The organism is Blastococcus saxobsidens DD2, assembly GCF_000284015.1.
GTDB classification, from domain to species: Bacteria; Actinomycetota; Actinomycetes; order Mycobacteriales; family Geodermatophilaceae; genus Blastococcus; species Blastococcus saxobsidens_A.
Genome location: NC_016943.1, coordinates 1,883,560 through 1,939,546, shown reverse-complemented (window position 1 = coordinate 1,939,546; position 55,987 = coordinate 1,883,560). Strand labels below are relative to the sequence as shown.

General features: G+C 73.5%; 58 protein-coding genes, 1 tRNA gene, 1 other RNA gene and 1 riboswitch (2 of these 61 running past the window's edge). Of the genes, 21 read left to right on the top strand and 39 right to left on the bottom strand.

All coding sequences use genetic code 11. The annotated features are described in order from the left end of the window. The 5 genes from BLASA_RS09135 to BLASA_RS09115 all read right to left on the bottom strand — a co-directional run. A protein-coding gene (locus BLASA_RS09135; protein ID WP_014375828.1) for a ChaB family protein crosses the window boundary here: on the bottom strand, positions 1 to 88 show its 5' portion. The gene continues 341 nt to the left of window position 1, outside the view; only the first 88 of its 429 coding nucleotides appear in the window; its start codon is at positions 86 to 88; the stop codon falls past the left edge of the window. A gap of 88 nt (positions 89 to 176) precedes the next feature. Continuing rightward, positions 177 to 560 carry an acyl-CoA thioesterase gene (locus BLASA_RS09130; protein ID WP_014375827.1) on the bottom strand — a complete coding sequence of 128 codons (384 nt, stop codon included), beginning with the start codon at positions 558 to 560 and terminating at the stop codon, positions 177 to 179. 1 nt (position 561) lies between these two features. Further along, complete coding sequence (locus tag BLASA_RS09125; protein WP_014375826.1) at positions 562 to 792, bottom strand: hypothetical protein; 231 nt, start codon at positions 790 to 792, stop codon at positions 562 to 564. Between the two features lies 1 nt (position 793). Continuing rightward, positions 794 to 1,051, bottom strand: coding sequence for a DUF2795 domain-containing protein (locus tag BLASA_RS09120; RefSeq protein ID WP_014375825.1), 258 nt, complete (start codon positions 1,049 to 1,051; stop codon positions 794 to 796). 34 nt (positions 1,052 to 1,085) lie between these two features. Further along, entirely contained in the window at positions 1,086 to 2,216 is a 1,131-nt protein-coding gene (locus tag BLASA_RS09115; protein ID WP_014375824.1) for a Vms1/Ankzf1 family peptidyl-tRNA hydrolase, read from the bottom strand. Positions 2,217 to 2,387: 171 nt separating this feature from the next. Between BLASA_RS09115 and BLASA_RS09110 the strand changes: the two genes are divergently transcribed. Next, a complete protein-coding gene (locus tag BLASA_RS09110) occupies positions 2,388 to 2,732 on the top strand; it encodes a hypothetical protein (RefSeq protein WP_014375823.1) in 345 nt (114 codons plus the stop codon). Positions 2,733 to 2,859: 127 nt separating this feature from the next. On the opposite strand, the gene BLASA_RS09105 is transcribed toward BLASA_RS09110, so the two are convergent. The 9 genes from BLASA_RS09105 to BLASA_RS09065 form a co-directional block, all read right to left on the bottom strand. Next, positions 2,860 to 4,014: an OmpA family protein gene (locus BLASA_RS09105; protein WP_041775691.1), complete on the bottom strand. Its 1,155-nt coding sequence runs from the start codon at positions 4,012 to 4,014 to the stop codon at positions 2,860 to 2,862. A 35-nt stretch (positions 4,015 to 4,049) separates the two neighbouring features. After that, entirely contained in the window at positions 4,050 to 4,934 is an 885-nt protein-coding gene (locus tag BLASA_RS09100) for a type II secretion system F family protein (protein WP_014375821.1), read from the bottom strand. A gap of 9 nt (positions 4,935 to 4,943) precedes the next feature. After that, positions 4,944 to 5,885, bottom strand: coding sequence for a type II secretion system F family protein (locus tag BLASA_RS09095; protein ID WP_014375820.1), 942 nt, complete (start codon positions 5,883 to 5,885; stop codon positions 4,944 to 4,946). After that, positions 5,882 to 7,312, bottom strand: coding sequence for a CpaF family protein (locus BLASA_RS09090; protein WP_014375819.1), 1,431 nt, complete (start codon positions 7,310 to 7,312; stop codon positions 5,882 to 5,884). Before BLASA_RS09090 ends, BLASA_RS09095 begins: the two co-directional genes overlap by 4 nt. Further along, entirely contained in the window at positions 7,312 to 8,499 is a 1,188-nt protein-coding gene (locus BLASA_RS09085; RefSeq protein WP_014375818.1) for an AAA family ATPase, read from the bottom strand. Before BLASA_RS09085 ends, BLASA_RS09090 begins: the two co-directional genes overlap by 1 nt. Then, on the bottom strand, positions 8,496 to 9,299 hold the full coding sequence (gene cpaB, locus BLASA_RS09080) for a Flp pilus assembly protein CpaB (protein ID WP_014375817.1): 804 nt from the start codon (positions 9,297 to 9,299) through the stop codon (positions 8,496 to 8,498). Before cpaB (BLASA_RS09080) ends, BLASA_RS09085 begins: the two co-directional genes overlap by 4 nt. A gap of 28 nt (positions 9,300 to 9,327) precedes the next feature. Continuing rightward, a complete protein-coding gene (locus tag BLASA_RS09075; protein ID WP_041775690.1) occupies positions 9,328 to 10,308 on the bottom strand; it encodes a TadE/TadG family type IV pilus assembly protein in 981 nt (326 codons plus the stop codon). Next, the gene (locus BLASA_RS09070; RefSeq protein ID WP_231839591.1) at positions 10,296 to 10,610 is read right to left on the bottom strand and encodes a TadE/TadG family type IV pilus assembly protein; all 315 of its coding nucleotides are present in this window, start codon (positions 10,608 to 10,610) and stop codon (positions 10,296 to 10,298) included. The genes BLASA_RS09075 and BLASA_RS09070 overlap by 13 nt, the downstream gene beginning before the upstream one ends. Before the next feature lie 157 nt (positions 10,611 to 10,767). Beyond that, positions 10,768 to 10,977, bottom strand: coding sequence for a Flp family type IVb pilin (locus tag BLASA_RS09065; RefSeq protein WP_014375814.1), 210 nt, complete (start codon positions 10,975 to 10,977; stop codon positions 10,768 to 10,770). A 372-nt stretch (positions 10,978 to 11,349) separates the two neighbouring features. Here BLASA_RS09065 and BLASA_RS09060 point away from each other — a divergent pair, with 372 nt between their 5' ends. Both BLASA_RS09060 and BLASA_RS09055 read left to right on the top strand, forming a co-directional pair. Continuing rightward, positions 11,350 to 11,643, top strand: coding sequence for a hypothetical protein (locus BLASA_RS09060; protein ID WP_014375812.1), 294 nt, complete (start codon positions 11,350 to 11,352; stop codon positions 11,641 to 11,643). After that, the gene (locus BLASA_RS09055; RefSeq protein ID WP_014375811.1) at positions 11,634 to 12,452 is read left to right on the top strand and encodes an HTTM domain-containing protein; all 819 of its coding nucleotides are present in this window, start codon (positions 11,634 to 11,636) and stop codon (positions 12,450 to 12,452) included. Before BLASA_RS09060 ends, BLASA_RS09055 begins: the two co-directional genes overlap by 10 nt. A 99-nt stretch (positions 12,453 to 12,551) precedes the next feature. On the opposite strand, the gene BLASA_RS09050 is transcribed toward BLASA_RS09055, so the two are convergent. The 9 genes from BLASA_RS09050 to BLASA_RS09010 all read right to left on the bottom strand — a co-directional run bounded on the left by BLASA_RS09050 (position 12,552) and on the right by BLASA_RS09010 (position 20,402). Beyond that, complete coding sequence (locus tag BLASA_RS09050; RefSeq protein WP_014375810.1) at positions 12,552 to 13,460, bottom strand: type II secretion system F family protein; 909 nt, start codon at positions 13,458 to 13,460, stop codon at positions 12,552 to 12,554. A 28-nt stretch (positions 13,461 to 13,488) separates the two neighbouring features. After that, positions 13,489 to 14,430, bottom strand: coding sequence for a type II secretion system F family protein (locus BLASA_RS09045; RefSeq protein WP_014375809.1), 942 nt, complete (start codon positions 14,428 to 14,430; stop codon positions 13,489 to 13,491). Further along, positions 14,430 to 15,896: a CpaF family protein gene (locus BLASA_RS09040; RefSeq protein WP_231839590.1), complete on the bottom strand. Its 1,467-nt coding sequence runs from the start codon at positions 15,894 to 15,896 to the stop codon at positions 14,430 to 14,432. Before BLASA_RS09040 ends, BLASA_RS09045 begins: the two co-directional genes overlap by 1 nt. Before the next feature lie 5 nt (positions 15,897 to 15,901). Continuing rightward, the gene (locus tag BLASA_RS09035) at positions 15,902 to 17,092 is read right to left on the bottom strand and encodes an AAA family ATPase (RefSeq protein WP_014375807.1); all 1,191 of its coding nucleotides are present in this window, start codon (positions 17,090 to 17,092) and stop codon (positions 15,902 to 15,904) included. Continuing rightward, positions 17,089 to 17,841 (bottom strand): Flp pilus assembly protein CpaB, encoded by a 753-nt coding sequence (gene cpaB / locus BLASA_RS09030; protein ID WP_014375806.1) that lies wholly within the window; start codon positions 17,839 to 17,841, stop codon positions 17,089 to 17,091. Before cpaB (BLASA_RS09030) ends, BLASA_RS09035 begins: the two co-directional genes overlap by 4 nt. Before the next feature lie 10 nt (positions 17,842 to 17,851). Next, entirely contained in the window at positions 17,852 to 18,805 is a 954-nt protein-coding gene (locus tag BLASA_RS09025) for a pilus assembly protein TadG-related protein (protein ID WP_014375805.1), read from the bottom strand. Further along, entirely contained in the window at positions 18,793 to 19,188 is a 396-nt protein-coding gene (locus tag BLASA_RS09020; RefSeq protein WP_014375804.1) for a TadE/TadG family type IV pilus assembly protein, read from the bottom strand. The genes BLASA_RS09025 and BLASA_RS09020 overlap by 13 nt, the downstream gene beginning before the upstream one ends. Before the next feature lie 98 nt (positions 19,189 to 19,286). Continuing rightward, positions 19,287 to 19,496: a Flp family type IVb pilin gene (locus BLASA_RS25555; protein WP_014375803.1), complete on the bottom strand. Its 210-nt coding sequence runs from the start codon at positions 19,494 to 19,496 to the stop codon at positions 19,287 to 19,289. Positions 19,497 to 19,727: 231 nt separating this feature from the next. Continuing rightward, the gene (locus BLASA_RS09010; protein ID WP_014375802.1) at positions 19,728 to 20,402 is read right to left on the bottom strand and encodes a prepilin peptidase; all 675 of its coding nucleotides are present in this window, start codon (positions 20,400 to 20,402) and stop codon (positions 19,728 to 19,730) included. Between the two features lie 130 nt (positions 20,403 to 20,532). Here BLASA_RS09010 and BLASA_RS09005 point away from each other — a divergent pair, with 130 nt between their 5' ends. The 3 genes from BLASA_RS09005 to BLASA_RS08995 all read left to right on the top strand — a co-directional run bounded on the left by BLASA_RS09005 (position 20,533) and on the right by BLASA_RS08995 (position 23,676). Continuing rightward, entirely contained in the window at positions 20,533 to 21,807 is a 1,275-nt protein-coding gene (locus tag BLASA_RS09005) for an APC family permease (protein WP_014375801.1), read from the top strand. Positions 21,808 to 22,020: 213 nt separating this feature from the next. Further along, complete coding sequence (locus BLASA_RS09000) at positions 22,021 to 22,755, top strand: hypothetical protein (RefSeq protein ID WP_014375800.1); 735 nt, start codon at positions 22,021 to 22,023, stop codon at positions 22,753 to 22,755. 198 nt (positions 22,756 to 22,953) lie between these two features. After that, positions 22,954 to 23,676, top strand: coding sequence for a class I SAM-dependent methyltransferase (locus BLASA_RS08995; protein ID WP_014375799.1), 723 nt, complete (start codon positions 22,954 to 22,956; stop codon positions 23,674 to 23,676). A gap of 130 nt (positions 23,677 to 23,806) precedes the next feature. Here BLASA_RS08995 and BLASA_RS23415 read toward each other — a convergent pair whose 3' ends face one another. The 4 genes from BLASA_RS23415 to BLASA_RS08975 all read right to left on the bottom strand — a co-directional run bounded on the left by BLASA_RS23415 (position 23,807) and on the right by BLASA_RS08975 (position 27,397). Further along, positions 23,807 to 24,667 (bottom strand): LysM peptidoglycan-binding domain-containing protein, encoded by an 861-nt coding sequence (locus BLASA_RS23415; RefSeq protein ID WP_051004930.1) that lies wholly within the window; start codon positions 24,665 to 24,667, stop codon positions 23,807 to 23,809. Between the two features lie 63 nt (positions 24,668 to 24,730). Then, a riboswitch (cyclic di-AMP (ydaO/yuaA leader) is annotated at positions 24,731 to 24,873 on the bottom strand. Positions 24,874 to 25,159: 286 nt separating this feature from the next. Next, the gene (locus BLASA_RS08980) at positions 25,160 to 25,933 is read right to left on the bottom strand and encodes a hypothetical protein (protein WP_014375796.1); all 774 of its coding nucleotides are present in this window, start codon (positions 25,931 to 25,933) and stop codon (positions 25,160 to 25,162) included. A 311-nt stretch (positions 25,934 to 26,244) separates the two neighbouring features. Beyond that, positions 26,245 to 26,648, bottom strand: an RNA gene (gene rnpB, locus BLASA_RS23855) — RNase P RNA component class A. Positions 26,649 to 26,677: 29 nt separating this feature from the next. Then, positions 26,678 to 27,397, bottom strand: coding sequence for a PIG-L deacetylase family protein (locus tag BLASA_RS08975; RefSeq protein ID WP_014375794.1), 720 nt, complete (start codon positions 27,395 to 27,397; stop codon positions 26,678 to 26,680). A gap of 198 nt (positions 27,398 to 27,595) precedes the next feature. On the opposite strand from BLASA_RS08975, the gene BLASA_RS24185 reads away from it, so the two are divergent. Beyond that, a complete protein-coding gene (locus BLASA_RS24185) occupies positions 27,596 to 27,766 on the top strand; it encodes a DUF1059 domain-containing protein (protein ID WP_014375793.1) in 171 nt (56 codons plus the stop codon). 161 nt (positions 27,767 to 27,927) lie between these two features. On the opposite strand, the gene BLASA_RS08970 is transcribed toward BLASA_RS24185, so the two are convergent. After that, positions 27,928 to 28,287: a MauE/DoxX family redox-associated membrane protein gene (locus tag BLASA_RS08970; RefSeq protein WP_041775689.1), complete on the bottom strand. Its 360-nt coding sequence runs from the start codon at positions 28,285 to 28,287 to the stop codon at positions 27,928 to 27,930. Positions 28,288 to 28,311: 24 nt separating this feature from the next. Between BLASA_RS08970 and BLASA_RS08965 the strand changes: the two genes are divergently transcribed. After that, positions 28,312 to 29,067, top strand: a complete 756-nt coding sequence (locus BLASA_RS08965; protein WP_014375791.1) for a sulfite exporter TauE/SafE family protein — start codon at positions 28,312 to 28,314, stop codon at positions 29,065 to 29,067. Positions 29,068 to 29,130: 63 nt separating this feature from the next. Here BLASA_RS08965 and BLASA_RS08960 read toward each other — a convergent pair whose 3' ends face one another. From BLASA_RS08960 to BLASA_RS08945, 4 genes are read right to left on the bottom strand one after another with little or no spacing between them, the layout of a single operon-like run. Next, positions 29,131 to 30,225, bottom strand: a complete 1,095-nt coding sequence (locus BLASA_RS08960) for a bifunctional RNase H/acid phosphatase (protein WP_014375790.1) — start codon at positions 30,223 to 30,225, stop codon at positions 29,131 to 29,133. After that, on the bottom strand, positions 30,222 to 30,962 hold the full coding sequence (locus BLASA_RS08955; RefSeq protein WP_014375789.1) for a zinc ribbon domain-containing protein: 741 nt from the start codon (positions 30,960 to 30,962) through the stop codon (positions 30,222 to 30,224). The genes BLASA_RS08960 and BLASA_RS08955 overlap by 4 nt, the downstream gene beginning before the upstream one ends. Before the next feature lie 9 nt (positions 30,963 to 30,971). After that, positions 30,972 to 31,427, bottom strand: coding sequence for a hypothetical protein (locus BLASA_RS23410; protein ID WP_014375788.1), 456 nt, complete (start codon positions 31,425 to 31,427; stop codon positions 30,972 to 30,974). Next, positions 31,424 to 33,223, bottom strand: coding sequence for a carbon starvation protein A (locus BLASA_RS08945; protein ID WP_014375787.1), 1,800 nt, complete (start codon positions 33,221 to 33,223; stop codon positions 31,424 to 31,426). The genes BLASA_RS23410 and BLASA_RS08945 overlap by 4 nt, the downstream gene beginning before the upstream one ends. 63 nt (positions 33,224 to 33,286) lie before the next feature. Here BLASA_RS08945 and BLASA_RS08940 point away from each other — a divergent pair, with 63 nt between their 5' ends. Beyond that, positions 33,287 to 34,066 carry a hypothetical protein gene (locus BLASA_RS08940; protein ID WP_014375786.1) on the top strand — a complete coding sequence of 260 codons (780 nt, stop codon included), beginning with the start codon at positions 33,287 to 33,289 and terminating at the stop codon, positions 34,064 to 34,066. A 9-nt stretch (positions 34,067 to 34,075) separates the two neighbouring features. On the opposite strand, the gene BLASA_RS08935 is transcribed toward BLASA_RS08940, so the two are convergent. Next, entirely contained in the window at positions 34,076 to 34,897 is an 822-nt protein-coding gene (locus tag BLASA_RS08935; RefSeq protein WP_014375785.1) for a Nif3-like dinuclear metal center hexameric protein, read from the bottom strand. 61 nt (positions 34,898 to 34,958) lie between these two features. On the opposite strand from BLASA_RS08935, the gene BLASA_RS08930 reads away from it, so the two are divergent. The 3 genes from BLASA_RS08930 to BLASA_RS25550 all read left to right on the top strand — a co-directional run bounded on the left by BLASA_RS08930 (position 34,959) and on the right by BLASA_RS25550 (position 40,181). Then, the gene (locus BLASA_RS08930) at positions 34,959 to 37,961 is read left to right on the top strand and encodes an alpha/beta fold hydrolase (RefSeq protein WP_014375784.1); all 3,003 of its coding nucleotides are present in this window, start codon (positions 34,959 to 34,961) and stop codon (positions 37,959 to 37,961) included. 152 nt (positions 37,962 to 38,113) lie between these two features. Next, positions 38,114 to 39,559 (top strand): WS/DGAT/MGAT family O-acyltransferase, encoded by a 1,446-nt coding sequence (locus tag BLASA_RS08920; RefSeq protein WP_231839629.1) that lies wholly within the window; start codon positions 38,114 to 38,116, stop codon positions 39,557 to 39,559. Between the two features lie 265 nt (positions 39,560 to 39,824). Further along, positions 39,825 to 40,181: a hypothetical protein gene (locus BLASA_RS25550; RefSeq protein ID WP_197536280.1), complete on the top strand. Its 357-nt coding sequence runs from the start codon at positions 39,825 to 39,827 to the stop codon at positions 40,179 to 40,181. A gap of 19 nt (positions 40,182 to 40,200) precedes the next feature. Here BLASA_RS25550 and BLASA_RS08910 read toward each other — a convergent pair whose 3' ends face one another. After that, positions 40,201 to 41,112 carry an alpha/beta fold hydrolase gene (locus BLASA_RS08910; RefSeq protein WP_014375781.1) on the bottom strand — a complete coding sequence of 304 codons (912 nt, stop codon included), beginning with the start codon at positions 41,110 to 41,112 and terminating at the stop codon, positions 40,201 to 40,203. 219 nt (positions 41,113 to 41,331) lie between these two features. Here BLASA_RS08910 and BLASA_RS08905 point away from each other — a divergent pair, with 219 nt between their 5' ends. Next, the gene (locus BLASA_RS08905; protein ID WP_014375780.1) at positions 41,332 to 42,144 is read left to right on the top strand and encodes an esterase/lipase family protein; all 813 of its coding nucleotides are present in this window, start codon (positions 41,332 to 41,334) and stop codon (positions 42,142 to 42,144) included. Between the two features lie 26 nt (positions 42,145 to 42,170). After that, a complete protein-coding gene (locus BLASA_RS08900) occupies positions 42,171 to 42,932 on the top strand; it encodes a potassium channel family protein (RefSeq protein ID WP_014375779.1) in 762 nt (253 codons plus the stop codon). A gap of 143 nt (positions 42,933 to 43,075) precedes the next feature. Here the strand turns inward: BLASA_RS08900 and BLASA_RS08895 are convergent. From BLASA_RS08895 to BLASA_RS08885, 3 genes are all read right to left on the bottom strand, one after another. Further along, positions 43,076 to 43,147: transfer RNA gene (locus tag BLASA_RS08895), tRNA-Val, on the bottom strand. Positions 43,148 to 43,191: 44 nt separating this feature from the next. Beyond that, complete coding sequence (locus BLASA_RS08890; RefSeq protein WP_014375778.1) at positions 43,192 to 43,653, bottom strand: peroxiredoxin; 462 nt, start codon at positions 43,651 to 43,653, stop codon at positions 43,192 to 43,194. Positions 43,654 to 43,696: 43 nt separating this feature from the next. Then, entirely contained in the window at positions 43,697 to 44,116 is a 420-nt protein-coding gene (locus BLASA_RS08885) for a DUF3052 domain-containing protein (RefSeq protein WP_014375777.1), read from the bottom strand. Between the two features lie 421 nt (positions 44,117 to 44,537). On the opposite strand from BLASA_RS08885, the gene aceE reads away from it, so the two are divergent. Further along, positions 44,538 to 47,354 (top strand): pyruvate dehydrogenase (acetyl-transferring), homodimeric type, encoded by a 2,817-nt coding sequence (gene aceE / locus BLASA_RS08880; protein ID WP_014375775.1) that lies wholly within the window; start codon positions 44,538 to 44,540, stop codon positions 47,352 to 47,354. 90 nt (positions 47,355 to 47,444) lie between these two features. On the opposite strand, the gene BLASA_RS08875 is transcribed toward aceE, so the two are convergent. Continuing rightward, entirely contained in the window at positions 47,445 to 48,650 is a 1,206-nt protein-coding gene (locus BLASA_RS08875) for a M20 metallopeptidase family protein (RefSeq protein WP_014375774.1), read from the bottom strand. An 84-nt stretch (positions 48,651 to 48,734) separates the two neighbouring features. After that, positions 48,735 to 49,286: a pirin family protein gene (locus BLASA_RS08870; RefSeq protein WP_014375773.1), complete on the bottom strand. Its 552-nt coding sequence runs from the start codon at positions 49,284 to 49,286 to the stop codon at positions 48,735 to 48,737. 82 nt (positions 49,287 to 49,368) lie between these two features. Between BLASA_RS08870 and BLASA_RS08865 the strand changes: the two genes are divergently transcribed. The 6 genes from BLASA_RS08865 to BLASA_RS08840 all read left to right on the top strand — a co-directional run. Then, positions 49,369 to 50,547, top strand: a complete 1,179-nt coding sequence (locus tag BLASA_RS08865) for a PucR family transcriptional regulator (RefSeq protein ID WP_014375772.1) — start codon at positions 49,369 to 49,371, stop codon at positions 50,545 to 50,547. A gap of 164 nt (positions 50,548 to 50,711) precedes the next feature. Continuing rightward, on the top strand, positions 50,712 to 51,914 hold the full coding sequence (locus BLASA_RS08860) for an acyltransferase domain-containing protein (RefSeq protein ID WP_041775687.1): 1,203 nt from the start codon (positions 50,712 to 50,714) through the stop codon (positions 51,912 to 51,914). Beyond that, positions 51,911 to 52,879, top strand: a complete 969-nt coding sequence (locus tag BLASA_RS08855; protein WP_014375770.1) for a beta-ketoacyl-ACP synthase III — start codon at positions 51,911 to 51,913, stop codon at positions 52,877 to 52,879. The genes BLASA_RS08860 and BLASA_RS08855 overlap by 4 nt, the downstream gene beginning before the upstream one ends. Positions 52,880 to 53,074: 195 nt before the next feature. Further along, positions 53,075 to 53,320 carry an acyl carrier protein gene (locus BLASA_RS08850; protein ID WP_014375769.1) on the top strand — a complete coding sequence of 82 codons (246 nt, stop codon included), beginning with the start codon at positions 53,075 to 53,077 and terminating at the stop codon, positions 53,318 to 53,320. A gap of 102 nt (positions 53,321 to 53,422) precedes the next feature. After that, positions 53,423 to 54,664: a beta-ketoacyl-[acyl-carrier-protein] synthase family protein gene (locus BLASA_RS08845; RefSeq protein ID WP_014375768.1), complete on the top strand. Its 1,242-nt coding sequence runs from the start codon at positions 53,423 to 53,425 to the stop codon at positions 54,662 to 54,664. 45 nt (positions 54,665 to 54,709) lie between these two features. Further along, positions 54,710 to 55,987 carry the 5' portion of an acyl-CoA carboxylase subunit beta gene (locus tag BLASA_RS08840; protein WP_014375767.1) on the top strand. The gene runs 135 nt beyond the window's last position, so only the first 1,278 of its 1,413 coding nucleotides appear in the window; the start codon lies at positions 54,710 to 54,712; its stop codon lies beyond the right edge, outside the window.

The following is a 55,987-nucleotide window of genomic DNA, read 5'->3' as shown; positions in this document are numbered from 1 at the left end:
ACGTCCGCTGGGCCTTCTTCTCCGACCGGCGCAGGGTGCTGGGCAGCTCCGACTGCTTCGCCGTGCCCTTCTTCGTGGTCTTCGGCATCGCTTCTCCTCTCGGGTCCTGCGGGCCCTACCCGGAACGGCGAAGATGATCACATCGCGGAGAAACGCCGACGGGCGCCCCGGCCGGATCATCCCGCCAGGTACCGGCCCCAGTGCGCCCGCTCGTCGTCGGTCAGCGGCCGGCTGGCGTTCGCCGCGAAGTCGAACACCACCAGGACGACGTCGGCGCGGATCGCCACCTCGCCGTCCTGGGCCAGCTCCTGCCACATCGTGAACGACTTGCTGCCCAGCCGGGTCACCCAGCTGTGCACGCAGAGCTCCTCCCCGACCCGGTAGTAGAGCTGGCGCAGGTAGTCGACCTCGAGGCGGGCCAGGATCAGCCCGCCGCCGGCGTGGTCGTCGCCCAGCGCCAACCGCGCGTCTTCGAGAAGACTCAGCGCCCGCGCGTGGTTGACGTGACCCAGCATGTCCGGGTCCGACCAGCGCAGCCGGACCGGGTGCTCGTGCCGCACGTCAGGGCTGGTCCGCGGTCTCGGCGGACTGCCGGTGCGCCCCCTGGGCGTCATTCGGGTCGGGGTGCACCGTCCGTTCCTCCGACTCGGCGAGGATGACCTCCGCGGCGACCTCCTCCATGCCGCTGCCGCGCAGCCCCTCCTCCTCCGGCAGCAGCTGCGACCGCGTCTCCACGTTGCCCTCGGTGACGTTGTCCAGCGCCTCGGGGCTGGGCTTCTTCTGCGTGGTCACCTCAGAACCGCTGCTGCCCGGTGCCCAAGCCGAGCGCCTCGGCGACCTCCTGGACGTTCTCGAACTGCCGGCCTGCGGGCAGCCGCTGCAGGTCGGAGAGGACGCGGTCGTCAGCGGGCCCCTCCTGCGCCTTGGCGATGAGCTGATCGCGGTCGGCCGGCCACACCTCCTTGCCCAGGGCCTCGGCGATCGCTGCGCGGCGCTCGATGTCGCCCTGGCCGGTTCCGGGGCTGGTGGCGGGCTGGTGCGGGTCGGTCACGAGATCTCCTCGGGTCGTTCGGTGCAGGTCCGGGTCACTGGGCCGACGGGGTGGAGGCGTCGGTGTAGCGGAGGATCGCGGCCACCGGCTCGTCACCGGGCAGCGCAGCCTTCGGGACGACGAGCACGCCGGCCGCACTGGCGACCGCTGCGGCGACGAGCGCGGCGCCGGCCGGGACCACCTCGCCGTGGACGCCGAGGGCGTCCATGTCCTGCTGCTTCACACCGAGCTCCAGCGGGCCGTTGCCGACCAGGAGCGTCGCGTCGTCCTGCTCGTCGCTCAGGACCAGCGTCTCGACCTGTCCCTTGCGCAGCGCCTCCACGACGGCCGGGGGGCCGGTGACCGCGAGCCCGTGGGCGCCGGCGCCCTGCACCTGTTCGACGGCCGTGGCGATGTCGCGGGCCTCGTGCTCGGCGAGCAACTCCGCCGTCCGCCGCTCGACCGGCTCCCGGTCGGCGCCGGCGGCGCGGCCACCCTCGTCCATGGTGACGACGAGGTCGGACCACACGCCGCTGGCGCGGTCGCTGAGGATCTGCCGGGCGCGGACGTCGCCGGCCAGGAGCACGAAGCGCGGCTGGAGCCGGCGGACGAGGGAGTCGATCTCCTCGGCCACCTTGTCGGCGTTGTCGATCCACTGGTTCTCGGCCGTCTCCATGTACCGCCGCTGGGACCAACCGCCGACCCCGAGCTTGCGCATGTGGAAGGTGTCGCCCTCCACCTGCCGCTCCTCGTCGGGCTGGTCGGCGAGCCCGGCGACGGTGATGTCGGCGCCCACGCGGTCGGCGACGACCACGACGTGCGGCACCCGGCCGGCGAGCTGGCGGAGCACGGGCAGGAGCTCGGGCTGGGGCGCCCACCGGGCCGTCTCGCGGGCCGGGGTGTCGGCCAGCACCTGGTCCAGCACGACCGATCCGTCGGCGGCCACGACGAGCGCCCGGCCTTTCAGCGTGCCCGCCTCGCCGCCCTCGTTGCCCTCGGTGAGCCGGGCGCGCACGGCCTCGACCACCGCCTCGGGGGCGCCCTGCTCGGTCAATTGCTCGGTCAGCGCACGTACCCGCAGGTCCAGCTCCGCGTCGGCGTTCTCGGTGGTGTGGGTGACGTCGGCACACACGGTGGCGTAGGGCCCAGCGGCGGCGAACACCGGCTCCAGGAAGGACACGTCCATGTCGGGGGGACAACTCCTCGGTCGATCGGGGTGCTCGGGGGCGGGGCGGCAGACGGCCGCAACTCCCGCAGACCGCCGCCTACCCACCGACCGGGGCCTCACACCCGGTGTCGGATCCGAGGAGGCCGGGTAGGCGGCTCCCGACCGGAGAACCTCTCGAGAGGATGAGCGATGACCGTGCGCGACGATCTGCCGTTGCCCGACTACGACCACCTGCCCGTGGGTTCGCTGACGTCCCGGATCCGCACGCTGGGAACCGAGGACCTCAAGACGCTGCTGGACTACGAGCGTGCCCACGCCAACCGCATGCAGGTGGTGTCCGCGATGGACCACCGGCTGAAGGGACTCGCCGAGGGCGCCCAGCCCTCCGATGGCGACCCCGCCGCGCCCACCCCCGAGGCCCCGCCGGCGGCGTCGGGTGGCTCCAAGGTGTCCGAGTCGACGACCGGGCCGAAGATGAACCCGCCGTCGCAGGGCGACCCGACCAACCCGGCCCAGCCCCGCTCGACCGGCTGACCGGCCCGCCCCCACCGGGCCCACCGCGCCACCGGGCCCCGCGCCCACCGGGCATAGGAGGCTATGCCTACGGATTCGGACGCCATCCCATAGGCAGAGCCTCCTATGCCCTCGCGCGGGGCGGGGGCTACGCGCAGACTGCCGGGCCGGCCCCGACGAGCTCGATGGTGACCTTCCGGTTCTGCGCAGCCGCCGCTGGGTCCAGCGTGCCGCTCCCGTCCCGGTCCTGGACGTAGCCGGGGAAGTCGCTGCCAAGCCCCACGACGGTCATGCGCTCGGCCGGCACCCCCAGTCCGCCCAGGAGATCGGCGACGGCCTGGGCACGCTGCTCGCTGAGCTGCCGCTGCCCTTCCTCGTCCCCGACGTCGGCGGTCGTCCCGGTCAGCGTTGCAGTGACGCCGGCGGCTTGCATCCGGTCGGCGATCGGCTGCAGCTTCGCCGCCGCGGCGGCGGCGTCCTGGAACGCCGCGGTGTCGGCCTGGAACGAGACGTCGCCGCCGCCCAGGACCACGGTGTTCGCCGTGCAGGTGAGCCCGCCGCCCGGGCTGACCACGCTCACCGGGGGAAAGCCCGGTGCGGGCTCTCCCTCCAGGGGTGACCGCTCGACGTTCACGTCGAGCGCACCGGCGGCGAGGCCGATCGCGGTCCACAGCTCGACGAGCTGGTCGCGGGTGACCCCGGACAGGGCGGGCTGCGGAGCGGCGGTGTCCCCGAGGCCCTGGAAGACCAGGTGCACCCCGCGGAGGTCCGGGAGAGAGCCGGCGGCCTGCAGGCTGGCGACGACGTCACCCGGGTCGGCGTCGAGCAGACCCGGCCGCCGGAAGTCCAGCGGCCCGGCCGTGGACAGGCCCGAGTCGGCCACCAGGACGACCCGCTTGCCCGGTGCGGACGCGATTTCCCCGGCGGCCATCCCCAGCGCGGCGAGCAGGTCGGCCTCGGGGCTCCTGGCCGCCGCCGAGGCGATGGAGTTCCTGAGCTGCTGCAGGTTCTCTGCCTCGCTCGCCTGCCAGGCCGCGCTGTCCTCCCCCACGGTCTCCAGCTGCGTGGTGGCGAGCACGAACGGAGCGCCGTCGGCCACCACGAAGGACACCCGGGCCTGCGTGTCCACGGCATTTCCCAGGACCTGGCCGGCGACGCCGTCGAGGTCCACGGGAGGCATGTTGCTGCGCGCGCCGACGACCACCGCCAGCGCGCCGGTGGGCTCGCCCGGTGGGACGTCCGCGCAGCCGGCCACCGCCGTGCTGACGACGAGGGCACCGGCCGCGGCCAGCAGCCGCCGCACGAGGGCCGGCCCCGTCCTGGATCCGCCGGCGCGCCTCATCGGGAGAACGCCCCCATGATGTCGATGACCGCGGGTCCCATGACGACGATGAACAGCGCCGGCAGGATGAACAGGATCAGGGGGAAGATCACCTTGACCGGGATCTTCATCGCCTTCTCCTCGGCCCGCTGGCGGCGCTTGAGCCGCATCTCGCCCGCCTGGGTGCGCAGCACGTCGGCGATGGAGACCCCGTAGGCGTCGGCCTGCAGGACCGCGCGGACGAACCGGCCGAGATCCTCGACCTGCGTGCGCTCGGCCAGCGCCAGGTAGGCGTCGCGGCGGGGCTGACCGACCCCGATGTCCTGCAGCGTCCGCACGAGCTCCTCGGCGAGCGGGCCCTTGCCGTTCCGGGCCGCCTGGGACATCGCCGACTCGAAGCCGAGCCCGGCCTCCACCGCGATCGTCATCTGGTCGAGGGTGTCGGCCAGCTCGACGGCGATCTTCTGCTGCCGCTCCTGGCCCCGGCTGTGCAGGAGCAACTCGGGCACGAAGTAGGCGAGGACGGCGAAGAACGCGACGAGCAGCCATCCGATGACGCCGGGTGAGCCGGTGAGGAACAGGAAGCCGAGGGCCACCGTGATCGCCAGCAGGACGAGCTTGGCGGCCAGCAGCTTCTGCACCGGCCACTCGGCCGGGTACCCGGCCCGGGCCACCAGTCGCTGCAGGCGGGCAGTCGTGCCTCCCGGCGTGAGCAGCCCGACGAGGGAGGTCGCCGAACTCCGGCGGGGGGCGGCGACGACCGGCCCGGCGGCCTGCGGCAGGCCGCGCAGGAGGTTGGCCTGGGTTGCGGCCACGGCCGCATCAGGCCGGGCGAGCACGGCCCAGCCCAGCAGCAGGACAGCGGCGACCACGAGGAAGGCCGCACCGTAGAGAGTGAACACGGATCCTCCTCAGAAGGTGATGCGCACGGTCTGGCGCAACCAGAAGCCGCCGCCGGTGAGCAGCAGGACAGCGCCGCCGAGCATCGCCCAGCCGATCGGCGTCTGGGTCAGCCGGCCCATGTACTCGGGCCGGATGGCCATCAGGAAGAGGAAGAGGCCGATCGGCAGGGCCATGAGCACGTACGCGGAGAGCCGGCCCTCGGCCGACAGCGCCTTCACCTGGCGGCGGATCGCGTTCCGCTCCCGGATGGTGTGGCCCACCGTGTCGAGTACCTCGGCGAGGTTGCCGCCGACGGTCCGCTGGATGGCAATGGCCTGGGCCACCCAGGCGAAGTCCTCGCTGCCCATCCGGTCGGCGACCTCGCGCAGCGCGGTGTCGAGATCGCGGCCCACGCGGGTCTCGTTGACGATCCGGGCGAACTCCTCCGAGGTCGGTGCCGGGGCCTCGGTGGCGACCGAGTCGATCGCCCGCAGCAGGCTGTGCCCGGCACGCAGGCTGCTGGCCATCAGCTGCAGCGAGTCGCTGAACTGATCGGCGAACGCGGCCCGGCGCCGGCCGGCCAGCACGCCCAGCAGGACCCGGGCGAGCACCGGGACGACGACGGCGAACAGCAGCGCCACCACCAGGTTCGCCAGCAGCAGGCCCACCGCCCCGGCGACGATGCTGCCGGCGGCGACCAGGAGGCCGAACTCCGCCGCGCCGAACCGCACGCCGGCCGCAGCGAGTGCGCCGGCCACGCCGGACACCCATCCCCGCCGGACGAGGACCTGCTCGACACCGCCCTGGGCCTGGTCGGTCATCCTGGTGAGCAGGGTCGGCGCCGGTGGAACGCTGGGGTCAAGCCGCGCCAGCGGCACCCGCGCGGCCGGCGGCACGAGGGCCACCACGGCGAGCAGGAGCGCGCCCGTCGCCGCGCCCGCGCCGAGCAGCAGGGCGAGGGTGCCGCTCATCGCCAGCTCCCGACGACCGCGCCGGCCGGCATGCCGAACAACGCGGGTGAGACCCGGATGCCGAGTTCGTCGAAGCGGTCGGTGAAGCGCGGCCGCACCCCGGTGGGCACCGGCCGGCCGAGGAAGCGGCCCGTGGCGGGATCCACGCCGGCGGAGTAGTCGAAGAGGAAGGCGTCCTGGAGGGTGACGGTCTCGCCCTCCATGCCCTGCACCTCGGTGACGTGGGTGACCCGGCGGGTGCCGTCGCGCAGCCGGGTCAGGTGCACCACGACGTCGACGGCGGAGGCGATCTGCTCCCGGATCGCCCGCAGCGGCAGGTCCATGCCGGCCATCAGCACCAGGGTCTCCAGGCGCGAGATCGCGTCCCGCGGCGTGTTGGCGTGCACCGTCGACAGCGAGCCCTCGTGACCGGTGTTCATCGCCTGCAGCATGTCCAGCGACTCGCCACCGCGGACCTCTCCGACGACGATCCGGTCCGGCCGCATGCGGAGGGAGTTGCGCACCAGGTCGCGGATGGTGATCGCGCCCTTGCCCTCGATGTTCGGCGGCCGGGACTCCAGGCGCACCTGGTGCTCCTGCCGCAGCTGGAGCTCGACGGCGTCCTCGATCGTGACGATCCGCTCGCCCTCGGGGATGAACGACGAGAGCACGTTGAGCAGCGTCGTCTTCCCGGTGCCGGTGCCGCCCGAGACGATGATGTTCAGCCGCGCCTCGACGCAGGCGTGCAGCAGCTCCACCATCTCCGGCGACAAGGTGCCGAAACCGATCAGGTCCTCGACGGTGAACGGGTCCTTGGCGAACTTCCGGATGGTGAGCGTCGACCCGCTGAAGGCCAGCGGCGGGATGATCGCGTTCACGCGGGAGCCGTCGGCCAGCCGGGCGTCGACCAGCGGGCTCGACTCGTCGATCCGGCGGCCCACCTTCGACACGATCCGGTCGATCACCCGGCGCAGGTGGTCCTCGGAGGCGAATCGCGCGGGCGCCCGCTCCAGCCGGCCGGAGCGCTCGACGTAGATCATCTCCGGGCCGTTGCACATGATCTCGGTGACGGTGGGGTCGTCCAGGAGCCGCTGGAGCGGCCCGAACCCGAGCACGTCGTCGGCCAGCTCGGCGGTCAGCCGCGCCCGTTCCTCGGTGCTGAGCGGAACCCGCTCCTCCTCGACGACGTCGTCAAGTTCCGCGAGGACGACGACCCGCAGCTGCTCCTCCGAGAGGGAGGGGTCGTTGAGCCGGGCACCCATGCGCTCGAACAGCGCGCCGGCGACCCGGTCCTTCAGCCGGGTCAGCGCGTCGGTGGCCGGCGCGGCCGCTGCGCTCGGGCGCGGCACCACGCGCGGTGCCGGCACCGGAGCGGGCTTCTCCGCGGGGGCGGCCGGGGACGCGGTGTCGGCGACCCGGGCGGCCTGGAGCCGCTCGGCGAGGCCCATCAGGAGGCCTTCCGCTGGCGCGTCCAGCCCCGCCCGCGGGGAACCACGGGCGCGGGCACGAAGCGTTCGAGCAGCCGGCGCATCTCCCGGGTCGCCGGGTCCCGCCGGGCGTCGCCGAGCAGCAGCGGCACGCCGGCGTTGGTCGACGCTGGCACCGTGGCCGAGCGCGGCAGCACCACGTCGACCGGGGTGCCCAGGGCCCGCTCGACGTCGGCCCGGGCCAGCCCGCTCTTCGGCTCGGCCAGGTTCAGAACCACGTGCCGCCCGGCCGGCATCAGCCCGAACTCGGTGAGGACGTCGATCTCCTTGCGCAGCCCGCGGACGCCCGGGACGTCCATGCTGCTCAGCAGGACGACGTCGGTGGCGCGGTCGATGGCGGCCAGCGTCTGGTCGGACAGGCCCGGCGCGGTGTCGACCACCACGTAGCGGAACTGCCGGGCCATGGAGGCCAGCAACCGGCTGACGTCCTCGCCCGTGACGGCGTCGCCGGCGGCCGGGGAGTCCGATCCGCAGACGGCGAACAGCCCGCTCGCGTGCTGGGTGAGGAAGGTCTTGAGGACCATGGAGTCCTCGCTGGCCCGCGCGGACACCGCATCGGGCAGCGTGTACTCCGGCGCGAGGCCGAGTGCGGTGGCCACGTCGCCGAACTGCACGTCCAGGTCGACCACCACGGTGGACTGCGGCGCGGCGGCGGCCAGGCCGACCGCGAGGTTGGTCGCGACCGTCGTCTTGCCGACCCCGCCCTTGGGTGAGACCACGGCGACGACCCGGCCGGGCGCCGTCGGGCCGGCGGTGACCGGGCGCAGGGCCTGCCGGCGGGCCAGGGCGGCTTCCCCGGCCCGACCGACGGCTGCGGCCAGCTCCGCTGCCTCGGCGTCCGGCGCCACCAGCTCACGAACCCCGGCACGCATGAGGTCCGGCAGCGCGGCCGCGGGCGGCGCCGCGGCCAGCACCACCGCCACGCCGTGCCATGCGGCGTCCAGCCGGCCGGCGAGCTCGAGGATGTCGGCCAGCGGCGCGGCCGGGCCGAGGACGACGACCTCGGGCAGGTCGCCGTGCAGCAGCTCGAAGAGCCGCAGCGGCTCGGTGGGCAGCCGGCCCGGAGGCAGAACCTCCACCTGGGGGTGGACGGCCTGCAGGCGGGCGGCGAGGTCCGGTGTCCCGCCGGCGAGGACGACGCCGCTCACTCGTCGACACCCCCCGCGGAGACCCGGCCGAGAACCGCGTCGCCGTACACGTCGTTCTGCGTGACAATCCGGGTGCCGGAGGTGTCCGCACCCTCGGGCTCCAGGGTGAGCCAAACGCTGCCGTGTTCCATGGCGAACACCACCTGCTCTGCTTCTCGTGCGGGCAGCGCAAGGGTGACCATCACGCTCCCCGACGGAGCGGCGGTCCCGGTCGAGGCGGTCTCGGCATTGCCGGGCGCCGTCCGTGCGGGGGCACCCTGCACCTGGGTGACGAGGACGCCGTGCAGGGTGGCGTGCGTGGTGCCGATCTGCTCGTCCTCGGGGTCCTCGTCGATGTTGGCCTCGAGGTCCATGGAGATGTAGACGCCGATCTCGTCGCCGGCGGCCAGGCGGCCGCCCACCGCGCGCTGCGGCTCTAGCAGCACGCTGACCTCGGAGTCACCGGGCTCCGGCTCGACGATGCCGGCGGGCAGCAGGCTTGACTCGTCGGCGAAGCGGCTGGCCAGCACCTGCTCCCCCGGCTGCAGGTCCACGGTGGCCACGCGCTCACCGAGGTCGGTCAGGTCGTTGACCGTGCCGGCGGCGAGCACCTTGTTGGGCACCTGCTCGAGCCGGACGGAGTCCGCCAGCTCGCCGGCCGGCGTCCCCTCGGTGATCGGACGGGTGACGACGAGGACGGCGGTCGTCTCGACGCCCTTCAGCGCCCGGGCGTCGGCGCCGCGCACGTAGGACACCAGCACGACGGTGCCCACGATTGCCAGCGCCAACGCCGCGAGAGCGGCGATGATTCGGCGGTTCACTGTTCCCCCCAGTGGATGACTTGGAAAATCAGGCGATGAGCCGGACGGTCGTCGCACCGAGGTCCGGCGCGGCCGGATCGGGCGTGAACTCGCCGGACGAGTCGACGTACTCGGTGAAGAAGCCGGCGATGCACCGGCCGCTGCTCCCGGGGCCGCCGCAGTCGGGCGCCGGGCTGCTCGTGTACTTGCTGGCGAAGTCGTAGCCGGTGATCGTGAAGGCGGCGTAGCCGCTGATGGTGTACTCGGCCCCGGCGCCGGTTCCCGAGACGTCCTCGTAGATGGGCAGGAGGACGGTCTTCCCCAGCAGGTTCTGGAAGTACTCGTTGGTGCACTCGTCGGGGACGCTGTTGCCCGGGTCCGAAGCGACCGTCTCGTCGATGTCGGTGGTGGCCCGGCAGACGTCCGGGTCGGTGAGCAACCAAGCGAAGGCGCCCGGCATGGGATTGCCGGAGGAGCCGGTGCACCCGTCGTCGGCCTTCTTCGGCAGGGTCACGGTCACGGGCATGTCTCCCGTGGGCGCCCCTCCGCCGGTCACAGCGTCAAAGGCGCACTTGGAGAAGGCCAGGGGAAGGACGGCGGTGCCGCTGCCGGGGTTGCCCCACTGCACGGTGGCGCTGGCGCTCACGGTCGTCGAGTCCTCGCCGAGAACCGGGGCGAACCAGTGGCCCTGCGTGCCCGGGTTGGTGACCGTGACCTCCTGAGCGGCCAGGTCGAGGTCCACCGTGGCGGCGCCCTGGACGGAGCCGGCCTCGTCGTAGTTGGCGGTGGTCAAATCATCGGCGGTGACTTGGTACGCACTGCAGTTAGGCAGACCTTTGGCGCAGTCATGGGCAATGGCCAGCGCGGCGGCGTCGGCGCCGTTCTGCAACTGCTGGCGCTCGGAGTAGACGGCGGCGATGTCGACCGCGAGGGCCGCGAAGCCGATCAGCGGGACCATGAGCAGGGCCACCAGGACCGCGGTGGCACCGCGCTCGTCGTGGGACCTGCTGCGGAAGCTCAACCGTCGCATCGCATAACTCCCGTGGCCGATAGGTCGATCGTGGTGCCGAAGAAGCCGGTGATGAGGAACGACATGGGGTAGTCGACGCGGACGATGCAGTTGTCCGCGTCCTTCTCGGTGGAAGTGGCGATGAGCGCCTCATCGAGGGACGCGCTTGCGTCGACGACCACGCCGTTCACCGTGGCGTCGTCGTTTCCGAGGGCGAAGGACCGCGCACCTTCGCGGGCTGCGGCTGCAAGCGTGGCCTGCGTCTGGAACGCCCGGCCGAACTCGGCTGCGCCGAGCACCAGCACGGCCAGCAGCGGCACCACCAGCGCGAACTCCACAGCTGCCGCGCCGCGCTCCGAACGCAGTCCTCCCATGACTTCCCCCCGTTGGTGTTGCCGGTGACCGATGAGCCGCGTGCGGCGGTGCGGCGGCCTGATGGCCACCACGCCGCCGCCCGCGGCACCGACTATCAGTTCCAGATCAGGTGGTAGCGGCGGGCAGCTCGTCGACCACGGTCTGGAAGGCCTCCTGGATCTGGTCACCGAGGGTGACCACCGTGGCGATGATCACGGCGGCGATCAGGGCCACGAGCAGGCCGTACTCGACGGCGGTGGCGCCCTTCTCGTCGCGGTTCAGGCGGCCCTCGACGAAGGAGGTCAGGGTGGCGATGGCGGCGTAGACGTTGAGCATGGTGGGTTCTCCCCCCGTGTCGCCGAACCGGGTCGGGCCTCGTGGCCCGCCGTCGCGGCTGAGGAAGACGTTGCGTCACGGAGAGTGGCCAAGCCAGGGGGTTCCACCGTGTGGGTGACACGTTTCCGCCCCGTTCGGGGCAGAGGTGAATCACTGTGGGTGACAATTCCGGTCAAGCGGCACCGTTTCCTGCCGTTCTCCGGCCGCACACGGCCACGGGGCCGCGCATCTCCAGGAACTCGCCGGCGGGCAGCCGCGCACCCCGTTCGGGTGTCGGTGCTGGGCGCAGATGTCCAGCTCCCAGAAGATGCCGACGTGAGCCCACATGAAGTCATGAGGTCGCGCCGCCCCGTCGGCCTCGCAGGATGGGCGGTGATCACGGTCCTCGTCGCGCAGGTGACCGTGCCGACACTGGCGCTGCTGGACGAACCCCCGACTCGGTTCGGGTTCCAGATGTACTCGGCGCAAGGTGGAGTGGAAGTGACCGCGACCGATGTCCACGGCAGCCGGTTCACGCCCGACCTGACGAACTCCCTCGCTGGATCGCTACGGCCTGAGTTCGATTGGACCCGCTCACTGCCCGAGTTCGTCTGCGAGGTCACCCCTCGAGCAGTGGGTGTGACCGTGACTCAGCCTGAGCAGAAGCGCAGCGTGCGATGCGACTGACCGAGGTTCGGACCGACCCGCGGCCCATTGCGGCCGCTCGCGCGGGTCTGGGCGTCGTCACCGTCGCCAACAGCGTCGAGGGGTTCGTCCTGCTGCGCGAGGTGGCCGGAGGGAAGCTCGGGTTGCCGGTCCATGCGCTGATCCCGGCGCCGACGTCACCGCTCGTGCACGTCTACCTGGTCGTGGCTGTCGTCGCGGGCCTCGCCCTGACCGTGGGCTGGCGGACCGCCACGGCGGCCAGCGTGACCACGGCTCTGAACGTCGGCGTGCTCCTCTGGGACCAGCAGACCTACAGCAGCCACCGCCTGCTGGCCACCCTCCTGGTCGCCTACCTGGTATTCGCCGAGTCGGACAGAGCGTGGTCGCTGTCTCCTCGCGGTGGTCTCGCGCCCTGGTGGCCGCAACTGCTCATGATGACGCAGTTGTCGGTCTGCTACTTCTTCGCCGCTGTGAGCAAGATCAGCGTCGTCTTCCTGTCCGGAGCTCCGCTGTCGCTCTGGGTGTGGGCCCCGTTGCCGTGGTGGATGTTCACCCTGATGGCGGTCGGCACCGTGGCCGTGGAGCTGTTCCTGGCATTCGCTCTCTGGCGTCGCTCGACGGCGCGAGCAGCCGCCGCGCTCGGGGTGCTGCTGCACCTCTCCATCGTGGTGCTGCTGGAGGATCAGACGCTCCCGTTGGCGGCCTTCGCGCTCACCTGCCTGTGCCTGTACGGACTCTTCCTCCACCGCCCGGAGATCCCGGTATCGCGCCTGGCGCAGCCCGGCCGAAGCACCGCCGGCCGCGTGCCGGTCAGCCGCGACGACTTCTAAGCCGTGGCCAAGTCCGCGGAGTGAGCCGGCGCGAAGCCGCTCGCGCTGACGCTCCCGGCCACCGATGCAACCGGCCGACCGCCCTGTGCGGGCCCGGGTTCAGTCGCTGAACGCCGCCACGATGTCCATGACCGCGGGGCCGAGCAGCACGATGAACAGCGTCGGCAGGATGCACAGGATCAGCGGGAAGATCACCTTGACCGGGATCTGCATCGCCTTCTCCTCGGCGCGTTGCCGTCGCTTGAGCCGCATCTCCTGCGCCTGGGTGCGCAGCACGTCGGCGATCGAGACGCCGTAGGCATCGGCCTGCACGACGGCGCGGATGAACCGGCGCAGATCCTGCACGCCGGTGCGCTCGGCCATCGCCAGGTAGGCGTCCCGGCGCGGCTGGCCGACGGCGATGTCCTGCAGCGTGCGGGTCAGCTCCTCGGCGAGCGGGCCCTTGCCGTTCTTGGCGGCCCGCGCCATGGCCGACTCGAAGCCGAGGCCGGCCTCCACCGCGATCGTCATCTGGTCCAGGGTGTCGGCGAGCTCCAGGCCGATCGCCTGCTGGCGCTCCTGACCCCGGCTGTACAGCAGCAGCTCGGGCACGAAGTACGCGACCAGCGTGACCGTTCCACCCATCAGCCCGGTGAGCAGGCTCGGTCCCGCGCTGAACACCATCAGGCTCAACGCGCCGGCGACCATCGCCAGGAGCAGCTTCGCCGCCACCAGCTTGGCCACCGGCCAGTCGGCCGGGCGCCCGGCGGTCGCGGCCAGTCGGTTAAGCCGGTCGATCGTCCCGCGTGGGGTCAGGTAGCCGACGAGGCGGGCGGCCGGCCCGGGTCCGACCCGGCCGCTCCGCGGCCCGGCACCGCCGGGCAGGTCCAGGCCGCGCGACAGGTTGGCCTGCGCCTGCTGCGCCACCGTCCCCGAGCGCGGCAGGCAGGCCCAGCCCAGGATCGGCACGCCGAGGGCGACCGCGGCGACGGCGGCCAGGACAGGGCCAGGCATGGAGGACGTCAGCACGGCTGCTCCTGCGGGTGGGTGGCGATCATCAGAACCGGATCGCCACGGTCTTCTTGAGCCACAGGCCCCCGACCAGCATCATTCCGGCCGCCACGGCGAGCATCGCGTAGCCGATCCAGCTCTCGGTGAACGCCGAGAGGTAGCCCGGGTTGGTCATCGAGATGAACGCGATGATCCCGAAGGGCAGGGCCATGAGCACGATCGCCGAGAGCTTGCCCTCGGCGGAGAGCGCCTTGACCTGGCGGCGGATGGCGTTGCGTTCGCGGATGGTGTGGCCAACGGCGTCGAGAACCTCGGCCAGGTTGCCGCCGACCTCGCGCTGGATGGCGATGGCCTGGGCGACCCAGGTGAAGTCCTCGCTGCCCATCCGCCCGGCGACCTCGTCCAGGGCGTCGGCGAGGTCCCGGCCCACGCGGGTCTCGTTGATGATCCGCGAGAACTCCTCCGACGTCGGCGCTGCGGCCTCGGTCGCGACCGAGTCCATCGCCCGCAGGATGCTGTGCCCGGCCCGCAGGCTGCTGGCCATCAGCTGCAGCGAGTCGTCCAGCTGGTCGGCGAACGCGGCCTGCCGGCGGCCGGCCCGCAGGCGCACCAGCACCCGGGTACCCAGCAGGACCACGACCGGCAGCAGCAGCCCGAGCACCAGCCCGCCGACCAGCGAGCCCACCACCGCGGCGAGAGCGGCCACCAGCCCGACGGCCAGGACGAAGTCCGGCAGCGCCATGGCGACGCCGGCCCGCTCGAGCGCCACTGCACCGGTGACCGCCCAGCCGCGCCGGTGGAGCACCTTCCCGACCGCGGAGCCGGCGGCCGAACCCACCCCGGACAGCGCCGAGGTGGGCGGTGCGGCCGTCGGGTCGACCCGGCTCAACGGCACCCGCGGCGGCCCGGCCGGCAGCACCGCGACGGCGACGAGGAAGACACCGCCGGAGACGGCCGCCAGGCCCGTGAGCAGCAGCATCGACGACATCACCCCCAGCTCCGTCGGGCCGCGGGAGCGGGCTCGGGCGCCCCGAAGACACGGGGGGACAGCGTGATGCCCATGTCGGTGAAGCGGTCGGTGAAGCGGGGGCGGACGCCAGTGGGCACGGGCTTGCCCAGGAAGCGGCCGGTGGCGGGGTCGACGCCGGCGGAGTAGTCGAACAGGAACGCGTCCTGCAGGGTGACGGTCTCCCCTTCCATGCCCTGGACCTCGGTGACGTGGGTGACCCGGCGGGTGCCGTCGCGCAGCCGGCTGAGCTGGACGACGACGTCGACGGCGGAGGCGATCTGCTCCCGGATCGCGCGCAGCGGCAGGTCCATGCCGGCCATCAGCACCAGGGTCTCCAGGCGGGCGATCGCATCGCGGGGGGAGTTGGCGTGCACCGTCGAGAGCGACCCGTCGTGGCCGGTGTTCATCGCCTGCAGCATGTCCAGCGACTCACCGCCACGGCACTCCCCCACCACGATCCGGTCCGGCCGCATACGCAGCGAGTTGCGCACCAGGTCGCGGATGGTGATCGCACCCTTGCCCTCGATGTTCGGCGGGCGGGACTCCAGCCGCACCACGTGCTCCTGCTGCAGCTGCAGCTCCACCGCGTCCTCGATGGTGACGATCCGCTCGTCATCGGGGATGAAGGACGACAGCACGTTGAGCAGCGTCGTCTTACCCGTACCGGTACCACCGGAGACGATCACGTTGAGCCGCGCCTCGACACAGGCCTCCAGCAGCTCGGCCATCTCCGGGCTCAGCGTGCCGAAGCCGATCAGGTCGTCGACCTTGAACGGGTCCTTGGCGAACTTGCGGATCGTCAACGTCGAACCACTGAAGGCCAGCGGCGGGATGATCGCGTTCACCCGGGACCCGTCCGCCAACCGGGCGTCCACCAGCGGCGACGATTCATCGATGCGGCGTCCCACCCGGGAGACGATCCGGTCGATCACCCGGCGCAGGTGCTCCTCGTTGGCGAACCGCGACGGCGTGCGCACCAGCCGCCCGGACTGCTCCACATAGATGGACTCCGGCCCATTGCACATGATCTCGGTGACCGTGGCATCGTCCAGCAGCCGCTGCAGCGGCCCGAACCCCAGCACGTCATCGGCCAGCTCCGAGGTCAGCCGGCCCCGCTCCTCGGCCGACAACGGGATCTTCTCCGCCTCGATCACCTCATCCAGCTCCCGCAGCACCAGCGTGCGCAACTGGTCCTCGGCCAGCGACGGATCACTCATCCGAGCACCCATCCGCTCGAACAACGCCTTCGCCACCCGATCCTTCAACCGCGCCAACGCATCCACCGGCGCAGCGGCGGGGGCCGGGGCGGCCGGACGCGGGACCGGCTTGACCGGCCGCGGCGCGGGCACCGGGGCGGCCGGCTCGGCGGGGAGCTGGGACACATCGTCGGCCGGGGAGGACGGCTCCGGGGCGGTACGGCCGCGGGCGGCCTCGAGGCGGTTCATCAGGTTCATGACGCCGCCCGGTGCTTGGCCCGGTAGCGGCTCGGCCGCACGATCGGGGTGGCGGCGAACCGGGACACCAGCCGGCGGAGCTCCTTGACCATCGGGTCCCGCCCACCGCTCTCCAGCACCGGCACACCGGTGTTCGTGGAGGCCGGTACCGCGGCCGACCGGGGCAGGACGACATCGATGCCCGTGCCGATCGCCGTCTCGACGTCCCGGACCGACAGGCCGCCCTTGGGGTCGGCGAAGTTCATCACCACGTGCCGCCCGGCCGGGATCATGCACAGCTCGCGGAGCACGTCGAGCTCCTTTCGCAGCCCGCGCACACCAGGGACGTCCATGCTGCTGAGCATCACGACGTCGGTGGCCCGGTCGAGGGCGGCCAGCGTCTGCTCCGACAACCCCGGCGCGGTGTCCACCACCACGTACCGGAACTCCCGGGCCAGCGCCGCTAGCAGCCGGCTGACGTCCTCGCCCGTCACGGTGTCACCGGCCGCCGGCGACTCCGACCCGCACACCGCGTACAGCCCGCTCGGGTGCTGGGTCAGGAACGTCTTCAGCACCATCGTGTCCTCGCTGGCCGGGCCCCGGACGACGTCGGGCAGCGTGTACTCCGGCTCCAGCGCCAGCGCGCTGGCCACGTCGCCGAACTGAACGTCCAGGTCGACCAGCACCGTGGACTGCGGCGCGGCGGCGGTCAGGCCGATGGCGACGTTGGTCGCCACCGTCGTCTTCCCCACCCCGCCCTTGGGCGAGGCGATCGTGATGACCCGGCCCGTGTACCGGGCGGTCTCCTCCAGGGGCCGCAGTACCCGGCGGCGGCTCGTGGCCGCGGCACCGGCCCGCTCGACCGCCGACCGGATCTCCGCGGCGTCCGCGTGCAGCGGGAGCAGGTCGCGGATCCCGGCGCGCATGGCCGCCTGCCACATCTCCGGGGCCGGGTCGGCGAGGAGGACGACGCTGATGCCCGGGCACTGCACGTCCAGCCGGCCCGCGAGGCTCAGCACCTCGTCCGCCGGCGCCAGGGGGCCCAGCAGCAGCACCTCGGGCAACTCCCCGTCGGCGAGCTGTTCGAACAGCCGGGCCGGGTCGGCGGGCAGCCGGCCGGCGGCCAGCACGGAGACGTCGCCGTCCACCGCCGCGGACACGCGCTGCTGGAGGTCCTCGTCGGCCCCCGCGAGGACGACGCGACTCATGCGAATGCCTTTCCGTAGATGGTGGTACCGGTGATGACCTCGGTGCCCGAGATGTCGGTGCCCTCGGGTTCGAGGGAGAGCCAGAGGGTGCCGTGCTCGGCACCGAAGACGACCGCCTCGGCCTCGGCCGCCGGGAGGGCGAGCGTGACCAACACGCTGCCCGTCGGCGCCGCGCCGCCGGCCGAGGCGGTCTCCGGCGTTCCTTCCGCGGCGGGGTCGACCGGCGCTGGGGCGCCCTGCACCTGGGTCACCAGGACCCCGTGCAGGACGGCGTGCGTGGCGCCCCCGGTGTCCTGCGTCAGGGAGACGAAGACGCCGACGGTGTCCCCGGCGGCCAGCCGGCCGCCGACCGCCCGCTGCGGCTCGAGCAGCACGCTGACCTCCCCGGCGCCGGCCGGAACGGGCACGGTGCCGGGTGTCCGCAGATCGGTGCGCTCGGCGAAACGGCCGGCCAGGAGCTGTTCACCCGGCTGCAGGTCAACGGTCGCCACGCGCCCGGTGAGGGCGTCGAGGTCCGTCACCGCACCCTCGGCGACGGCCTTCGCCGGGATCAGCTCGGTGGCGACCATCGCCCCGAGTTCCTCGGCCGGGGTGCCGACCGGCACCGGCGCCCGGACGACGAGGACCGCGACGGTCTCCGTCCCGGCGAGCGCACGGGCGTCGGCGCCCCGCACATAGGCGAGCAGCACCACGGCGCCGGCTCCGGTGAGCAACAGCGCCGCGAAGGCGGCGATCAGACGACGTCGCACGGGGGCGCCCCTATCGGATGAGTCGGAGAATCGAGGCCCCGAGCTGCGGGGCGTCCGGGCTGTACGAGAAGGCGTCGTCCAGGTCGACGAACTCGGTGAAATAGCCGCTCACGCACCGAGAATTGCCGGTGCACGGCTTGGCGTCGGTGCTGAACTGACCGCCGAAGTGGAACCCGGTGATGTGGAACGCCGCGTAGCCGAAGACGTGGTACCAGGCGTTGCTGCCGGTGTCGCCGGAGGAGTCGAACAGCGGTAGCAGCACCGTGTGCCCGACCCAGGAGTTCAGGTAGGCGGGCGTGCACGCCGACGGCGGGGTGTTGCCCGTCGACGAGTACGACCGCTCGTTGCGGGCACTCGCCGCCTCACACTCCGTCGGCGGCGTGTCGAGGTACGCGAACCCGCCGGGGACGATGAGGTTCGACGGGCCGGTGCACTCGACGGTGTTCGAGCTCTTGGTGAAGTGGATGGTGCGCACGACCTCGGTCGAAGGCCGGCCACCGCCGGTCTGCTGGAGGAACTCGCACCAGGAGAAGGTCAGCGGGAGCACCGCCGTCCCGCGGTCGGGAGCGCCCCAGGCCACGGTGGCCGTCGCCGCCACCTGGGTGGCGTCGTGGCCCATCACCGGCGCGAACCAGTGCTCCTTCGGGGTGCTGCCCGCGACGGTGACGCTGGTCGGGTTGCTGGAGAGGACCGGCTGGCCCGCCGTGGCCTCACCGGCGTTGGCGACCACCAGGCTCTGCGCCGTCGCGAGCATGTCGCCGCAGTTGCCGCGGGCGCAGTCCTGCGCCACGGCCAAGGCTGCGGCGTCGGCTGCCACCTGGAGCCGGGCGCGCTCGGCGTACAGCGCACCGACGTCGACGGCGATCGCGGCGAAGCCGAGCATCGGCACCAACAGGAGGGCCAGCAGGACCGCGGCGGCCCCGTGCTCGTCGCGCCGGAGCCGGCGGGAGATCAGCCGTTGCACCGCATGACCCCCGTTCCGGTGAGGTCGATGCCCGCGCCGAAGAAGCCGGTGAGGAAGGGCATCGGGTAGGTGATGGTGATCCGCACGTTCTGGCTGCTGCCGCCGATCGCCGGGCAGGACGCCGGCGTGACGACGATCTGGTCCGGCGCGATGGCGGGGTTCAGCGTCGAGGTGGCGTCCATCACGGCGGCCCGGGCGAGGGTCTGGTCGTTCTGCAGCGCCATGGCTCGGGCGCCCTCGCGGGCCGCAGCCGACAGGGTGCCCTGGACCTGGAACGCGTGCCCGAACTCGGCGATGCCGATGACGAGCACGATCAGCAGCGGCACGATGAGCCCGAACTCCACCGCCGAGGCGCCTCGTTCGTCGCGCAGTCGCGTGGTCATCCGTGCTCACCGCCTCTCCTGCCAGGTCTCCTGCCCCACGGCGCGGTGACCGGGAACCGGCCGCCGCGCCGTGGAGGCAGGGAGGGAACCGAGATCGATCAGGGGGTGGCGGTGCCGAGCTGGGTGGTGATCTGCTGGAACAGCCCGTTGAGCTGGCCGCCCAGCGTGACGACGGTCGCGATGATCACGGCGGCGATCAGGCCGACCATGAGGCCGTACTCGACGGCGGTGGCGCCCTTCTCCTCCCGCTGCATGCGGGTCTGGGCGAAGGCGATGAGGGTGGCGATGGTGGCGATGGGGTTGATCACGGGGACTCCCTGGGGGTGAGGCCAGCGGGTCCGGGTCGGGTGACCCGGCTTCGTGGCAACAGGGCTTCCATCGGGCCGGATCCGCGAGGCCTTGAGCGTCTCTCGCCGGATCGGATGACGGCGTCCCCCCATCGGAGGGCGGCGCGACAGTGCAGGTCACGCAGAGTGACGGAGTTCCGTTCCGGGAACGGTGCGAAATATGTCGGCCGAGCCGGGAGCCCTCTTGAGTCCTCAGGCGGCGACTGTGCTCGACAGCACAACGAGGGCGGCACCGGCCAGCATCGCCGGGCCGAAGGGCAGCTCGCTGCGCAGGCCGATCCGCCGCAGGGCCAGCAGGGGCAGCACGACCACGGCCTGCAGCACGAAACCCGAGGCGCCCCCGAGCACGACCGCGGTCCAGCCCAGCCAGCCGAGGTAGAGGCCGAGCAGCGCGGCGAGCTTGACGTCACCCATGCCGAGGCCGCTCGGCGCGATCAGGGCGAGGACCAGGAAGGCCAGGAACAGCACCACCGACCCCAGGCCGGCGCGCAGCAACGCGGGCCAGTTCCCGTCCACTGCGACCGGGACGGCCAGCAGAGCCAGGCCGACGACGACGGAGGGGATGATGACCCGGTTGGGCAGCAGCCGGTGCCGCAGGTCGACGACGGCCAGCAGCAGCCCCGCGCCGCCGAGGAAGAGGAAGGCCGGCAGCTCGGCCGACGCGCCGAAGCGCAGGCCCACCAGGCCGAACAGGACCGCGCTGACGAGCTCGAGCACCGGGGGCCGGACGGCGACGGGTCCGGGACCGACCAGCTGCCCCAGCCGAATCTGTGCCGGCCACGGAAAGCGGCCGGCGGCCCGGTTCACCAGATGCCCCACCGGGATCCCTGCGACGGCCGCCATCAGGGCGACGGCGACGGCGCTCACCGGTGCGCTGCTCCCATGACGGTCACGATGACACGACCTCGGTACCGCGCCCAGCAGCGCCTCGCCACTCCGGGTGCCCCCTCCCACCCCTTAGGGTCAGCCGCGTGCGCCGCCTCGATCACGGACCCCGGTGAACGCGGGGCCGCGGCTCGACCGCCGGCTGGGCACCGGGGACGCCGTCGTCATCGGGCTGGGGTCCATGATCGGCGCCGGGGTCTTCGCCGCCTTCGCCCCGGCGGCCCGTGCCGCCGGGACCGGTCTGCTCGTCGGTCTGGCCCTGGCCGCGGTGGTGGCCTACTGCAACGCCACCGCCTCGGCGCAGCTGGCCGCGCAGTACCCGGAGTCCGGCGGCACCTACGTCTACGGCCGCGAGCGCCTGGGCCCCTGGTGGGGCTTCCTCGCCGGCTGGACGTTCGTCGTCGGCAAGACCGCCAGCTGCGCCGCCATGGCCCTCACCTTCGCCGCGTACGCCGTTCCGCCGGCCTGGCAGCGTCCGGCGGCGGTCGCCGCCGTCGTCGCGCTCGTGGCGGTCAACTACCGCGGCCTCACCCGCACGGCCCAGCTGACCCGGGTCCTCCTGGCGGTCGTGCTCGCCGCGCTCGCCGTGGCGGTGGCCGCAGGCCTCTCGGCGGAGACCGCGGACCCCGGCCGGCTGACGGACTGGTCGGCCGGTCCGCACGGCTGGTACGGGGTGCTGCAGTCGGCCGGCCTGCTGTTCTTCGCCTTCGCCGGCTACGCCCGCCTGGCCACCCTCGGTGAAGAGGTGCGCGACCCGGCGCGGACGATCCCCCGGGCCATCCCGCTGGCCCTCGGCATCACCGTCGCCGGCTACGCCGCCGTGGCCGTCACCCTCCTGGTCGCGCTCGGGCCGGAGGGGATCGCCGGGTCCCGGACGCCCGTTGCGGACGCCGTCGCGGCCGGGCCCTGGGACTGGGCTCCGCCGCTGGTCGGCGTCGGCGCGGCGGCGGCCTCGCTCGGTGCGCTGCTGGGGCTGGTCGCCGGGGTGGGGCGGACGGGCCTGGCGATGGCCCGCACCGGTGACCTCCCCCGCTGGCTGGCCGCGGTGCACCCCCGCCACCGGGTGCCGCACCACGCCGAGCTCGCGCTGGGCGCGGTCGTCTGCGCGCTGGTCCTGGCCGCCGACCTGCGCGCGCTGATCGGGTTCTCGTCGTTCGGCGTCCTGCTGTACTACCTGGTCGCGAACGTGGCCGCGTACACCCAGCCGGCCCGTCACCGGCGCTGGCCGCGGGCGCTGCAGGTGGCCGGCGGGGCCGGCTGCGTCGTCCTGGCCGTGACCCTGCCCTGGTCGTCGGTCGTGGTCGGCGTCGCGACACTCGCCGTGGGTGCCGGCCTGCGAGCCCTCCGGCGCCGCCGACCCCCTGCTCCGGCCGGCCACCGCGCGTAGCGACCGCCACTGGCCTCCGTCGCGATCCGCTCGACGGCGCCTCCGGTCGCCCACCGCTGCAACGGGGCTCACTCTCCGTGCGGAACACGCGGAACCGGCCGGAAAGGCCCCGGTGCCGAGCCATACGCGTGAACCGCAACCGGCACGGGCGCGAACGTCGAGTGTCCTCGAGCCACGGTGGCTCAAGCGACACTTTCGCGATAGGAGCGCACCGTGCGCAATCGATCCCTGTTCACCGTCCTGGCCGGCGCAGCACTGCTGCCGGCCCTCGCCATCCCGGCGCTGGCAACCGACGCCCCGACCGACGACCGGCGGGACGCCACGACCTACCAGGCCCGTCTCGACCCGGTCCCACACCACCCGCAGGCCGACGGCGGCTCCGACGTGAGCGGCCACGCCACGCTCGTCGAGGTGGACGGGGAGCTGAAGGTGGAGGTCCGGGCGTACGGCCTCAGCCCCCTGCTCCCCCACCTCATGCACATCCACGGCGAGCTCGAGGCGCAGAACGAGTGTCCCGGCCCGCAGTTCCGGAAGGGCGGGGTGAGTGACCGGTTGATCGAGACCGTGGACGGGCTGCCTTCCTACGGGCCCATCCAGGTCACCTTCAGCACCGAGGGCGACACCAGCCCGGCCGCCGCGCTCAGTCTCGGCACCGCCCCTGTGGCCGACGCTGACGGGAAGCTGGCCTACCAGCGCGTCCTCCTCGACGTCCCGAATGACGTCCTGGACGAGCTCGGCGACCTGCACATCGTGATCCACGGTTCGGACCTGGACGGAGACGGGATGTACGACGCCACACCCCTCACCGCACTCGGCGCGCCCCTGGAGGCCGAGCTCCCGGTCGCCTGCGGTCAGCTGGAGGACGGCGACGGTCAGGCCCGCGGCCACGGCCAGGGCCAGGGCCAGGGCCAGGGCCACGACCACGGAAAGGGACACCACCATGGCTGACGCGCCGGTCACCGCCGGCTCGAGGTGAGTGCGACCGCCCCCTCGTGAACGGGGCCCGCACCTGCCGTGCGGGGCACGCCAGCGGCACCTCCGGGATCTCCCGTCCGGAGGTGCCGCTCCCTCGCTCCCGAACGCGCCGCTGGGGATCGGCGGGTCATTCGCGGGGCACGATCGGCGAGGCTGTGACAGTCTGCCGTCGTGCCAGCGGCTGAGCGCCAGACCGTCCACCAGACCAGCACCGCCCGGACCGCTGCGACCGGCTCCTACCAGGGGCACGGCGTCCATGCTGCTCCGGGGGTGCACGAGTACACCGTCGACCTGGTGCGTGCGGCGCTGCCGGACGGTGGACGGATCCTGGAGGTCGGTGCCGGGTGCGGCGCGCTGGCCTGCCGGCTGCGGGACGCCGGTTACGACGTCGTGCCGACCGACCTGGATCCGCCGCACGACTGGATCCACCGCCTCGACCTCGATGACCCGCAGTGGACCGAGGAGACCCGCGGGCCCTTCGACATGGTGGTCTGCGTCGAGACCCTCGAGCACGTGGAGAACCCGCGCAAGGTGCTGCGCTCGATCAGGTCACTGCTGCGGCCCGGGGACACGCTCGTGGTGAGCACGCCGAACGTGACCCACCCGCACTCCCGGCTGAAGATGTTCCTGCGCGGCGCGCCGTTCATCTTCGGCCCCGGGCACTACCACCAGCCCGGCCACATCACGATCCTTCCCGACTGGATGCTCACCGAGCACGTCCGGCTGGCCGGGTTCGAGCAGGTGACGGTCACGACCGGCGGCAGCACCTGGTTCGAGGGGCCGCGCCGGCTGGTCCACCGGATCGAGATCGCGCTGCTGTGGCTGATCGGGGTGCGCCACCGGGCCGACTCCGGCGAGGGGATCTGCACGTTCGTCACCGCGGTCGCCGCCTGATCGCCGCGGCGACGTCCGACCGTGGATGCGCCAGTCGGCGGATACGGCCCGTACGACGAGGAGCGCCCCCGCCCGATCCCGGGCAGGGGCGCTTCTCGTCGGTCCTGGAACCCTGCGGCCCCGTGGTCGGTTACCGGAACGCCACGTGCGGGTGGTCCATGTGGTTGGCCGTCGGGGATCCACGGTCGGCCATGGCCTGCCACGTCCAACCAGTCCACGGACCGGCGATCCGCTGCCGCCAGATCACGGACTCGACGCCGAGCCGGGCCGCGTTGTCGATCACGTACTGGGCCACGGCGTCACCCTTGGCGCGGTCGGTGTACACCATGAAGTCGGCCGCCCGGCCCTGGGTCGGGGTGTGGCCGGGGCGCGTGAGGATCCTCGAGACGCCGAACCGCTCGGCGACCTCCTGGACGGCCGGTCGGACGTGCGAATCCCAGGCACCGTAGGAACGCGAAGCCGCAGCCGGTGCGGGCGACGCAGCCGGGGCCGGGACGGCCCGGCCCGATCGGGTGGCACGAGGAGGAGCCGCGCTCGGCGCGGCAGCCGGGGCTGCTGCACCGCTGAGGACGAGACGCTGACCGACGCGCAGGACGTTCGGGTTGCCCCCGATGACCTGCCGGTTGAGGGCGTGCAGCTGCTGCCAGGTGGTGCCGTGGCGGGCGGCGATCCTGGCCAGCGTGTCGCCGGAGCGGACGACGTACGTGCCCGAGGCGCTCGGTGCCGACCTGGCGGCGGACGGCGCCGCGCCGGACCCGCCGATGCTGAGCACCTGCCCGACGCGCAGGGCGTTCGGGTTGGCGCCGATCGCGCCGCGGTTGTCGGCGTACACGCTGCGCCACGAGGTGCCGTGGCCGGCCGCGAGCTTGCTGAGGGTGTCGCCGGAACGGACCGTGTGCTCCCCGGTGTGTGCCGCCGCCGGAGCGATGGACCCCAGGGTGACGGCCGATGCTGCTGCGAGGACCACGGCCGGGTAGGCCACGGCCGTCACGGCGCGATTCCGGGTGGGACGACGGTGTCGGCCCAGGGTGCGGTAGCGATTGAGCATGGGTGGTGAGCCTCTCGCCGCCTGCGGAGTTAGCTGTCGGGTTCGGGCGAGAGTTGCCCGGCCGCATGCTGCGGCTTCACCCCGAGGCCCGGAGGGCCACTGATCGGTGGGTCCCCCGCGCCTGCCCGTCGTCTCGACGCCTCCGGTGGCCGTGGGCAGGTTCGGCGGGCGGCCATCCGGGTCCACCGATCGGCGGACGTGCGAAGGCTAGGCAGACGGGGCCGAAGACCAGTAGGTCGTACCCGACCTTTTCCGAGACCCTCCGCGAAGAAGCACGCCGCGTGACCGGTCGTGAGCGCAGCGCCCCGCTTCCCGTGAGCGGGGGCGCTGACACCCGAAGGCCCGATCGGCGGCCGGGGTCACGGGCCGTCGATCGAGCCGGGGCCGGTCCGCGCCGGGCAGGCGATGCCCGCCCGGCGCGGACCGGGTGTGCGATCAGGCCTGGTCGGCGGCCTGGCGACGGCGGTACGCAACCGCACCGGCGGCAGCCGCACCGGCGACGGCGACCGCGCCGATACCCATCGCGGCCTCGTGCTCGATGCCGGCGGTGCTGCCCGCGCCGGTCTCGGCGCCACCGGTGGGCATCTGACCCATCTGGGAGGCGGTGAAGGCACCACAGGCGGCCGGGGCGGTGGCCTCCAGCGGCAGCGACGGGTCGAGCGAGCTCTGACCGGCCTCGGCGTCGTACGTGCCATTGCCGTTCACGTCGATACCGTGCACGACCAGCACCGCGGTACCGGCCGCGAACGACTCCTGCGTGGCCTGGTCGATCGTGAACGTGCGCTCGTAGGTGTAGCTGTCATCCTCGGGGGTCGGGAAGCGGTCGACGGCCAGGCCGCTGTCGGCACTGGTGTCGCCCTCGGTGGTCAGCGAGGAGCCGATCATCCCGTAGAACGGCTGACCATCGGCGGTGGTGATGATGCCGTCGCCGTCCGAGTCGGCGGATGCGGGCGGGCAGACCCCCTCGGCACCGATGTGGAAGTGCTGGGCGTGCGGGGAGCCCGCGAGGACGCCGTTCGCCTCGACGGTGACGGTGGCCTGGTCGCCCTCGAGCGTCACCATGCCCGTACCCGAGACGCCGGAGTCGTTCAGGGCGCCCAGGGTCGTCTGGTAGCTGCCGTCATGGGCCGCCGAGGCAGCGCTCATGGTCAGCAGCGGGAAGGCGGCGGCCGCGATCGCGACGGCGGGGACTGCGAGGGTCTTGCGCATGGAGACTCCTTCGTTGCAGGGGTCATGCCCTCCGTGGTGCGGAAGGCATCGGGCGCGGTTGGGAACCGGCTCCCGCTATGCGACGGCGCGTCGGTGCGCCGTCGGTTATCCGGGTCGGGGAGAACCCGGCGGGGCGGCGCACGGTCGCGGGGACGCGAACGGCTCCCGGTGTGCACCTGGCCTCCATCAGGCCTTCGCACCCCATGCCCGAAGCGGTTCACTTCGAACGCGCACAACCCGATCGGGCGAATGACGTTCTCGTGACACGCCGACCCGACCTGCGGCGACAGGTCGCAGCCGGAGGAGGACGACGGACGAGTCGGCCTGTACGCCGGGTTCTGTCCACGGGCGCCTTGCGGCCTCCCGATGGGCGGTCATCCATCTAGGCCTGCCGTTGCCGGCAGGCTCGAGCGGTCTACCCGCAGGCTCGGGCGGGCCGCCCTCGAACGCCTGCGCAGGACGACGGCGAACCGCCGTCCCTTCTTGACCTAGCTCCGGGTGGGGTTTACCGAGCCACACCGGTCACCCGATGTGCTGGTGGTCTCTTACACCACCGTTTCACCCTTACCAGCGGCGAACCGCTGGCGGTCTGTTCTCTGTGGCACTGTCCCGCGGGTTACCCCGGGTCGCCGTTAACGACCACCCTGCCCTGTGAAGCCCGGACGTTCCTCGGCGACGGGGTCTCCCCCGCCGACGCGACCGCCCAGCCGACTCGTCCGTCGTGCCGGCCAGTCTAGGGGGCGATCATCCCCAGTAGAGCCGGAAGCCGACCCGGCGCCGCCCGTCCTCGATCTGCGTCGACATGTCGACGACCTGACGCGCCTGCTCCTCGACCGGCTCGTCGGACAGCAGCTCCAGGTACCGACGGTGCTCCGACAGCGAGGCGACGGCCTTCTCGACCTGCTCGCTGACGTCCACCTCGTGCGGCGGGTCGGTCATCTCCGCCACGGCGATGTACTGCACGCCGCTCCAGCGCTCCTCGGGCAGGTCCGGGAAGATCCACTCGTTCCCCGCGTCGGCGACGGCATCGAGCACGGACTGGCCGAGCGCCTGGTGATCAGCCGAGTTGAGGTACGCCGGTGACACCCCGGGCGGGGTCCACGTCGGCCCGAAGTAGCCGGTGACGACGAGGTCCGGGCGGTGCCGCCGGATCGCGCCGGCCAGATCCCGCCGCAGGTCCGGCCCGGCCACCAGCAGGCCGTCCCGGTGGTCGAGGAACTGCACCTCGCTCACCCCGACGACGGCGGCCGAGCGCCGCTCCTCTCCCTCGCGCAGCGGCCCCGCCTGCTCCGGGGGCACACCGGCCATCCCGGCCTCACCCCGGGTCGCCAGCAGGTAGTGCACCTCCTTGCCGGCCGCCGTCCACACCGCGACGGCGGCGGCGAGCCCGTACTCGATGTCGTCGGGATGGGCGGCGACGACGAGGGCGCGCTGCCAGTCGTCGGGCATGGGGGCTGGAGGCATGGGCTCGAGTCTGCCGTGACGGCGGACCTCACGCTGCGGTCGCGGACCTCGCGTCCGAGCGCGCGGACGGCCACCACACGGCGAGGACCGCGGCCCCACTGCGACCGCCGTGGCCGAGCCCCTGGCGAGCGGGGGCGGTCGGGGCCAAGGTGTGCAGGCACGGGGGTGTCCTGTCCCACCGCTCGCCAGGAGGCGACCATGAAGGAGCTCACGTGCCGCGACGCCGGATTCGACTGCGACGCAGTGGTCCGCGGGGAATCGGTGGACGACGTCCTGTCCCAGGCGGGGCCGCACGCCAAGGAGGCCCACGGGGTGGACGTGACCCCGGAGATGGCCGGACGGATCCGGACGTTGGTCCGCGACACCTGATCGTTCACGATCGGGACGGCACCGGCGTCGGCTGACTCGCCGCCTGGGGAGTCAGGCCGCTGATGCGGCGTGGGGAAGAGTCCCGGAGCGGCCGGGGGAAGCCGTCCGAGGCGGCAGGGCGGCGGCCACCGGCACACCCTGCGGCGACCGGCAGACAACGGTCAGCGGCCCCGGGCCACCCGGAGGGCGGCCCGCAGCATGGGCACCTGGAAGGGGATGCGGGCCGCGGCCACCGCGAGCTTCACGGGCTGGTGCCGGGTGACCCGCAGGGTCTGCAGGTGTGCGGGCAGCACGCCGAGCAGCAACCCGGCCGTCGCCCAGCCGCCGGCGCGCCGGGTCGCCGGCACCGCCAGCAGTGCCGCGGTGGCCAGTTCGACGACGCCGCTGCCGATCACCCACGGCCGGGCGGGGCCGAGCTCCGGCGGGATCATCCAGTCGTAGACCTGCGGCCGCACCAGGTGGAACACCCCGGCCCCGGTCATCCCGGCCGCCATTCCCAGCGCTCGTGTCTCTGCCCGCATGAGTTCACCGTAGGGTGACCCGTCGTGTCCGCCGCCGACCTGCTCATCGCGGCCGGGGTGGCGCTCGTGGCGGGCGTCGTCAACTCCATCGCCGGCGGCGGCTCGTTGATCCTCTTCCCCACGCTCGTGGCGCTCGGGCTGGGCACCGTGGCGGCGAACGTGACCAACTCCCTGGCCCAGTGGCCGGGGTACCTGGGCGGCGTCGCCGGGTTCCGCGCCGAGTACGCCGGGCAGCGCGGTCGGCTGATCCGCTTCGGCGCGGTGGCGGTGCTCGGCGGCCTCGTCGGCAGCGTCCTGCTGCTGACCACGCCGTCGGAGGCCTTCGACGACGTCGTCCCGGTGCTCGTGTTCCTGGCCAGCCTGCTGCTGGCCGTGCAGCCACTGCTCACCCGGCAGCTGGCCGGCGAGCTCGCCGGCGGCGCCGGACGCGACCCGGGCTGGCTGTACGCCGCACTCTTCCTCGCCACCGTGTACGGCGGCTACTTCGGCGGCGCGCTCGGGGTCATCCTGGTGGGCGTCCTGGGCGTGGGCCTGCACGGGCTCAAGCTGGCGAACGCGCTGAAGTCGGCGCTGTCGGCGGTCACCGCCACGGTGACGCTGGTGGTCTTCGGCATCTTCGGCCCGGTGCACTGGGGCGTCGTCGCCGTCGCCGCGCCGGCCAGCCTGCTCGGCGGTTTCCTCGGCGCCCGGATCGCCACGCGCATCCCCGTGACCCCGCTGCGGGTGGTCATCGTGACGTTCGGCGTCGCCGTCTCCGTGTACCTGTTCGTCCGGGTCTAGGCAGGTCGCCGTGGAGCGGGGGCCGGCAGCTGGGAGCGGTGCTGTCCGGAGGACAGCCATGTCCTAGCGCAGGTGCGCGGTGTCGTTCACCAGCCGCACCGAGGCGCGGCCGTCGGAGGTCCAGGCCACGGTGCACAGCGACGCCGCTTCCAGGAACACCCGGTGGACGACGTCGTCGCCCACGCCGAGCCCGGCCGCGAGCAGCAGCTTGATCGGCGTGACGTGGCTGACCAGCAGCACGGTCTTCCCGGCGTGCCGGGTCAGCACACGGTGCCGCGCACCGGCCACCCGTGCGCTGACGTCGGCGATGGACTCCCCGCCGGGTGCCGCGACGGTGACCTCGCCCATGAACCGGCGCACCGCCAGCGGGTGCCGGGCCCGGGCCTCGTCGAAGGTGAGCCCCTCGAGGTCGCCGAAGTCCAGCTCCACCAGCTCGTCGTCGAACTCGACCGGCAGCCCCAGTGCGGCGGCCACGATCTCGGCGGTCTCCCGGGTCCGGCGCAGCGGGGAGGCGACGACCACCTCGATGCCCAGCGCGGCGGCGCGCACCCCGGCCGCCTCCGCCTCGACCCGCCCGGTAAGGGACAGCGGCAGGTCGTTGCGGCCGCTGAACCGGCGCTCGGGGGTGTGCTCGGTCTGCCCGTGGCGCAGCAGGTGGGTGACGGTGGTGACCACGGGCGCCGGCTGGTGGACCGGCTGGACGTCGTCCTCGGCCGCCGAGGGCTCGGCCGCGAGGTCGCGGTGGACCGGCTTGCCGTCCATCGCGCTGTTCGCCAGCGCATCGGCGGCGCCGTTCTGCGCCCGCGGCACCCAGGTGTAGCGGACGCCGCCCAGCTTGCGGGCGATCTGCTGGGCCTGCAGCGCCAGCTGCTGCATGTCCGGGTGCTTGATCTTCCAGCGCCCCGACATCTGCTCGACCACGAGCTTGGAGTCCATGCGTACCTCGACCTGCGCGGAGGGGTCGAGGTCGAGCGCCGCCTGCAGGCCGGCCACCAGGCCGCCGTACTCGGCGACGTTGTTCGTCGCCCGGCCGACCGAGGCGGCCCGCTCGGCCAGGACCCGCCCGGTCTGCGCGTCCCGCACCAGCGCGCCGTAGCCGGCCGGCCCCGGGTTGCCCCGCGAGCCGCCGTCCGCCTCGACGACGAACCGGGGGCTCACAGTCCTGACTCGGCCGTACGCACCAGGATCCGGCCGCAGTTCTCGCAGCGGACCACCTCGTGCGGGTCGGCGTTGCGCACCGCGGCCAGCTCCCGGCCGTTCAGCTCGATCCGGCACCCCTGGCACTGCCGGGACGTGAGCATCGCCGCGCCGGTGGTGCCGGTCTGCGTGCGGATCCGGTCGTAGAGGGCCAGCAACGGCGCCGAGATGCCCCCGGCGACGGCTGCTCGGGCAGCCTCGTGCCGCGTCGTGCCGTCGGCGATGTCGGCCAGCGCGTCGCCGCGCAGCTGCTCGGCCCGCTCGAGCGCGGCACGCGCCTCGTCCCGGCCCGCCTGCGCCTCCCGGAGCGCGGCCTCGGCGGTCTCCAGGCTCTCCATCAGCTCGAGCTCCTGGTCCTCCAGGTCCGACTGACGACGCGCCAGTGACTGCAGCTCGTGCTGCAGGTCGGTCATCTGCTTGGCCGAGACGCTGCCGGAGTCGAGCAGCCTCTGGTCCTTGGTCGCACGCGCCCGCACGGTCTCGACGTCGGCCTCCAGCCGCTTCACCTCACGCTGCAGGTCCCGCGCCGCGGTCTCGGCCCGGACGGCGTCGTCGGCCAGCGCCCGTTCCGCCTGGGTGGCGGACTCGACGGCGGCGGCCTCCGGCAACGTCCGCCTGCGGTGCGCGAGCTGGGTCAGCGCGACGTCCTCCGCCGCCAGCTCCAGAAGCTTCTGCTGCTCGAAATGGTCGGCCTTCACGCGCTCAACCTACCTGCGCACCACCCTCGCCCCGCTCGGGTGAGCCGCCGGGTGCCCGGCTTCCCGGAGGGCCAGTTCCGCTTCCACCGCGGCGACGGCCGCGGCGGGGGCCGGGAGCCGGCCGGAGGCGAGCACCGCGCCGTCGACGATCAGCGACTCGACCGCCATCCCGGCGCGCACCGAACGCCGGAGCGCCGGGCCGCGCAGGCCCCGCCGGCGGCCGGCGCGCACCAGCTCCGGCACCAGCCACAGCCAGTTCGACGGCGAGACGATCTCGACGGCGACGTCGCCCGGCAGCGCCGCGCGCAGGGCGCGGTACACCGGGGCGACGCCGTCGTCGCTCTCGTCCCGCGGTGCGTGGCAGTGCGAGCCGCCCTCGTCGAACGGCCGCACGTCGCCGCTGCAGCACCCGCCGGAGGCAGCGACGTCGCGGGGGCCGCGGACGAGGACGACCCGCGAGGTCACCGGCGGTCGTCCCCGTCGGCTCCACCCAGCGGGACGTCGGAGGTCGCCTCGTCGGGGTTGGCCCGGGCGACGACGGACTCCCGCCCGGTGCCCGTGCCGTCGACGGGCACCGCGGGCCGCTCCCGCCGGGCCTTGACCAGGGCCAGGGTCGCTTCCACGATCAGCCAGATCGCCAGGACGAAGATCAGCGCGTCCAGCGGCGCCAGGACCCACTGCTCCGCCTCGACGAAGTTCCGCAGGTTGAGGATCAGTGCCCAGGTCGTCATGATCAGCAGGAACACCAGCGGGATGATCGCGGCGAGCGGGTTGCGTCCGCGGCGGGTGACCCACACCGCGATCACCGACAGCGCCAGTCCGGCGGTGAGCTGGTTCGTCGTCCCGAACAGCTGCCACAGGACGCCGAACGTGTAGCCGGCCTCGCCTTCACCCGGGATCAGCGCCATGGCGAGCGGGATGAGGACGGCGATGGTCGTCGCCACGGTGAGGTTGCGGGCGAGCACGCGGATGTTGAGCTGCTCGCCGATCTCCTGCACCAGGTAGCGCTGCAGCCGGACGCCGGTGTCCATCGTGGTCGCGGCGAAGCTGATGACGACGACCGCGGCGAAGGTGGTCGCGAGATCCAGCGGGATCGCCAGGTTGTTGGCGAACTGCGCCACGCCGTTGACGAAGTTGCCCGCCGCGCCGCCGGAGGCGGTCGCGAAGTCGGCGTAGAGCGCGTCCCACTCGGCCTGCGAGGCCGCGACGCCGGCCGTGGCCGCGAGCACCGCGCCGGTGGCCAGCGAGCCCTCGCCCACCGCCCCCATGTACCCGACGTACCGGGCGTCGGTCTCCTTGTCCAGCTGCTTGGACGTGGTGCCCGAGGAGACGAGTGAATGGAACCCGGACACCGCGCCGCAGGCCACGGTGATGAACAGGAACGGGAAGAAGCTCGGCGACCCCTCCGGCACGTCGTTGATCACCGGCGCCTGGATGGTGTTCATGCCGACGATCACGCCGAGCGCGATGACGCCGAGGGCGATGAACAGCTGGTGGCTGTTGATGTAGTCGCGCGGCTGCAGCAGCATCCAGACCGGGATGCGCGAGGCCGCCCAGGTGTAGATGAACAGCAGGACGACCCAGACGTTGCGGGTCTGCTCGACACCCAGCGCCTCGGCCAGACCGTCGAGGGAGATCGGGAACGCCTGGCCGACGAGGATCAGCGCGTACAGGATGATCACGCCGACGATCGACGGGATCAGCGCCGACGAGCGCGTCTTGTAGATGTACTGCCCGATCGCCATGGCCATCGGGATCTCGACCACGATCGGGATGACCGCCGCGGGGTTGGCCACGAACAGGTTGCCGATGACGACGGCGAAGACCGCGTTCACCAGGGTGAGCAGGAAGAAGATGATGATCATGAACAGCATGCGCGCGCGGCCGTTGATCACGTCACCGGCCAGCGTGCCGATGCTCTTCGCCTTGTGCCGGACCGAGACCGCCAGCGCCCCGAAGTCGTGCACCCCGGCGGCGAAGATGGTGCCGAGCACGATCCAGGTCAGCGCCGGGCCCCAGCCCCAGAAGACCGCGATGGCCGGGCCGACGATCGGGGCCGCGCCGGCCACCGAGGTGAAGTGGTGGCCGAACAGCACGTGCTTGTTCGTCGGCACGAAGTCGTTGCCGTCGTTGAACTCGTGCGCCGGCGTGACGAACGCCGGATCGAGCGCGTAGACGCTCCTGGCCAGATAGCTGGAGTAGTAGCGGTAGCCGAGGAAGAACAGCACCCCGACCACGGCAGCCACGACGAAGGCGGGCACAGCGGCTCCCTGGTCCGAGGGCGGCTCCGTCGCCGCCGTCCGAGGGGAGTAGACAACCAGGCGATGGACGCCACAAGTGTTGCAGCCGCAGTTCGCTCGGCGGGCGTAGCCGAACTGTTATGGCGGACGCCGGAGGGGCCGCCGGCGGCCATCGGCGTCGTCCCCCTGCTCCTGGGCGGGAAGCCGACGGTCGCGCTGCCCTGGGCGCACGTGGAGACCGCCCGTGCGGCCGCGGCGAGCGGCGCGGCGGCGCTCGTTCTCTCCGATCCCCGGCTCGCCGGCTCCCGGTGGGCCCCGCTGGTGGCCGCCGGCCGCCTCACCCTCGTCGAGGACGGCGACGGCAGCCTGTTCTCCGAGGAGCTGCTGGACCAGGAACTCCGCAAGCACCCGCCGGCGCGGGCCCTGGCGGACTCCCCCATGCTGCGCCGCGAGCACTGGTGGTACCTCCCGCGCCTGGTGCTCGTGCTCGAGCCCGCCGACGTCGTCCCGTGCGGGCGCCGCGACGGGCCCGCGGACGCCGTCCTGGGCGTCGACGACGGTGGACTGCACGTCCGCACCGTCGGGGTCCCCGACTGGGACGCCGATCCCCTGCCGGTGCTCGACGGGCCTCCGGATGCCTCCGGCCCGGCAGTGTTGATCGGCCAGGAGCTGTCGGTGCCCGATGTCGAGCGCTGGACGGTGCACACCACCACCGGCCGGTACGCCGACGGCCGGCTGACCGCGGTCCGGCCCGCCGCCACCCGCGAGCTGGAGCCGGTGCCGGGGCTGTTCGCCCGGATGCGCCGTCAGCGGAGCCTGGAACGCGCCTGCGTCCAGGCGCTGAAGGCCGCCGGCCACGGATAGACCGGACCCTCACCCGGGCGCGTCCGCCCGGTGGCTCCACGGATCGGTCCGCCGGGTCGAGACGGCGACCGCCACCCGGCCGCCGAGGTCCCCGCGCAGGACCTCGGCGGCGACCGGCAGCCACGGCCACTCGGAGGCGTAGTGCGCCACGTCGCACAGCGCCGGGCCGGGCACCTCCAGGGCGTCGGACACCGGGTGGTGCTTCAGGTCGCTGGTGAGCAGCACGTCGGCGCCGGCGGCGGCCGCCGCACCGAGCAGTGAGCCGCCGCTGCCGCCGCAGACCGCGACCGTGCGGACGATCCGGTCCGGATCGCCGGCGGTCCGCACCCCGCCGGCGGTGGCCGGCAGCGCCGCGGCGGCCCGCCCCGCGAACTCCCGGAGGGTCATCGGCTCCGGCAGCCGGCCGACCCGCCCCAGGCCCGCCCGGGGATCGTCCGGGACCGGTTGGAGGGGAACGGCGTCGACGAGCCCGAGGACGCCGGCCAGCGCGGCGTTCACCCCGGAGTCGGGCGCGCGGTCGGCGTTGGTGTGGGCGACGAACAGCGCGGCGCCGGCCCGCACCAGCCGGTGCACCAGCCGGCCCTTGGGGTCGTCGGCCGGCACCCCGTGGACGGGCGTGAGGAACAGCGGGTGGTGGGTGACCAGCAGCTGCGCGCCGGTCTCGACCACCTCGTCGACGACGGCCGCCGTGGGGTCGACGGCGAAGACCACCCGCCGCACCTCCTCCGCCGGGTCGCCGCACACCAGGCCGACGGCGTCCCAGCTCTCGGCGAGCGCGGGGTCGTAGCGGGCGTCGAGGGCGGCGAGGACCTTCCCGAGCTGCACGGTCACGACTCCGCAGGGTAGGCGGAGGGTCCCGACGACCGATCCGGCGGAGTGACAAGCTTCCGGGGTGGCGGACCAGCAGCGTCGGGAACGGGCGCTGCGGGCCCCGGCGTGGCTCGAGGAGCTGGTGCGCACCACGCCGCCACCGGTGCCGTGGCGGGACGTCGCCCGCTTCGCCGTCGCCATCCCCGGCCCGCTGGTGCTCGCGGTCCTCCTCGGCGGGCTCGACTCCCGCGTCGCCCTCGGCGCGGGCGTCTTCGGGACCATGGGGGCGCTCGCGGCGAGCCTGGCGCCGCAGCCCGGGCCGCTGCGCGACCGCATGCGCCGCATCGGCGCGGCCACCGCCTTCGGCATGCTGGGCCTGCTCGCCGGCCAGTACGCCAGCGGCGGCGGGTGGGAGCCCGTCGTCGTCATCGCCGCCCTCTCGGGGTTCGCCGCGCTGGTCAGCGCCGTCAACGCGGCCTTCTCCCTCGGCGCCCTCCAGCTGCTGATCTACACGGCACTGGCCTCCGGGCTGGTCACCCCGCTGCCAGCCGCCGTGGAGGTCGGCTTCTTCCTGTGCGGGGCGGGATGGGCGACGCTCATCGCGCTCGTGCAGGCGCGCACCGATCCCCTGGATCCCGACCGTGCCGCGGTGGCGGCCGTGTTCACCCGCATCGCCGAGCTGCTCGCCGCCGTCGGCACCGACAGCGCACCCGCGGCGCGCCGGGCCCTCACCACTGCGCTCAACGCCGCCTACGACCGGGTGATCCGCAGCCGGAGCCGGTCCCCCGGTCTCAGCCGCGAGCTGTCCGAGCTGGCCGGCGTCCTGAACGCCGCGGCCCCGCTGGTGGAGGGCGCCGTCGCCGCCGCCCGCGCCGGGGTACCGGCCGACCCGTGCGACGTGTCCGCCGGGCATGCCTTCGCCGCCGCCCTGACCGGCAGCGGCGAGCTGAGCAGCGAGCGGCCGCGCCCGCTCCAGGGCGGCCACCCGTCGATGCGGGCCGTCCGCCACGGCGTGCGGCTGGTGTGGAACGTCGTCGGGGATCCGGAGGAACGGGCGAGCGCGGCCGCCCCCTCGCCGGCGCCCAGCCCGCGGGCACGCCTGAGGGAGGTGGTCGACCGCACCCTCGGCAGCCGTGACACCCGCAGCTTCGCCGTCCGGCTCTCGCTGTGCATGACCGTGGCCGAGATCGTCCGTCAGTACCTGCCCATCGAGCGCCCGTACTGGGTGCTGCTCACCGTCGCCATCATCCTGAAGCCGGACTTCGGCTCGGTCTTCACCCGGGCCGTGCAGCGCGGCGTCGGCACGCTCCTCGGGGTGCTGCTGGGCTCGGCGCTGCTGGTCGTGCTGCCCCACGACGCCTGGGTGCTTGCCGCGCTCACGGTCTCGGCGGCCGTGCTGCCGTGGGCCCGCGACACGAACTTCGGGATGTTCTCCGTCTTCCAGACGCCGCTGATCATCCTGCTGCTCGACCTCGCGCTGCCGAGCGAACCGGGGCTGGTCGCTGCGCGCCTGCTGGACACGCTGGTCGGCTGCGCGATCGTGCTCGTGTTCGGCTACCTGCTCTGGCCGCAGACCTGGCGGGCGCCGCTGGACGAGGCCCTCCGGGATGCGGTGCTGGCCCTCGATGCCTTCGTCGACGCCGCGTTCACGGGCGGCCCGGTCGAGCGCCGCCGCGCCCGCCGGCGGAACTACCGCGCGCTCACCGAACTGCAGACCCAGCTGCAGCGGCGGCTGGCCGAGCCCCCTCCGATCAGCACCCGTGCGGCCGCCTGGTGGCCGGTGATCGTGCAGCTGGAGCGCACCTCCGACGCGGTCACCGAGGCGGTGATCGCCACCCGCGGCGGCGAGCCGGCCCCCGACCCGGCGCAGGTCGCGGTGCTGCGCCGGGCGATCCGCCGGTTGGAGGACGACGTCCGGACCCCGGGGGCCGTCGACGACGCCGAGCTGCACGCCGAGGGCGTGCTCGCCCCCGTGGCCCGCGAGGTGGACGCCGCCCGCCGGCTGGTCCGCGAGGCCGCGCCCGGCCGCCGCACCGGGCACCGAGCCGCTCCCCCGGTTGCGCCCGGCGGCACCGCCCTCTGGGATGGCCCCGTGCCGAAGGACCCGCCGCCGCTGACCCTGCCCCCGCTCGACGGGCCGCCCCCACCCGGGTCCCGGACGGTGACCACCGACGACGGCGTCGACCTGCACGTGGAGTTCGACGGCCCCGCCGGGGGCGGTGGGGCGGGCGGAGACACGGATGCACCGCTGACCGTCGTCCTCTGCCACGGGTTCACCGCCCGGCTGGCGGAGTGGGAGGTGCAGCGGGAAGCGCTGCGCGGCCGGGCCCGCCTGGTGCTGTGGGACCAGCGCGGCCACGGTCGCTCCGGCTGGACGCCGCTCACCCGGGCCACGATCGACCGGACCGGGCAGGACCTGGGCCAGGTGCTCGACGCCGTCGTCCCCAGCGGGCCGGTCGTGCTCGCCGGGCACTCCATGGGCGGCATGAGCATCCTGGCGCTCGCCCGGCAGCGTCCGGAGCTGTTCGGCACCCGCGTCGTCGGTGCGTTGCTCCTGGCCACCTCCGCCGGCGGGCTGGTCGACACCGGCCCGGCCGGGTTCCTCGTGAAGACGGGCCGCCGGCTGGGTCTGCTGTCGCTGTACCTCCGGCTGCTCCAGCTGCTGGCGCCGTTCCTGGAGCGGCGGCGCCGGCGGGACACATGGCTCGGCCGCCGGGCCATCCGCCGGCTGCTGTTCGGCCGGGACGACGCCGACCCACGCAGCGTGCGCATGGTCCAGCGGTTGCTCGAGGAGACCCCGCTGCCGGTGACGATGGCGTTCTACGCGACGTTCCTCGACCACGACGAGACCGCCGCCCTGCCGGTGCTGCGCCGGGTGCCGGTCACGGTCGTGGCCGGGACCCACGACCGGCTCACTCCCGCCGCCCACGGCCGCCGGATCGCCGAGGCGATCGGGGCGGACGCCGAGCTGGTGGTGGTGCCGGGGGCCGGTCACAGCGTCAACCTCACCCGCCGGGCCGTGGTCGACCGCGCCCTCCTCGACCTGCTCGACCGCGTGGAGCACCGGACGCGGAAGGCCGGTTGACGGCCCGGATCCCGGGCACCCCAGGATGTGGTCGCGACCACACGACCGGTCTGCGCGTACTGCGCGACACACATAACTTCGGCTGCCGGCCGAGACGTGCGACGGCTCTGGTCAGAGGCGACCGGGGCGGCGAGGAGTGAGACGTGGACCGCATGAGCGCCCTCGACAGCGGGTTCTACTTCGCGGAGAGCGAGAACACCCCCATGCACGTGGGGTCGGTGGCCGTCTTCGACGGCCCGGCCCCGAGCTACGGCGACGTGGTGCGCCTGCTGCTGAGCAAGCTGCCCCTCGTGCCGCGGTACCGGCAGCGGGTGCGCGAGGTCCCGCTGCAGCTGGGCCGTCCGATGTGGGTCGACGACCCGCACTTCCAGATCCTGTACCACGTCCGGCACACCGCGGTGCCCTCTCCCGGCAACGACGAGCAGCTGCGGAACCTCGCCGGCCGGGTGCTCGGGCAGCGCCTGGACATGGCGAAGCCGCTGTGGGAGCTGTGGCTCGTGGAGGGCCTGGCCGAGGGGCGCTGGGCGATCATCTCCAAGGTCCACCACTGCATGGTCGACGGCGTCGCCGGCACCGACCTGATGCAGCTGATGTTCGACCTCGACCCGGAGGCGACGCACGACGAGCCCCGGGACTGGACGCCGCGCCGCGACCCGTCGTCGGTGACCCTCGTCGCCGGTGCGGTCGCCGAGGCGGCCGCCCAGCCGATGCGGACCCTCACCAGCCTGCCGAGCGTCGGCACCGCCGTCCGCGGCGTGCGCGGCTTCACCGAGTCCGGGCGCACGCTCGCCCAGACGCTGCCGTCGCTGGCCAAGCAGGCGGCCACCCCCACGGCGCGGTCGCTGAACGGCCCGATCGGGCCGCACCGGCGCTGGGCCTGGACGGACGGGCAGTTCGAGGAGTTCAAGGCCGTCCGGACCGCGCTGGGCGGCACCGTCAACGACGTCGTCCTGACCGCGATCACCAGGGGCTTCCGCGACCTGCTGCAGGGCCGCGGCGAGCTCTCCTCCGAACGGCTCGTGGTCCGGTCGATGGTGCCCGTGTCGGTGCGCTCGGAGAAGCAGCGCGGATCGCTGGACAACCAGGTCTCCTGCGTCTTCGTCGATCTCCCGGTCGGCGACCCCGATCCCGTCTCCCGACTGCAGGCCGTCCGCGGCCAGATGGACGAGTACAAGCGGGCGATGCAGGCCGTCGACGTGCCGTCGATCATCTCGATGGGCGACTTCGTGGCGCCCACGCTGCTGTCGATGGGCGTGCGGTCGGCGGTCAGGGCCGGCCAGATGTGGTGCCAGGCGGTGACCACGAACGTGCCGGGGCCGCGCGTGCCGCTGTACGTCCTCGGCCGGCGGATGTGCACCGCACACGCCTACGTGCCGATCGCCGGTGGCACCCGCTGCTCCATCGGCATCTTCAGCTACCTGAACCGGATGACCTTCGGCATCAACGCCGACTTCGACGCCTTCCCCGACGTCGACGTCCTCTCCGGCGGCATCCGGCGGGGCATCGAGGAGCTGCTGGAGTACGCGCGCGCCGACCAGGCCACGCCGGACGTCGCCCAGCCGAAGGGCAGGCGCTCCGCGCGGGCCGGCGCCCGGTGAGTCCGGCCGAGCAGCGCCACGACGGCGGCCTCACCGTCGCCGTCACCGGGCCGACGGGCACGTTCGGCGCCGGGCTGGTGCCCCTGCTCCAGGACGACGACCGGGTGGCCCCGGGTCATCGGCATCGCCCGCCGGCCGTTCGACCCGGCCGAGCGCGGCTGGACCAAGATGGACTACCGGCAGGGCGACGTGCGCGACCCCGATCCCGCTGGGGCGTCGCCTGTTCGACCGGCCCGGCCCGCTGCCGGTGCCGGTGCCGCTGCTCGTGCCGCAGCACCCGCTCCAGTTCATCCACGAGGACGACGTCGGTCAGGCCCTGCTGCTGTGCGTGCTCGGCGCCGGCCCGCCCGGGGCGTACAACATCGCCGGCGACGGCGTGCTGACCGCCGCCGATGTCGCCCGGGAGCTCGGTGTGATCCCGATCCCCCTCCCCGCCGCGCCCGCACAGGCGGCGGCGCGGGCGGTCGCGCGGCTGCCGTTCCTCCCGCCGGCGGCCGAGTGGATCGAGGCCGCCGGCCGGCCGGCGATCATGGACACCACCCGGGCCCGCGAGGAGCTCGGGTGGACACCCCGGTACACCGGGCTGGAGGCACTGCGGGACACGCTCCGTCCCGGCGGCTGACCGCCCCCGGGGCTAGACCTCAGGCCGGGGCGCGGGTCAACGCGGATCCGCGCATCCAGTCGAGCAGCTCGTCGGCCAGCCGCTCCGGTTCCTGCAGCTGCGGTACGTGGCCCACTCCGGCCCACTCGGAGTAGCGCCAGTCGGGGTGACGGGCGGCGATGTCCCGGGCCGCCTGCACGGACACGAGCCGGTCGCGGTCGCCGTGGACCAGCAGCACGGGGACGTCGATGGACGCCATCGCCGAGCGGTAGCGACGCGGATCGGCCAGCACCCGCAGCAACGAGCGGGCGGCGGCCAGGAAGGCGCGGTCCATGCCGGCGACGTCGCGCCGTTCCTCGAGGAGGGTGACCGAGCGGTCGATGACGTGTGCCGGCAGCTGGTCGGGGTCGACGCCCACCAGGTGCAGCATCTCGCGCACGCGACCGAGCGCCGTCCGGCGCTGCCGCCGCCACGAGAGGAACCGCTCCCCGACGAAGGGGATCGCGTAGAGGGCGAAGGTGACCGCGACGAGCGGGTCGAGGGCACGGCGGGGACCGGGGACGGCGGGGTCGAGCAGCACCAGGCCGCGCACCGCCTCCGGGCGCTCCCCCGCCTCGAGGATGGAGATCATCCCGCCCATCGAGTTGCCGACCAGCACGGCCGGCTCGTCGACCACCTCGGTGAGGAAGCGGTGCAGGACGCCGACGTTCGCCGTCACGCTGGCCTTGCGGCTCCCCGGCTCGCTGCGCCCGAAGCCCGGCAGGTCGATCGCCCACACGCGCGCGTGGTCCTGCAGCAGCGGCGCGACGAGGTCCCAGTTCAGGTGCGAGCCACCCAGCCCGTGCACGAGCACGACCGCCGGCCCCTCCTCCGGGCCGCCGAAGTCGACGTAGTGCACCGGCCCGTCCAGGTCCACGGTGCTGCTGCGTCCCGGCACGCCGCTCTCCGCCATCGGTACCCCTCTCCCCGTGTCAGGCCGCCCGTACGGTGGCACGTCCTGCCAGCGACCGCAGCACCGGCCCTCCGCGCGCCCACCAGCGGAACGACGACGTCTGATATGACGCAGGACACAGTTCGGCAACATCTGTGCGCGCGGGAGGCCCCCCGAGTGTGAGCCAGGACGCACATTGGTACAGCGGTTCCACCAACGGACGGCAGCCAGGAGGACGACGTGGCACGACAGCAGGGTGACGGTCCGACGCTCCCGCTCTATCTGAGCGAGCCCGGGCGGGCGGTCGCGGACTACGGCCTCTACCTGGCCGCGCGCCCGCTGGCCCAGCGGCTGCCCAAGGGCGACGGGCACCCGGTGCTGGTCCTGCCCGGGCTGCTGGCCGACGACCGCTCCACCCGGGTGCTCCGCGCGACGCTCCGTCGGCTGGGCTACCGCGTGCACGGCTGGGGGCTGGGCCGCAACATCGGCCCGACCGCCACGTGCGTGAACGGCCTGCGCGACAAGCTGGACTACCTGCACGGCCGGTACCGCCGCGAGGTCACGGTGATCGGCTGGAGCCTGGGCGGCATCTTCGCCCGCGACCTCGCCCGTCAGTGCCCCGACGCGGTGCGCCAGGTGATCACGCTCGGCAGCCCGTTCCGGATCGAGCGGCACAGCCAGACCCGGGCCAGCAAGGTGTACGACCGCTACGCCCACCTGCACGTGGAGCAGCGTCCGTACCCGCTGGAGTCCGAGGGGTGCCCGCTGCCGGTGCCCGCGACCTCCATCTACTCGCACTTCGACGGGATCGTGCACTGGCAGACCTGCCTGAACGTGCCCGGCGAGCGCTGCGAGAACATCGCCGTCACCGCCAGCCACCTGGGCATCGGCCACCACCCGGCGGCGCTCTGGGCGATCGCCGACCGGCTGGCCCAGCCCGAGGGCGAGTGGGAGCCGTTCAGGGCCCCGGCGTTCCTGCGCCCCGCCTTCCCCAAGCCCGCCATGCCGGCGGCCCCCGGCCCGGACACCATCTCCTCCCGCTCGGCCGCCTGACGAACGGCCGGTGGGATCCTCGGCGGGTGCCCCCTACCCGCCTCGAACGCTGGGAACGGACGGCGGAGTGGCCGCTGACCGCCGCCTCGCTCCTGTTCCTCGCCGCCTACGCATGGCCGATTCTCGACCCCGACCTGCCCCGGCCGTGGCGGACCGCCTGCGAGGTCGTCGCGTGGGCAACCTGGGCCGCGTTCGCCGTCGACTACGTCGTCCGGCTGCTGCTCGCGAACGACCGGGCGCGGTTCGTCCGCACCCACCTGCTGGACCTGGCCGTCGTGGTCCTGCCGATGCTGCGACCGCTGCGCCTGCTGCGGCTGGTCACGGTGCTCAGCGTGCTCAACCGCTACGCCGGCGCGGCGCTGCGGGGTCGGGTGCTCACCTTCGTGGGGTCGGCGACGGTGCTGGTCATGATCATGGCCGCCCTCGCAGTCCTCGACGCGGAACGGGACCATCCCGACGCGAACATCACCGGCTTCGGTGACGCCGTGTGGTGGTCGTTCGCGACGGTGACCACCGTCGGGTACGGCGACCGGTTCCCGGTGACCACGACCGGCCGGGCGATCGCGGCCGGGCTGATGCTGGTCGGGATCGCCCTGCTGGGCACGGTGACCGCCTCCGTCGCGTCCTGGCTGGTCCAGAAGGTGCAGGAGGTCGAGGACGAGTCCGAGGCGGCCACCCGCCGCGACGTCGCCGCGCTGCGGGCCGACATCGCCGCCCTGCGCCAGGAGCTCGGTCAGCCGTCGGCCACGGCGGACGGACGACGGTCGGCGGCGGCTCCCCCGGGCTGAACGGGCGGCTCAGCCGCCGACGCCGGGGTCCACCGCGGCGCGGAAGGCCGCGGGGCTGCTCGACCCAGGCACCGAGATGCGGCGAAAGCCGGTCTCGACCGGCGGCGAGGCCGGCTTCAGCCGCATCTGGCGCGGAGACGGGGTGGGCGCGGCAGGGTTCGAACCTGCGACCACTCGCTTGTAAGGCGAGCGCTCTACCGCTGAGCTACGCGCCCCGCGGGCCCAGGGTATTGCCCCGGGCCCTGTGGCCGGTCGGCGCTCAGGTGGCGAGCTTCGCGACCGCGTCCTTCCAGCCCGTCTGCTGGCGGGCGTCGCCGGGTGCGTTGACCTCGGCGAAGGCGACGGCGCCTTCCGCGTCGATCAGGAACGTGCCGCGCAGCGCCATGCCGGCCTTCTCGTTGAAGACGCCGTAGGTCTGGGCCGTGACGCCGTGCGGCCAGAAGTCCGAGAGCAGCGGGAAGTCGAGGTTCTCCTGCGCCTTGAACGCCTTGAGGCTGAAGACGGGGTCGGTGCTGATCGCGAGCACCTGCACCCCGGCGTCGGTGTAGGTGTCCAGATCGTCGCGCAGCTGGCACAGCTCCCCGGTGCAGATGCCGGAGAAGGCGAAAGGGTAGAAGACCAGCAGCACGGGCCTGCCGCGCAGGCCGGCAAGCGAGACGACCTGCTTGTCCTGGTCGGGGAGGCTGAACTCGGGGGCGCGATCGCCGACGGAGAGGCTCATTCGATCGATCGTGCCCCACCGGTTCCGCGCGCGGGGAAGCGGGTCAGCGGCGGCTGCGTGCCGCCTTGGGCGTGACCAGGCGGATGCCCGACCAGTCCTTGGCCGCGGAGATGCTGCTGGTCTGCGACAGGCCGGCAGTGGGCGCGACCTCGGTGACGTCACCGGGCTCGACGTGGCCGGGGCGGCCGGACTTCGGCACGAGCAGCCAGACCACGCCCTCGTCGGCCAGCGAGGTGAGCGCGTCGGTGAGGGCGTCGAACAGGTCGCCGTCGTCCTCCCGCCACCACAGGATCACGACGTCGGCCACCTCGTCGGTGTCCTCGTCCACCATCTCGCTGCCCGAGACCTCGACGACGGAGTCACGCAGGTCCTCGTCGGCGTCCTCGCTCCAGCCGAGCTCCTGCACGACCATGCCCGGCTTGATGCCCAGCCGGGCCGCCATGCCGGCGCTGTCGACGCTCATCCCTGCTGCTCCTCCATGGGTGAATCCTCTGCTGACCTGGTCTGCGATGGATGGTGCCCTGTCGGGCCGGTGACCGCGCGGGGATGCATCACGCCGATGACCGTACGGGCCACGAGATCGGGGCGGGGCAGGGCCAGCACGCGCGGGGGACGGACACGACCAGCGGGAGAACCACCCGCACCCCGGTCATGTCACCCCTCTCGCTCCGCCGACGCGCCCGCCGCCCGGCCGTCAGGGCCGGGCATCCGGGGCGGCGCCGTCCGTTCCGGCGCCGCAGGCGGAAGCGTAGGCCATGACCGGCACGGCGCAAGCCTCGTACGGCCACCGCGCCCGCCGCCGGGAGCGGCACGGCGCGACACGAGTTCTCCATCCAGCGGCAGCAGAGGTGACGGGGGCTACGTCGGCGGTAGACGATAGGGCCATGAGCGCACCGCAGCAGCCGGACGGCGACCCCGCCCGGGCAGGACAGGCCCGCGCGGTCATCACCGACGGGCTCCCCAGTCAGCTGGTCGACACCGACCCCGACGAGACGCAGGAGTGGCTGGAGTCCCTCGACGCCGTCGTCGACCACGCCGGCCGGAACCGGGCCCGGTACCTGATGCTCCGCATGCTGCAGCGCAGCCGCGAGCAGCAGGTGGGCGTGCCCGCCCTGCGCAGCACCGACTACATCAACACCATCCCGCCCGAGCAGGAGCCGTGGTTCCCGGGCGACGAGCACGTCGAGCGGCGGATCCGCGCCTACATCCGCTGGAACGCCGCGATCATGGTGCACCGGGCGCAGCGCCCCGGCATCGGCGTCGGCGGGCACATCTCCTCCTACGCCTCCTCGGCCTCGCTGTACGAGGTCGGCTTCAACCACTTCTTCCGCGGCAAGGACCACCCCGGCGGTGGCGACCAGATCTACTTCCAGGGCCACGCCTCCCCGGGCATCTACGCCCGCGCCTTCCTCGAGGGCCGGCTGACCGAGCACCAGCTCGACGGCTTCCGCCAGGAGGTCAGCCACCCCGGCGGCGGGCTGTCGTCCTATCCGCATCCGCGGCTCATGCCGGACTTCTGGGAGTTCCCCACCGTCTCCATGGGCCTGGGGCCGATGAACGCCGTCTACCAGGCCCGGTTCAACCGCTACCTGCACGCCCGCGGCATCAAGGACACCTCCGACCAGCACGTCTGGGCCTTCCTCGGCGACGGCGAGATGGACGAGCCCGAGTCGCTGGGCGTCATCGGCCTGGCGGCCCGTGAGGAGCTGGACAACCTCACCTTCGTCGTCAACTGCAACCTGCAGCGGCTCGACGGCCCGGTCCGCGGCAACGGCAAGGTCATCCAGGAGCTCGAGTCGTTCTTCCGGGGCGCCGGCTGGAACGTCATCAAGGTGATCTGGGGCCGCGGGTGGGACAAGCTGCTGGCCGCCGACCGCGACGGTGCGCTGGTCAACCTGATGAACACCACGCCCGACGGCGACTACCAGACCTACAAGGCCGAGGACGGCGCCTTCGTCCGGGAGCACTTCTTCGGTCGGGACCCCCGCACCCGCAAGCTCGTGGAGGGGATGAGCGACAAGGAGGTCTGGGACCTCGCCCGCGGCGGGCACGACTACCGCAAGGTCTACGCCGCCTACAAGGCCGCCATCGATCACAAGGGCCAGCCGACGGTGATCCTCGCCAAGACCATCAAGGGCTGGACGCTGGGCAGCCACTTCGAGGGCCGCAACAGCACCCACCAGATGAAGAAGCTGACCGCGGAGGACCTCGCCGACTTCCGCGACCGGCTCTACCTCCCGATCCCGGACGACGCGCTGGACAAGACCCTGCCGCCGTACTACAAGCCCGACCCCGACTCCGACGAGATGCAGTACATGCTCGAGCGGCGCCGGGCGCTGGGCGGGGCGGTGCCGCGGCGGCGCTCGGAGTTCAAGACGCTCAAGGCGCCCGACGACAAGGCGCTCGAGGTGCTGCGCCGCGGGTCGGGGAAGCAGGAGGTGGCGACGACGATGGCGTTCGTCCGCCTGCTCAAGGAGCTGTTCAAGGACTCCGAGCTGGGTCCGCGCTTCGTGCCGATCATCCCGGACGAGGCACGGACGTTCGGGATGGATTCCCTGTTCCCGACGCAGAAGATCTACAACCCGGCCGGCCAGCGCTACACCTCGGTCGACCGCGAACTGATGCTCACGTACAAGGAGTCCGAGCAGGGCGTGATCCTGCACGAGGGGATCAACGAGGCCGGGTCGGTGGCCTCGTTCACCGCCGCCGGCAGCTCGTACGCCACGCACGGCGAACCGATGATCCCGATCTACATCTTCTACTCGATGTTCGGGTTCCAGCGCACCGGCGACTCGATCTGGGCCGCCGGTGACCAGATGGCCCGCGGTTTCCTGCTGGGTGCCACGGCCGGGCGGACGACGCTGAACGGCGAGGGGCTGCAGCACGAGGACGGGCACTCGCTGCTCCTGGCGCACACCAACCCGGCGGTGGTCTCCTACGACCCGGCGTTCTCCTTCGAGGTCGCGCACATCACCAAGGACGCCCTGGTGCGCATGTACGGCCAGGACCCCGGCTCGCCCCTGGGCGGCCACCGGTCGCCGGACGTCATGTACTACCTGACCGTCTACAACGAGCCGTTCAACCAGCCGGCCGAGCCCGAGGGCCTGGACGTGCAGGCGCTCCTCGCCGGCATGTACCGCTACGCGGAGGGCCCGCGGGCCGACGACGGCGCGGCCGGCGAGGTCAAGGCGCAGGTGCTGGCCTCCGGCGTCGCGCTGCCGTGGGCGCTGCGGGCCCAGGAACTGCTGGCCGACGACTGGGGGGTCTCGGCCGATGTCTGGTCGGTGACCTCGTGGACCGAGCTGCGCCGGCAGGCCGACGAGTGCGCCGAGTGGAACCTCCTGCACCCGGAGGAGGAGCCGCGCGTCCCGTTCGTGACCTCGCGCCTGCAGGAAACCGTGGGCCCGGTGGTGGCGGTGTCGGACTGGATGCGCGCCGTCCCCGACCTGATCGCGCCGTACGTGCCGGGCGGCATGTCGACGCTGGGTACCGACGGCTTCGGCCTGTCCGACACCCGCCCGGCCCTGCGCCGGCACTTCCACGTCGACGCGGAGTCCATCGTGGTCCGCACGCTGGCGTCGCTGGCCGACGAGGGGCAGGTGGAGCGTTCCGTCGTCCGTCAGGCCGTGGAGAAGTACCAGGTGCGGGACGTGCAGGCGGCGCCGGCCGAGGAGCGGTCGGACCCCAGCCCCGCGACCTGACCCCCGCCCCCAGGCATAGGAGGCTTTGCCTACGGAATCGGGACCCGAACCGTAGGTATAGCTTCCTATGCCGTGGGCGGGACCGGTGTCTCAGCCGGACAGCGCCTGCAGCGCCATCTGCGCGTAGAGCGCCACGCCGGCCGGCAGCGGCTCCTCGTCGAAGACCACGAGGTTGGAGTGATTGGGCGGCGCCGTGGCCGGGTCGACGCCGGGCGGCCGGGCACCGAGCCACGCCATGACACCGGGCACCCGCTGCAGCACGTAGGAGAAGTCCTCGGCGCCCATCAGCGGGGCGGGCATGAGCACCGCCGCCTGGCGGCCCAGCAGCTCGGCCGCCGTCTCCAGCACCTGGGCGGCCACGCCCGGGTCGTTCATCGTCACCGGGTAGCCCTCGATGTGCTCCCAGTGCAGCGCCATCTCGTGCGCGGCCGCGACGTGACCGGCCACCCGTTCCACCGAGGCGACGACGTCCGCCCGGCGTTCCGGTGACAGGGTCCGGATCGTTCCCTCCAGGTAGGCGGTGTCGGGGATGACGTTGTTGGTGGAGCCGGCCTCGATGTGGGCGACGGTGACCACGGCCGGGTCGAAGACGTCGACCCGGCGGGTGACCATCGACTGCAGCGCCAGCACGATCTCGGCGGCCACCGGGATCGGGTCGGCGGCCGCGTGCGGCTCGGAGGCGTGCCCGCCGCGGCCACGCAGGGTCATCCGCCACTGGTCCGCGGCGGCCATCATCGGCCCGGGGCGGACGTTGACCGTGCCGCTGGGCAGCGTGGACGAGACGTGCAGCGCGAACGCCCCGCTGACCGGCGCCTCCGGGACGACGTCGAGCAGCCCTTCCTCGAGCATGTAGCGCGCGCCGTGGAAGCCCTCCTCCCCCGGCTGGACCATGAAGACGACCTGCCCGGCCAGTGCCTCCCGCCGCGCCGCGAGCAATCGGGCTGCGCCCACCAGCATCGCCACGTGGGTGTCGTGCCCGCAGGCGTGCATCGCCCCCGGCACCTGCGAGGCGAAGGGCAGGCCGGTGTCCTCGTGCACGGGGAGGGCGTCCATGTCGCCGCGCAGCAGGTAGGTGGGCCCCGGGCGGGCACCCCGCAGCACCCCGACGACGGAGCTGGTGGTGGTGCCGGTGGTCACCTCGATCGGCAGCTCGGCGAACGCCTCGAGGACGGTGGCCTGGGTGCGCGGGAGGTGCAGGCCGATCTCCGGGTTGCGGTGCAGCTGCCGGCGCAGCTCGATGGTGCGGTCGGCGTCGGAGTACGCAGCGGCGAGCAGATCGGAGGGGCTGGTCGGCATGCCTCCAATGTCACACGGATCTGCGGCCGGCCCCGTCCAGGGCACCGCCGGCGAGCCCGCGAAAGGTGGGCAGGAAGGACTCCTTCACCAGTTCCGCGCCCAGTCGGGCCGCTCCGCATCGAGCTGCCAGACCAGGATGCTCGCCGCCCCGTCCACGCGCACCGGCCCGCCGCCGGCCCGGCGCACCCCGGCGGCGTCGGCGACGAGCACCGTTCCGGGGGGCGGGGTCAGCTCGCCGGCGGCCGCGGTGCGCTGCATCCACAGGCGGGCGTCCGCGCGGCCGAGGTCCACCCACCCGCCGGCCACCCGGTGCACGGCGTGCGCCGCCGGGGCCCCGGGGGCGGCGCTGCGCAGATAGCACTGCAGCACCCACGCGCCCTCGCTGCCGGCCACCTCGTCGTGGGCCAGCCCCTCCCCCGCGCGCAGCACCGCGACGTCGCCCGCGGTCAACTTCGCGCCGGCCGCCCACCGGTGGATCAGCGTCCCGGCGAGCACGACCGCGACCACGTCGACCGCACGGTGCTCGTGCCGGCCGTAGCCGGCGCCGGGAGCCAGCCGGTCGTCCGCGATCCGCAGCAGCGGACCCAGGGAGCCGTCCTCGGGGGCGAGGACGACCCGGGACTCCAGACCGGTCACCGGGTGGTCTCGCGGGTGCCGACCGGGGGAACCTCCACCACTCCACTCTCCCCGACCCAGGACGGCGTGACACGCTGACCGGGTGAGCCGGGTGACCAACCGCCCGCCGAGCGATGCCACGCTCCGGCGGCTGGAGCGCGCGTCCGGGTCGTTGGCCACCCAGGCCGTCGCCCGGATGGACGAGGACCTGCCCTGGTTCCGGGCCATGCCGGCCGACCAGCGGTCGTGGGTGACGCTCGTGGCGCAGGCCGGCATCGCGTCCCTGGTCGAGTGGTGCCGCAGCCCCGGCCGTCCGCCCCGGCTCACCGGCGAGGTGTTCGGCGCGGCCCCCCGGGAGCTGGTCCGGGCGGTGGCCCTCAAGCAGACGGTGGACCTGATCAAGGTCACCGTCGAGGTGGTCGAGGAGCGCGTGGCATCCGTGGCCGCGCCCGGGGAGGAGGAGGACCTGCGGCTAGCGGTCCTGCAGTTCAGCCGGGAGGTCGCCTTCGCCACCGCGCACGTCTACGCCAGCTTCGCCGAGAGCCGGGGGGCCTGGGACGCGCGCCTGGAGGCGCTGGTCGTCGACGCCCTGGTGCGTGGCGAACGGTCCGACGAGCTCTCCGGGCGGGCGGCGGCGCTCGGCTGGGCGGCCGGCACGCTCGCCCTCGTCGTCGTCGGGGCGACCCCGTCCGGGGTCGACGACCCGCACGGCCCCGTGCGCCGCACGGCGCGGGGCCTGCGCTGCGACGTGCTGGTCGGCGTGCACGCCGAGCAGCTGGTGGTGGTGCTGGGCGGCACCGGCGACCTCGAGGTCGTGGCGGAGCGGATCAGCGACGAGTTCGGCGACGGACCGGTCGTCACCGGCCCGGTCGTGGACGGGCTGGGCCGGGCTGCGGTCTCGGCGGCGGCGGCGCTCGCCGGGCTGCGGGCGGCGCGCGCCTGGCCCGAGGCCCCCCGCCCGGTCGCCGCCGACGCGTTGCTCGCCGAGCGCGCGCTCGACGGGGACCCGCTGGCCCGCGCCGCCCTGCAGGAGCAGGTGGCCGCCCCGTTGCGCTCGGCCGGCGGCGGGGTGCTGGAGACCGTGCAGGCGGTGCTCAACAGCGGCGGCAACCTGGAGGCGAGCGCGCGGGCGATCTTCGTGCACCCCAACACCGTGCGGTACCGGCTCAAGCGCGCCGCCGAACTGACCGGGCTGTCGGCGACCGATCCGCGTGGCAGCTGGACCCTGCAGGTCGCCCTCGTGCTGGCCGCCCTCGACCGCGACCGGTCGCTCTGGCACTGAGCCGGCGGCCGTCCTCCGCGGGCGAGGCGTGCGGTTCCCACCACTGAGTGAGCGGTGACGGCGTCGAACACGGGCGCGAGTTGGAGGAATCCTCCAAAGATCAGCGGTGTCCTTTCGTAGTCGATCTCGCCGCGGGACACGGTGATCACTGGCACGGTGAGGAGGTGCTCGCCGTCCTCGCCCCTGGTCAGGGGGCCCAGAAGCCCGGGATGCTCACCGACTGGCTCGACCTGCCCGGCGCGGAGCCGTTCTTCCGGTGGGCCGGGGCCATCGCGGGTGCCGACCTGCTGACCCTGGGCACGACCGGCGACGCCGAGGCGATCAAGGACACCGCCGTCACCCAGCCGCTCGTCGTCGCGATGAGCCTCTTCGTCGCTCGCGAGCTGGGCGGTCTTCCCGGGCCGGTCGCCCACACGCCGCAGGCCGGCCGGGACGTCGTCATCACCGGGCACAGCGTCGGCGAGCTCACCGCCGCCGCGCTGGCCGGCGTGCTGTCCGTCGAGGCGGCGATCGCGCTCACCGCCGTCCGCGGGCGGGCCATGGCCGCCGCGTGCGCCCGCACACCCACCGGGATGTCCGCCGTCCTGGGCGGCGACCCCGACGAGGTCCTCGCCGCCATCGGCCGCCACGGGCTGACCCCGGCGAACAGGAACGGGGCCGGCCAGATCGTCGCCGCCGGGCCCCTGGACGGGCTCGATGCGCTCAAAACCGACCCACCGGCCAAGGCCCGCGTCATGCCGCTGCCGGTCGCCGGCGCCTTCCACACCGAGCACATGGCCCCGGCGCGCGAGGAGCTCGAGGGTCTGGTCGGTGGACTACGTCCGGCCGACCCCAGCCGGCTGCTGCTCTCCAACGCCGACGGCGCCGCCGTCGACTCCGGCAGCGAGGCGCTGGCCCGCCTGGTCAGCCAGGTCACCAGCCCGGTGTGCTTCGACTCCTGCCTGGCCACCATGCGCGAGCTCGGCGTCACCGCCGTGATCGAGCTGCCTCCCGCCGGGGCGCTGGCGGGGCTGGCCAAGCGCGAGTGGAAGGGGGCGGGCATCGAGGTGCTCGCCGTCGGCAGCCCGGCCGACCTCGGCCACGCGCGGGCGCTGATCGAGGCCGAGCGCGGCCGCTCCGAGGCCGAGCACCTGCCCGACTGGCGGATGGTCGTCGCCCCCGCCCGGGGCACGGTCAGCCCGGCCGACGTCGCCGAGGGCACGCACCTGCCCGCGGGCACGCCGCTGGGCTGCATCCGCGGCCGGCGGGAAGAGGTCAACGTCTCCGCCGCCTACGACGGCGTGCTGGCCGAGTGGCTGGTGCACGAGGGCGACCTCGTCGACGCCGGCGACCCGATCGCCCGGCTCTACCCGGAGGTGACCGCGTGACCCCGCTGCAGCTGCCGCCCGGCGCCCCCGGCGCCCGCATCCTCGGCTTCGGGAGCTACCGCCCCCGCCGCCGGGTGACCAACGACGAGCTCGCCCAGCGGATGGACACCAGCGACGAGTGGGTCCAGAGCCGGGTGGGCATCGCCGAGCGTCGCTGGGCCGAGCCCGACGAAACGCTCGTGGAGATGTCGGTCGCGGCCGGCGGCAAGGCACTGGCAGCGAGCGGTCTCGACGCGAGCGACATCGACCTCGTGCTGCTCGCGACCACGAGCCCCCCGAAGGCGATCCCCGGCCTCGCGCCGCGGATCGCCCACCAGCTCGGGGCGCCCCGGCCGGGCGCCTTCGACATCAACGCCGGCTGCGCCGGCTGGTGCTACGCGCTCAGCGCGGCAGCCGACGCCATCCGCAGCGGCACGGCGCGCAACGCCCTGGTCATCGGCGGCGAGCGGCTCACCGACTACACGAACCTCGACGACCGGGCGACGGCGATCATCTTCGCCGACGGGGCAGGCGCGGCGGTCGTCACCGCGTCCGACGAGCCGGCCATCGGCCCGGCGGTGTGGGGCAGCGACGGCGACCTGCACGAGGCGATCGCGATCCCGCCGAACGAGACCGGCATGAGCATGGCCGGCCAGGCCGTGTACCGCTGGGCCACCTCGAAGCTCACCGACACCCTGGTCGAGGCCATGCGCCGGGCCGGCGTCGGCCCCGACGACATCGACGTCTTCGCGCCGCACCAGGCCAACCTGCGGATCATCGAGCTCATGGCCAAGCGGCTCAAGCTGCCCGACCGCACGGTCATCGCCCGCGACGTGATCCGAGCGGGGAACACCTCGTCGGCCTCCGTGCCGCTGGCGCTGTCGGCCCTGCTGGAGAGCGGCGAGGCCAAGACCGGGGACGTCGCCCTGCTGCTGGGCTACGGGGCCGGCCTGACCTTCGCCGGCCAGGTCGTCATCCTCCCGTGAACGCCACCACCTCCGTGGGCGACCTATCCACGAACAGCCCCACCCCAGATTGCCGGGACACCATGTCCCGGACGACGGCGGGCATCGCCCGCCCCATCCGAGAGAGAGGACCCTTCTGGTGAGCGAGCTTGCGAGCGAACCAATGAGCACAGCAGCCCTGCGAACGCAGCCGACGAGCGCCAGCGAGGAGACGAAGTGAGCAGCACCCAGGAGATCCAGTCCGGTCTGGCCGAGATCCTGGAGGAGGTCGCCGGGGTGAGCCCCGCCGACGCCACCCCGGAGAAGTCCTTCACCGAGGACCTCGACGTCGACTCGCTGTCGATGGTCGAGATCGCCACCGCCGTCGAGGACAAGTTCGGCGTCGCCATCCCCGACGACCAGCTGGCCAACATCAAGACGGTCGGCGACGCGATCAGCTTCATCGAGAAGAACCAGGGCTGACCCACGCACCTCCGGTGTGGGAGCGGAACGGCTGAACCGTGCTCCCACACCGGGGGGCGACCCCACAGTGCCGCTCGGCCACATAGCAGGAGGAGAGATCCCATGAGCCCGTCCACCACGGACGTCGTCGTCACCGGCCTCGGTGCCACCACGCCGCTCGGCGGCGACGTGGCCAGCACCTGGGACGCCCTGCTCGCCGGGCGCTCGGGCGTCAGCCGGATCACCGACGAGTGGGTGCAGGAGTTCCCGGCGCAGCTGGTGGCCCGCCTGGCCGCCGACCCCGCCGAGCAGATCGACCGGGTGCGCGCCCGGCGGCTCGACCGGAGCCAGCAGGTGGCCGTCATCGCCGCCGAGCAGGCCTGGGCCGAGTCCGGCGCTGCCGACGCCGGGGTGGCCCCCGAGCGGATCGCCGTCGTCTTCGGTACCGGCATCGGTGGCGCGCTGACCCTCCTGGGGCAGGACGACGTCCTGGAGCAGAAGGGCCCCAAGCGGGTCTCCCCGTTCACCATCCCGATGCTCATGCCCAACGGCCCCGCCGCCGCCGTCGGCCTGTCGATCGGGGCCAAGGGTGGCGTGCACGCACCCGTGAGCGCCTGCGCGTCGGGCGCCGAGGCCATCCGCTGGGGTCTGGACCTGCTGCGCCTCGACCGGGCCGACATCGTCCTGGTCGGCGGTGCGGAGGCGTGCATCCACCCGCTGCCGATGGCCGGCTTCGCCGCGATGCGGGCCATGTCGACTCGGAACGACGAGCCGGAGCGCGCCTCGCGCCCGTTCGACAAGGGACGTGACGGCTTCGTCCTCGGCGAGGGCGCGGCCGCGCTCGTGCTGGAGCGCGCGGATTCCGCCGCCGCCCGGGGCGCCCGGGTGCATGCCCGGCTGGCCGGTGCCGCCGGCACGGCCGACGGCTACGACCTGGTGGCTCCGCACCCGGAGGGCGAGGGTGCCGGCCGGGCGATCACGGCCGCACTGCGCGACGCCGGGCTCTCCCCCACCGACGTCGGGCACGTCAACGCGCACGCGACGTCGACCCCGGTCGGCGACACCGCCGAGGCCGCGGCGATCCGCTCCTCGCTGGGCGACCACGTGCTGGTCAGCGCCACGAAGAGCCAGACCGGCCACCTGCTCGGCGCCGCCGGCGCACTGGAGGCGGTGTTCACCATCCTGGCGCTGCGCGAGCAGATCGTCCCGGCGACGGCGAACCTGGACGACCCCGACGACGACGCCGCCGTCCAGGCGCTGGACATCGTCCGGCACGAGCCGCGCCGCGCCACGTTGAGCGCGGCGGTCAACGACTCCTTCGGCTTCGGCGGGCACAACATCGCGCTGGTCTTCACGACCTCCTGAGCGCCCCACCCCCGTGGCCCCTGGCCCCCTTCCCGAGGAGACGCCGTGACGACCGCCCAGGCCGCGCCCCCGCTGCCCAGCCCCGACCCGCGGGACCCGGAGGACCGGCTGCGCCGGTTCTTCGACCCGGGCACGATGCAGCAGCTCGGGGCCCGGGACACCTCAGGGGTCCTGGCCGCCCGCGGCACCGTCTCGGGGACCCCGGCGGTCGCCTTCTGCACCGACGCGACGGTCATGGGCGGCGCCATGGGCATCGACGGCTGCCGGCACATCGTCGATGCGATCGACACCGCGCTGCGCGAGCGGGTGCCGGTGGTCGGCATCTGGCACTCCGGTGGCGCGCGGCTGGCCGAGGGCGTCACCGCCCTGCACGCCGTCGGTGAGGTGTTCGCCGCGATGGTCCGCGCCTCGGGGCGGATTCCGCAGATCTCGGTGGTGCTCGGCCCGGCCGCCGGCGGCGCCGCGTACGGCCCGGCGCTCACCGACCTGGTGATCATGGGTCCGGCCGGCCGGGTGTTCGTGACCGGGCCCGAGGTGGTCCGCTCGGTCACCGGCGAGAACGTCGACATGGAGAGCCTCGGCGGGCCGGACACCCACGGCCGGCGCAGTGGCGTGGTGCACGTGGTCACGGACTCCGAGCCCGCCGCCCTCGAGACGGCCCGGCTGGCCGTCGACCTGCTCGCCGCCCAGGGCAGCTTCGCCCCCGTCGACGAGGACGCCGGCGCCGATCTGGCCGCCTTCCTGCCGGAACAGACCAACCGCGCCTACGACGTGAAGCCGCTGGTCTCGGCGATGCTGGACGGGCCGGGCCTGGAGCTGCACCCGCGGTTCGCGCCGAACGTCGTCACGACCCTCGGCCGGCTGGCGGGGCGCACGGTGGGCGTCATCGCCAACAACCCCCTGCGGCTGGGCGGCTGCCTGGACTCCGCGTCGGCGGAGAAGGCAGCCCGGTTCGTGCGGATGTGCGACGCGTTCGGGGTGCCGCTGCTGGTGCTGGTCGACGTGCCCGGCTACCTGCCCGGCGTCGGCCAGGAGTGGGACGGCGTCGTCCGGCGTGGGGCCAAGCTGCTGCACGCCTTCGCCGAGGCGGTCGTCCCCCGGGTGACGCTGGTGACGCGCAAGTCCTACGGCGGTGCCTACATCGCGATGAACTCCCGGTCGCTGGGCGCCACCGCCGTCTTCGCCTGGCCCGGGGCGGAGGTCGCCGTCATGGGTGCGAAGGCCGCCGTGGGCATCCTGCACCGGAAGAAGCTGGCCGCAGCGCCTCCCGGTGAACGGGAGGCGCTGCACGCCCGGCTGGCCGAGGAGCACGAGCGGATCGCC

Excerpts from the sequence above, each read along its gene's own strand:
- BLASA_RS09035 (WP_014375807.1), bottom strand. The coding sequence starts at position 17,092 with ATGAGTCGCGTCGTCCTCGCGGGGGCCGACGAGGACCTCCAGCAGCGC.
- BLASA_RS09115 (WP_014375824.1), bottom strand. The coding sequence starts at position 2,216 with ATGGACGTGTCCTTCCTGGAGCCGGTGTTCGCCGCCGCTGGGCCCTAC.
- BLASA_RS08890 (WP_014375778.1), bottom strand. The coding sequence starts at position 43,653 with ATGAGCCTCTCCGTCGGCGATCGCGCCCCCGAGTTCAGCCTCCCCGAC.
- BLASA_RS08920 (WP_231839629.1), top strand. The coding sequence starts at position 38,114 with ATGAGCGCCCTCGACAGCGGGTTCTACTTCGCGGAGAGCGAGAACACC.
- BLASA_RS08980 (WP_014375796.1), bottom strand. The coding sequence starts at position 25,933 with ATGCGCAAGACCCTCGCAGTCCCCGCCGTCGCGATCGCGGCCGCCGCC.
- BLASA_RS08940 (WP_014375786.1), top strand. The coding sequence starts at position 33,287 with ATGGACGCCACAAGTGTTGCAGCCGCAGTTCGCTCGGCGGGCGTAGCC.
- BLASA_RS08875 (WP_014375774.1), bottom strand. The coding sequence starts at position 48,650 with ATGCCGACCAGCCCCTCCGATCTGCTCGCCGCTGCGTACTCCGACGCC.
- BLASA_RS09075 (WP_041775690.1), bottom strand. The coding sequence starts at position 10,308 with ATGCGACGGTTGAGCTTCCGCAGCAGGTCCCACGACGAGCGCGGTGCC.
- BLASA_RS09040 (WP_231839590.1), bottom strand. The coding sequence starts at position 15,896 with ATGAACCGCCTCGAGGCCGCCCGCGGCCGTACCGCCCCGGAGCCGTCC.
- BLASA_RS09045 (WP_014375809.1), bottom strand. The coding sequence starts at position 14,430 with ATGTCGTCGATGCTGCTGCTCACGGGCCTGGCGGCCGTCTCCGGCGGT.
- BLASA_RS09090 (WP_014375819.1), bottom strand. The coding sequence starts at position 7,312 with ATGGGCCTCGCCGAGCGGCTCCAGGCCGCCCGGGTCGCCGACACCGCG.
- BLASA_RS09065 (WP_014375814.1), bottom strand. The coding sequence starts at position 10,977 with ATGCTCAACGTCTACGCCGCCATCGCCACCCTGACCTCCTTCGTCGAG.
- BLASA_RS08975 (WP_014375794.1), bottom strand. The coding sequence starts at position 27,397 with ATGCCTCCAGCCCCCATGCCCGACGACTGGCAGCGCGCCCTCGTCGTC.
- BLASA_RS09020 (WP_014375804.1), bottom strand. The coding sequence starts at position 19,188 with ATGACCACGCGACTGCGCGACGAACGAGGCGCCTCGGCGGTGGAGTTC.
- BLASA_RS09110 (WP_014375823.1), top strand. The coding sequence starts at position 2,388 with ATGACCGTGCGCGACGATCTGCCGTTGCCCGACTACGACCACCTGCCC.
- BLASA_RS08845 (WP_014375768.1), top strand. The coding sequence starts at position 53,423 with ATGAGCCCGTCCACCACGGACGTCGTCGTCACCGGCCTCGGTGCCACC.
- aceE (WP_014375775.1), top strand. The coding sequence starts at position 44,538 with ATGAGCGCACCGCAGCAGCCGGACGGCGACCCCGCCCGGGCAGGACAG.
- BLASA_RS08970 (WP_041775689.1), bottom strand. The coding sequence starts at position 28,287 with ATGCGGGCAGAGACACGAGCGCTGGGAATGGCGGCCGGGATGACCGGG.
- BLASA_RS24185 (WP_014375793.1), top strand. The coding sequence starts at position 27,596 with ATGAAGGAGCTCACGTGCCGCGACGCCGGATTCGACTGCGACGCAGTG.
- BLASA_RS08910 (WP_014375781.1), bottom strand. The coding sequence starts at position 41,112 with ATGGCGGAGAGCGGCGTGCCGGGACGCAGCAGCACCGTGGACCTGGAC.
- BLASA_RS09055 (WP_014375811.1), top strand. The coding sequence starts at position 11,634 with ATGCGACTGACCGAGGTTCGGACCGACCCGCGGCCCATTGCGGCCGCT.
- BLASA_RS09095 (WP_014375820.1), bottom strand. The coding sequence starts at position 5,885 with ATGAGCGGCACCCTCGCCCTGCTGCTCGGCGCGGGCGCGGCGACGGGC.
- BLASA_RS08885 (WP_014375777.1), bottom strand. The coding sequence starts at position 44,116 with ATGAGCGTCGACAGCGCCGGCATGGCGGCCCGGCTGGGCATCAAGCCG.